Raw genomic sequence first — 49,220 nt, forward strand, 5'->3', positions numbered from 1 at the left:
CCCAGCGATTGTCGGTGACTTCTTTGGCCTGAAAAATCACAGCAAAAACTATGGCGTCATTTATCAGGGATTCGGCATTGGCGCGTTATCTGGCTCATTTATTGCCGCTCAGCTCGGTGGCTTCCAGGCTACATTTATGGCCATCATCATTATGTCAGTCGTGTCGCTGCTGATTACCTTGTGGGTCAAACCACCTAAACACCAACCGGTCAGCACTTCACTACGTGCGGATATGGCACACGCACAAAGTTAATAGCACATCGTGGCGGGCAGACCGTTCTGCTCGCCACAAGATTGTCCTGTCATAGTTCCTCTCTTACTGGCTGAAATATCGCGATACAGTTCACCACTTCCCCAGTCATATCCATGTCACAGGTAAATCCTAGCGTCGTTATCAGCGCCGCGTTTTCCTAAAACACCTTTTCCAGCACGACATTTTCCTAAAAGCAGCGCAGTTTTCCTAAAAACAAAGAGTACCGGAGAAAACATCATGATGATTCGGTTTAGGCTCACGTCTGTTTTTCTGATGCTGTTAAGTATGGTTTTGCTCGTCCCGCAGTCTGCCAGGGCGGCCGTTGAACTGACGTTTTGGCATGGCATGGACAGCAACCTGAATACGGAATTGATACGGTTGGTCAACCGGTTTAACGAATCCCAGACGGCATACCATGTTGAACCCATCTATAAGGGCAGCTATGAACAGACGCTGGCTGCGGGTATTGCCGCGTATCGCACCGGTAACGCACCGGATATTTTGCAGGTTTATGATGTCGGTACGCCGAATATGATACACAGCGGGGCGATTATCCCAGTGTTCGACCTATTCAAACAGGTAGGTATCGATAATGACGAAAAAGCCTTTCTGCCCGCGGTGGCACTGTTTTACAGCGACAGCCAGACCGGGCATCTGATTTCCCAACCGTTTAACAGCTCAACCCCCGTTCTCTATTACAACAAAGATGCGTTTATTAAGGCGGGGCTCGATCCTGATAAGCCTCCGCGAACCTGGAATGAGCTGGCGTACGATGCGGCGCGGCTGCGTCAGAGTGGGATGACGTGCGGCTATACGAACGCAGGACAGCAGGGGTGGATATTGCTGGAAGCGTTTAGTGTGTGGAACGGGCTGCCGATCGCAACGAAAAACAATGGGTTCGACGGTATTGATGCGCATCTGTTGGTAAACGGTCCGTTGCAGGTCGCACACATCACCCAGCTTGCGGAGATGATGAAAAAGAACGAATTCAGCTATTTTGGCCGCAATGATGAAGGCACCGCCCGCTTTTATAACGGCGACTGCGGCATATTAACTAGCTCATCGGGCGGGCTACGCAAGATCCAGAACTATGCCAAATTTCACTACGGTGTAGGCATGCTGCCTTACAGCGAAGACGTTAAAGGCGCGCCGCAGAATACGTTTATCGGAGGGGCAAGCCTCTGGGTCATGAAAGGGAAAGCGGCCTCGCATTATCAAGGCATTGCAGAATTCCTGCATTTCCTGACGCTGCCGGAGAATGCCGCTGAATGGCATCAGATGACGGGCTATCTGCCGGTGACACAACCCGCTTACGAACTCACGCGCGAGCAGGGGTTTTATGCCAGATACCCCGGCAGCGATGTTGCTATGAAACAGCTCACCAATAAACCGCCGCTGCCTTATACGCGCGGGTTCCGCTTGGGCAATATGCCGCAAATTCGCACCATCATGGATGAAGAGCTGGAGAAGGTCTGGGCAGAGCAGGAAACGCCACAGCAGGCGCTGGACAATGTGGTTTCGCGGGGCGATCTCCTGTTGCAGCATTTCGCACAGTCGGTTTCCCGTCATTCGTGATATTTCCCGTTTATTTGGAGTCTTTGACTGATGACAAAGCACAATAAAGGTATGACTCAGGACGTGATCGCAGCGCAAAACGCGACGGTTCTGGCAGTGGCACATCGCGGTGTTTGGACATCGGCACCGGAAAATTCGCTGGCGGCGCTGCGCGAGGCGATTCGTCTGGGCATCGATATCGTGGAGATTGATGCGCAATTGACAGCAGATAGCCACGTTGTTGTGATTCATGATGATACGCTCGATCGCACGAGCGATATGCGCGGTCGCGTTAGCCAAATGACGCTGGCGGATGTTCGCCAGGCACGTTTGCGCGGGAGCGACGGCAGTTCGGCATGGCCATTGAGTGACGAAAAGGTGCCGCTGCTGTATGAAATCCTCGAAGAGGCGCGAGGACGGGTTGTCATCAACGTGGATGTTAAACATGAGCACGAATTTGGTGTGATCGCCCGTGATATTCGCGACAAAGGCCTGAGTGCGGGTGTGATCATGAAAAGTCCGGTTGATCTTGCTTCTGCCCATTTTCCTATTGTATCGCCGTCGCAGGATACCCAGATACCCTATATGCCGATGATCCACCTCAAATGGGGAGAAACTGCCGACATTTTGCGGCAGATTGATGACATTGGCGTCGCTATTGTGGAAGCCAACTTTGATCATATTGAGGCGGTGACCGAAGCGTATGCCGAGTTTCAACGGCTTGGGGTACGGATTTGGGTGAACACGCTGGATTGCTCGCATTCTCTCGACTATAGCGACACGCGCGCCTTAGCGGATCCTGACGCCGTATGGGGTGCATTAATTCGTGCGGGGGTGGGGGCGATTCAGGTCGATCACGCCGACGCGTTTATCGATTTTCGATCAACACGGTCACGTTGATACATCAGGATTAGCATCAGGCAGGACGCCGCTTTCCTTTTGAAAAATGTAAAGTTATGTGGATTTAGTAACTGAAAAGTTAAGAATGCTTGAAAATGCCACGGCAACCCATACGATGTAGGTGTTGCAAACTTTATCTTTCTGCGAGAGGAAATCAGACCTTTATGATGCGTATTGCGCTTTTCCTGATCACCAACCTGGCGGTGATGTTGGTTTTCGGGCTGGTACTCAGCCTGACGGGAATTCAGTCCAGCAGTGTCCAGGGCTTAATGATTATGGCTGGGCTGTTTGGCTTTGGCGGTGCGTTTGTTTCACTGCTGATGTCTAAATGGATGGCGTTACGGTCCGTTGGCGGTGAAGTCATTGAACAACCACGTAACGAAACGGAACGCTGGCTGATGGAAACCGTTCGTACTCAGTCACAGCAAGCGGGGATCGCGATGCCGCAGGTGGCAATCTACCATGCGCCGGACATCAATGCGTTTGCGACGGGAGCCCGTCGTGATGCGTCGCTGGTGGCAGTCAGTACCGGTTTGTTGCAAAACATGAGCCGTGACGAAGCTGAAGCCGTTATCGCGCATGAAATCAGCCACATCGCGAATGGCGACATGGTGACCATGACGTTGGTTCAGGGGATAGTGAATACTTTCGTTATCTTCGTTTCTCGTCTGATCGCTCAGGTTGTTTCCGGTTTCCTGTCCGGCAACCGTGATGAAGGGGAGAGCAGTAACGGTAACCCGCTGGTTTATTTTGCTGTCGCGACCGTGCTGGAACTGGTGTTTGGTATTCTTGCCAGCATTATCACCATGTGGTTCTCGCGCTACCGTGAATTCCATGCGGATGCGGGTTCCGCCAAGCTGGTGGGGCGTGAGAAAATGATCGCTGCACTGCAGCGCCTGAAGACCAGTTATGAACCGCAAGAGGAAAGCAGCATGATGGCTTTCTGCATTAACGGAAAATCGAAATCCTTCAGCGAACTGTTTATGTCTCACCCGCCGTTGGATAAGCGTATTGAAGCGCTGCGCTCCGGCGATTACCTGAAGTAATTCACGCTATTTTCTTCCCAAAGGCCCGCTCGGGCCTTTGTTATTTCTGCGTTTATTGATCCAGCAAACCTGCGTTTTCTCCGTTCGTGTGTTTTCATTAGATCTGAAACTGGTGGTGAAAACATGAAGAATGTTTTATAAAATAAAACCACGATCACGGAAAAATGAAACATTGTTTCTATAATGCCGATATAACAGGCGTCTCGCGTGAGATTGGTGGCCTGATTTTTGAACAACCGGTGTCGGGGTAACCCGTTTGCTGGCGATCGGAATGTCAGGTTATCGAAGAGTATGCGCGTGTGGCGTCAGATTCTTCATGATAAGTTCTAAGGATTTACGGATGGCCAAAGGTAACAAGATCCCCCTAACGTTTCATACCTACCAGGATTCAGCAACCGGCACCGAAGTTGTGCGCTTAACCCCGCCCGATGTTATCTGCCATCGCAACTATTTCTACCAGAAGTGTTTCTTCAATGACGGCAGCAAGCTGCTGTTTGGCGCTGCGTTTGATGGCCCGTGGAACTACTATCTGCTGGATTTAAAAGAGCAGAGCGCCACGCAGTTGACGGAAGGCAAAGGCGACAACACCTTCGGCGGCTTCCTGTCCCCGAATGACGATGCGCTGTATTACGTTAAAAATACCCGTAATCTGATGCGTGTCGATCTGGAGACTCTGGAAGAGAAAACGATTTATCAGGTGCCTGACGACTGGGTTGGCTACGGTACTTGGGTTGCTAACTCCGATTGCACCAAAATGGTCGGTATTGAGATCAAAAAAGAAGACTGGAAACCACTAACCGATTGGAAAAAATTCCAGGAATTCTACTTCACTAATCCTTGCTGCCGCCTGATTCGTGTCGATTTGGTCACGGGCGAAGCACAGACTATCCTTCAGGAAAACCAGTGGCTGGGTCACCCAATCTACCGTCCAGGTGATGACAACACGGTTGCTTTCTGCCATGAAGGCCCGCATGACCTGGTTGATGCCCGTATGTGGTTCATCAACGAAGATGGCACCAACATGCGTAAAGTGAAAGAGCATGCTGAAGGCGAAAGCTGCACCCACGAATTCTGGGTACCCGATGGTTCAGCGATGATTTATGTCTCTTACCTTAAAGATGATAGCAATCGCTATATCCGCAGCATCGATCCGGTTACGCTGGAAGATCGTCAACTGCGCGTCATGCCGCCGTGTTCTCACCTGATGAGTAACTATGATGGCACGCTGTTGGTCGGTGATGGTTCCGATGCGCCAGTCGACGTGCAGGACGATGGTGGCTATAAAATCGAGAACGATCCGTTCCTGTACGTTTTCAACCTGAAAACCGGCAAAGAACACCGTATTGCACAGCACAATACATCCTGGGAAGTGTTAGAAGGGGACCGTCAGGTGACTCACCCGCATCCTTCTTTCACGCCGGATAATAAACAAGTCCTGTTTACTTCTGACGTAGATGGTAAACCTGCGCTGTATCTGGCGAAGGTTCCTGATTCAGTCTGGAACTAATAATACTAATAAATCCGCGTCACATTTTATGGCGCGGATTATTTTAAAATATTTACTTACATATTATTTTATTAAGTCTCTGACGCGGTTATTTCTCAAACTTAACTTGATTATCGTTATTGCTCCATTGCCATAATCAAAGCGTTCCCTTTATACTAAAACCATTGTTCTATTTTTTTTAAAACAAAAAAACCTGAGTAGGGTAACCACAAAAATGGCTATTGCAGATTTAGATAAACAACCCGATTCCGTGTCGTCCGTTTTAAAGGTTTTTGGTATTTTGCAGGCATTAGGTGAAGAGAGAGAAATTGGTATTACCGAGCTTTCTCAGCGAGTCATGATGTCCAAGAGTACCGTTTACCGCTTCTTGCAGACGATGAAATCCCTGGGCTATGTCGCGCAGGAAGGTGAATCAGAGAAATATTCGCTAACGCTCAAGTTGTTTGAACTTGGGGCAAAAGCATTGCAGAACGTCGATTTAATCCGTAGTGCGGATATACAGATGCGTGAGTTGTCTGCTCTAACGCGGGAAACGATCCACCTTGGCGCGTTGGATGAAGACGGCATCGTTTATATCCACAAGATTGATTCGATGTATAACCTGCGTATGTATTCGCGCATTGGTCGCCGCAATCCACTACACAGTACCGCAATCGGTAAAGTGCTGCTGGCATGGCGCGATCGTGGCGAAGTGGAAGAAATTCTGTCGACTGTTGAATTCACCCGCAGTACGCCACACACGCTGTGTACTGCTGAAGATCTTCTCAACCAATTAGACGTTGTCCGCGAACAAGGCTACGGAGAAGATAACGAAGAACAGGAAGAAGGGCTGCGTTGTATCGCTGTGCCAGTATTCGATCGTTTTGGCGTGGTGATTGCTGGCCTCAGTATTTCTTTCCCGACGATTCGTTTTTCAGAAGAAAACAAACACGAATATGTGGCTACGCTGCATACTGCCGCCAGAAATATCTCTGAGCAAATGGGCTACCACGATTACCCGTTCTGATATTCTCTATCGATACCTGAGCCTGTCCTTACCGACAGGCTTTTTTTATGGTGTGTCATCCCTGGCTGTCGCAAGCAACGTTGAAAAACGCTCTCCACGTTTTTTATTTTTGCACCAATACGATAGCGCTGCGTATCGATACGATATGGGGAACGGATAGAGTTGGGTATCGAACTTGGCTACGTCACGGTGTTAAGATAGCCCACAGGTCCTGTCATAAGTGGTTATAAGTGGAGTCGTTGTGAACATATTAGAAGTGGTTTTTGTCTTGCTGGTTGTGCTGCTGGCCGCGCTGATCTGGTTTTTTGTTAATCGGGCGAGCGTCAGAGCGAATGAGCAAGTGAAATTGCTGCAAGAGATCGTAGAGCAGCAACGCCAGCAGTTAGCGTTATTGAAAAAATTGCTGCCCCAGAATGCAGAGAAAAGTGAGCCTGAAGCGCTTACTGCCGATTTCGAGCGTGATGACGTGGAATTAACGTTTAAAAGTGTCATTCCTGAACGTTAATGTCGCCATCACTGTGTCGCGTTTAACCCCCTATCTCTTTGCCTGTTTGCGTCATCCTTCCTACTGATGACGTGAGCAGGCATTGTTATAAAAATGAAGAAGGCTTTACAGGAAGCACAAAAATAACATGGCAAATGCGCAAAACAACATAGCAAACGATCAACAGGAACTGGTTTTAAAACGAGGGTTAAAAAACCGGCATATTCAACTGATAGCGCTGGGCGGCGCGATTGGTACCGGATTGTTTTTAGGGATATCGCAGACTATCCAAATGGCCGGGCCGTCCGTTTTATTGGGCTACGCTATTGCCGGAATGATTGCATTTCTGATCATGCGACAGCTGGGTGAGATGGTGGTGGAAGAGCCCGTAGCAGGTTCATTCAGCCATTTTGCCTATAAATATTGGGGCGACTTTGCGGGCTTTCTGGCCGGTTGGAACTACTGGGCGATGTTTATTCTGGTAGGAATGGCTGAACTGACGGCTGTGGGGATTTATATCCAATACTGGTGGCCCGAGACGCCAACCTGGCTGTCCGCAGCGATATTTTTCGTACTCATCAATCTGATCAATCTGGTGAATGTGCGGATGTTCGGGGAAACGGAATTCTGGTTCGCCATTATCAAAGTGCTGGCCATCGTCGGGATGATTGTTTTCGGTAGCTGGCTGTTGCTGAGTGGCAATGGCGGCGAAACGGCCACGGTGCGTAACTTATGGATTCATGGCGGATTCATGCCGAATGGCGCAAGTGGATTGATCATGGCGATGGCCGTGATTATGTTTTCATTCGGCGGACTGGAATTGGTGGGGATCACCGCTGCCGAAGCTGCCGATCCGAAACGCTCTATCCCTCAGGCGACCAATCAGGTGGTCTATCGCATCCTGATTTTCTATATCGGTGCGCTGTCTATTTTGTTGTCGCTTTATCCGTGGGGAAATGTTGTTGATGGCGGTAGTCCGTTTGTTCTTATCTTCCATGCGCTGAATAGCAATATGGTGGCAAACGTACTTAACATCGTGGTACTCACGGCGGCGTTATCGGTTTACAACAGTGGCGTGTACTGCAATAGCCGGATGCTGTACGGTTTGGCAAAGCAGGGGAATGCGCCGAAGTCTCTCGCGAAGGTCAACGCGCGCGGTGTCCCCGTTCGCTCTATCGCGCTATCAGCACTAGCGACATCGTTCGGCGTCGCGATAAACTACCTGATGCCAGGCAAAGCCTTTGAGCTGTTGATGGCGCTGGTGGTGTCGACGCTGGTGATTAACTGGATCATGATTTGTTTTGCACACCTGCGTTTCCGTCAGGCGATGATTGAGAAGGGGATTGTTCCTGCATTCAAAGCCTTCTGGTATCCGTGGGGCAATTACGTGTGTCTGGCGTTTTTGGCGGGGATTTTAGTGATTATGCTGTTGTCGCCGGGAATTCGCATTTCGGTCATTTTAATTCCGTTCTGGATTGCTGTTATTTGGCTCGGTTTCCGATTCTCCCGCAAAAATAACGCGGCGCTGAAGTCGGAGCAAACGCAGTAAACACTTCCGTGGCCTGTTCATCATGCGGTAACGGTGTGCAGGCTACCCATCCGGCTTTAATACACCACTTATAAGGTGTATTATTGTCCCCGACGTTATCCATGTCACGCTAGTGCACGCCTTTAGTCGTGTGCATCATGTGTATATATTTCACAGAGTACAGAGAAATAGCATGGTTAACACTTTTGATTTTCAATTGATAGACGATTTTTTGCATGTGAGCTTTCGTGTGGCTCACCACTGTAAATAAGGGAATTATAATGCCAGTTATCACCCTTCCTGATGGAAGTCAGCGTCATTACGACCACGCCGTTTCTCCCCTGGATGTTGCACTTGATATCGGTCCCGGTCTGGCAAAAGCCTGTATCGCCGGACGCGTCAATGGCGAGCTGGTTGACGCCAGCGATAAGATTGATACCGATGCGCAGTTAGCCATCATCACCGCCAAAGATGAAGCGGGTCTGGAAATCATTCGCCACTCTTGTGCGCACTTATTGGGCCATGCGATCAAGCAACTGTGGCCAGATACCAAAATGGCGATTGGTCCGGTTATCGATAACGGTTTTTACTATGACGTAGATATCGACCGTACCCTGACTCAGGAAGATATTGAGCTGCTCGAAAAGCGTATGCACGAGCTTGCTGACACCGACTATGACGTCGTTAAGAAGAAAGTCAGCTGGCAGGAAGCGCGCGATGCGTTTGCTGCGCGCGGTGAGACCTACAAAATGGCGATTCTGGATGAGAACATCAGTCGCGATGATCGTCCGGGTCTGTATCACCATGAAGAATACATCGATATGTGCCGCGGTCCGCACGTACCGAATATGCGTTTCTGCCACCATTTCAAATTGCAGAAAACGTCGGGCGCTTACTGGCGTGGCGACAGCAAAAACAAAATGCTGCAACGTATCTACGGCACGGCATGGGCGGACAAAAAGCAGTTGGCTTCTTACCTGCAACGTCTGGAAGAAGCGGCTAAGCGCGACCATCGCAAGATCGGCAAACAGCTGGACCTGTATCACATGCAGGAAGAAGCGCCGGGTATGGTGTTCTGGCACAACGACGGTTGGACAATCTTCCGCGAGCTGGAAGCGTTTGTGCGCATGAAACTGAAGTCGTACCAGTATCAGGAAGTAAAAGGTCCATTTATGATGGATCGCGTGATGTGGGAAAAAACCGGTCACTGGGAAAACTACAAAGAAGCGATGTTCACGACCTCATCAGAAAACCGTGAATACTGCATCAAGCCGATGAACTGCCCTGGTCACGTACAGATTTTCAATCAGGGCTTGAAATCATACCGCGATCTGCCGCTGCGTATGGCTGAGTTCGGTAGCTGTCACCGTAATGAACCATCAGGCTCTCTGCATGGCTTGATGCGTGTGCGTGGCTTTACTCAGGACGATGCGCACATCTTCTGTACGGAAGAACAGGTTCGTGATGAAGTGAACAGCTGCATCAAGATGGTGTATGACATGTACAGCACCTTCGGTTTTGAAAAAATCGTGGTGAAACTGTCTACGCGTCCTGAAAAGCGTATCGGTAGCGATGAAATGTGGGATCGCGCTGAAGCCGATTTGGCCGCAGCGTTGACTGAAAATAACATCGAATTTGACTATCAGCCGGGTGAAGGGGCGTTCTACGGCCCAAAAATTGAATTTACCCTGCATGACTGTTTGGATCGAGCGTGGCAGTGTGGTACGGTGCAACTCGACTTTTCATTACCGGGTCGCCTGAATGCGTCTTACGTTGGCGAAAGCAACGAACGTCAGGTGCCGGTTATGATTCACCGGGCTATTTTGGGATCAATGGAGCGTTTCATCGGTATTCTGACCGAAGAATTCGCCGGTTTCTTCCCAACCTGGTTAGCTCCGGTTCAAGTGGTGATTATGAATATCACCGATACCCAGTCTGATTATGTCAACGAATTGACCCGAAAACTGCAAGAAGCGGGCATTCGCGTAAAAGCAGACTTGAGAAATGAGAAGATAGGCTTTAAAATCCGCGAGCACACTTTACGGCGGGTTCCCTATATGCTGGTTTGTGGCGACAAAGAAGTTGAGGCAGGAAAAGTTGCTGTCCGTACTCGTCGCGGTAAAGACCTGGGGAGCCTGGATGTCAGTGAAGTCATCAGTAAGCTGCAGCAAGAGATTCGCAGCCGTAGTCTTCATCAATTGGAGGAATAAGGTATTAAAGGCGGAAAACGAGTTCAACCGGCGCGTCCTAATCGCATCAACAGAGAAATTCGCGCACATGAGGTACGCCTGACAGGCGTCGAAGGCGAACAGCTTGGCATTGTCAGTCTGAATGAAGCATTAGAAAAAGCCGAGGAAGCAGGTGTTGATTTAGTTGAAATCAGTCCGAACGCCGAGCCGCCGGTTTGCCGAATCATGGATTACGGCAAGTTCCTCTATGAGAAGAGTAAGGCCACAAAGGAACAGAAGAAGAAGCAAAAAGTTATTCAGGTCAAGGAAATCAAATTCCGACCTGGTACCGATGATGGCGACTATCAGGTCAAACTACGCAACCTGATTCGCTTTCTGGAAGATGGTGACAAAGCCAAAATCACACTGCGTTTCCGCGGTCGTGAAATGGCGCACCAACAGATTGGTATCGAAGTGCTTAACCGCGTTCGTGACGATCTGAGTGAACTGGCTGTCGTCGAATCCTTCCCAACGAAGATCGAAGGCCGTCAGATGATCATGGTGCTAGCACCGAAGAAGAAACAGTAAGGCACTCAAGTAACAGAACCGCGCGGCTTTTATCTTGCGTTAAGCAATAAATTTGTGCGGTTTTGTTCGCCTTGTCTGATTCGTTTTATTAACAATGCGAAGTGGAAATAAAAATGCCAAAGATTAAAACAGTACGTGGCGCCGCTAAACGCTTCAAAAAAACCGCCAGTGGTGGTTTCAAGCGTAAGCATGCTAACCTGCGTCATATTCTGACCAAAAAGTCAACTAAGCGTAAACGTCACCTGCGTCCAAAAGGTCTGGTCTCCAAAGGGGATCTGGGTCTGGTTGTCGCATGTCTGCCGTACGCATAAGTAACCTTTTTTTAATTCAGAATAAGACTTTAGGAGAGAGCATATGGCTCGCGTAAAACGTGGTGTAGTTGCCCGTGCACGTCACAAGAAAATATTGAAACAAGCGAAAGGTTACTACGGTGCCCGTTCGCGCGTTTATCGTGTTGCCTTCCAGGCAGTAATCAAAGCTGGTCAGTACGCTTACCGCGACCGTCGTCAACGTAAACGTCAATTCCGTCAGCTGTGGATTGCACGTATCAATGCAGCAGCCCGTCAAAACGGCTTGTCTTACAGCAAATTCATCAACGGCCTGAAAAAAGCCTCTGTTGAAATTGACCGTAAGATTCTGGCTGATATCGCAGTATTCGACAAATTAGCGTTCAGCGCTCTGGTCGAAAAAGCGAAAGCAGCACTGGCGTAAGTCAGTTGAGAGAGGGAGCTTTAGCTCCCTCTTTTCGTCAGGCATCACAGATTTTTTATTGTTCTCGACCCTTTTTTATTCACAAGGCTTCTTGTGATTCTCAAGACAAGGTAACGCAAGTATGAATGCTGCTATTTTCCGTTTCTTTTTTTACTTTAGCGCCTGAACTCAGGGGGCTTTGCGCGTAAGAAAAGAAACGAAAAGTAGCGCTTAAGCCTCCCTAAGGGAGGCTTTTTTGTTTACGACAATCGGTTTTTGCTATTGTTTTTAGTAATATTTATCGCTTTAGTAAAACGACATTCTTCAATCATGACCGTTGGCCACATAGGCAGAAAAAGAGGAACACAATGCCACATCTCGCAGAGCTGGTTGCTAAAGCCAGAACAGCTATAGAAGAGGCCCAGGATGTTGCCGCACTGGAAAATGTGCGTGTCGAATATCTGGGTAAAAAAGGTCACTTAACCCTTCAGATGACCTCGCTGCGCGAGTTGCCGGCTGAAGAGCGCCCTGCTGCGGGTGCCGTTATTAACCAGGCTAAGCAAGACGTTCAGGACGCGTTGAATGCCCGTAAGCAGATGCTGGAGTCCGCTGAGTTAAATGCGCGTCTGGCGCAAGAAACCATCGATGTATCCCTGCCGGGCCGCACTATTGAGAACGGCGGTCTGCATCCGGTGACGCGCACCATCGATCGCATTGAAACCTTTTTCGGTGAGCTGGGTTTTTCAGTCGTAACCGGGCCTGAAATCGAAGACGACTATCACAACTTTGATGCGCTGAATATTCCAGGTCATCACCCTGCGCGTGCGGACCATGACACGTTCTGGTTCGATGCGACACGCCTGCTGCGTACGCAGACGTCTGGCGTTCAGATTCGTACGATGGAAAAGCAGCAACCGCCGATTCGTATCATTGCGCCGGGTCGCGTTTATCGTAACGATTACGATCAGACTCACACGCCAATGTTCCATCAGATGGAAGGGTTGATCGTCGATAAAGACATCAGCTTCACCAACCTGAAAGGTACGCTGCATGATTTCCTGCGTAATTTCTTTGAGGAAGATTTGCAGGTTCGCTTCCGTCCGTCTTATTTCCCGTTTACCGAGCCGTCCGCTGAAGTGGATGTGATGGGTAAAAACGGTAAATGGCTGGAAGTCCTGGGTTGCGGCATGGTGCACCCGAATGTCCTGCGTAATGTCGGTATCGATCCAGAAGTTTATTCCGGTTTCGCGTTCGGTATGGGTATGGAGCGTCTGACGATGCTGCGCTATGGCGTGACCGATCTGCGTGCATTCTTCGAAAACGATCTGCGTTTCCTCAAACAGTTTAAGTAAGGCGGGTATACATCATGAAATTCAGTGAACTCTGGTTACGCGAGTGGGTAAACCCGGCGGTTGATAGTGAAACGCTATCCGAACAAATCACAATGGCAGGGCTGGAAGTGGATGGCGTTGAGCCGGTTGCTGGCGCATTCCACGGTGTGGTTGTTGGTGAAGTGGTTGAATGTGGGCAACACCCGAACGCAGACAAACTGCGTGTAACAAAAGTGAATGTAGGCGGCGATCGCCTGCTGGATATCGTGTGCGGCGCACCGAACTGTCGTCAGGGCCTGAAAGTGGCGGTAGCGACGGTAGGTGCCGTGTTGCCGGGCGATTTCAAAATTAAAGCGGCCAAACTGCGTGGCGAGCCGTCTGAAGGCATGCTGTGCTCATTTTCCGAATTGGGGATTTCCGACGATCACGATGGCATTATCGAACTGCCAGCCGATGCGCCGATTGGCACGGATATTCGTGACTATCTGAAACTGGATGACAATGCGATTGAAATCAGCGTGACGCCAAATCGTGCTGATTGCCTCGGTATCATCGGCGTGGCGCGTGACGTGGCCGTGTTGAACCAGTTGGCGTTGAATGCACCGGCTATTGAGCCTGTTGCTGCAACCATTCAGGATACGTTCCCGATTCAGGTTGATGCGCCGCAGGCATGCCCGCGTTACTTAGGCCGTGTGGTGAAAGGCATCAACGTTAAGGCGGCAACGCCGCTGTGGATGCGTGAAAAACTGCGCCGCTGTGGTATTCGCTCTATCGACCCGGTGGTGGACGTGACGAACTATGTCCTGCTGGAACTCGGACAGCCGATGCATGCATTCGATCTCGACCGCCTCAATGGTGGCATCATCGTGCGTATGGCGAAAGAGGGTGAAGCACTGACGCTGCTGGATGGCAACGAAGCGAAGCTGAATGCGGATACGCTGGTGATCGCTGACCAGCAGCATGCGCTGGCGATGGGCGGTATCTTTGGCGGCGAGCATTCTGGCGTCAATGACGCTACGCAAAACGTTCTGCTGGAATGTGCCTATTTTAATCCGCTGTCGATTACTGGACGCGCACGTCGTCACGGTTTGCACACCGATGCTTCCCACCGCTACGAGCGTGGCGTTGATCCGGCATTGCAGCACAACGCTATTGAGCGCGCGACTCGCCTGCTGATCGATATCTGTGGCGGTGAAGCAGGCCCGGTTGTTGATGTTACCAGCACGGCAGACCTGCCGACGCGTGCAACGATTACGCTGCGCCGTGAGAAGCTGGATCGTCTGATTGGACATGTGATTGCCGATGAGCAGGTTAGCGATATCCTGCAACGTCTGGGCTGTAACGTCGTGAAGACCGATGCAGGCTGGCAGGCGACGGCACCAAGCTGGCGTTTCGACATGGAAATTGAAGAAGATCTGGTCGAAGAAGTCGCGCGTATTTACGGCTACAACAATATTCCGAATATTCCGACTCAAGCGCCGTTGATCATGACCTCGCATCGCGAAGCGTCACTGTCATTGAAGCGTGTGAAGACATTATTAGTCGATCACGGCTATCAGGAAGCAATTACTTACAGTTTTGTTGACCCGAAAATTCAGGGATTAATCCACCCTGATGAAGCGTCGTTGAGCCTGCCGAGCCCGATTTCCGCGGAAATGTCGGTGATGCGTTTGTCGCTGTGGAGCGGCTTGCTGAGCGCGGCGGTGTATAACCAAAACCGTCAACAAAGCCGCCTTCGCCTGTTTGAAAGCGGGCTGCGTTTTGTACCGGACAGCAGTGCTGACCTGGGCATTCGTCAGGATCTGATGCTGGCGGGAGTGATTACCGGTACGCGCTATGAAGAGCATTGGGATCTGGCGCGTCAGGCTGTTGACTTCTATGATTTAAAAGGCGATTTAGAAGCTGTACTGGCATTGACGGGCAAGCTGTCTGAAATCGAATTCAAGGCCGAAAATAATCCGGCATTGCATCCGGGACAAAGTGCTGCTATTTATCTGGGCGAAGAACGTATTGGATTTATTGGCGTTATTCACCCAGAACTGGAGCGCAAGTTGGATCTCAACGGGCGCACCGTGGTGTTTGAACTGTTGTGGGATAAGGTCGCAGACCGCGTATTACCTGAGGCGAACGAGGTTTCCCGCTTCCCGGCGAACCGTCGTGATATTGCCGTTGTGGTCGCTGAAAATGTTCCCGCTGGAGATATTTTGGCCGAGTGTAAGAAAGTTGGCGCAAATCAGTTAGTTGGCGTAAACTTATTCGACGTGTACCGAGGGAAGGGCGTAGCGGAAGGTTATAAGAGTCTGGCTATCAGTCTGACCCTGCAAGATACCACGCGTACACTGGCAGAAGAGGAAATTGCTGCTACCGTTGCAGAATGCGTAGCAGCATTAAAACAGCGATTCCAAGCATCCTTGAGGGATTGAACCTATGGCGCTTACTAAAGCTGAAATGTCAGAATACCTGTTTGAGAAGCTCGGGCTGAGCAAACGGGATGCCAAAGAGCTAGTCGAGCTGTTTTTTGAAGAAGTTCGTCGCGCTTTGGAAAATGGCGAGCAGGTCAAGTTGTCAGGTTTTGGCAATTTTGATTTGCGAGACAAGAACCAACGTCCGGGACGTAACCCAAAAACTGGCGAAGATATTCCGATTACGGCGCGCCGTGTGGTCACGTTCCGTCCGGGGCAAAAGCTAAAAAGCAGGGTAGAGAACGCCTCTCCCAAAGAGTAACAGTGTCACCCAAAAAGGCCGCGCAAGCGGCCTTTTCCTATTTGATTCGTCTTCACCTTATCTATTTCAACACCGGATCGGTATCCGCCGGGGCAGTTTTCTGCGCGGCTAAACGGATTGCCCGCTCGGCTGACGTTTTTGATGTGGCTTCTTTTTTCGGATAATCCGGCACTGGCCGATGATCGTCAATCAAGTGGCGTATTGCCAGAATCGGGTGACGTAACAGCATCCGCGGCCCTGACCAGCGCATAATTGCTTTTATCGCTTCGCGTCTGGCGGGTTGATAGCAGTGGATAGGGCAATGCTTACATGCGGGTTTATCTTCACCGAAATGACAGCGCTCCAGGCGCTTGGTGGCGTAGTTGAATAAGTCTTTATACTGCGCGCTATCGTCGGTTTCAGGGTGGTGTTTTTCATACAATTCGATCATTAACCCGACGGTACGGATCTCCCGCTGTCGGTATTTTCCCAGGGGTTTTCTCGCCATGTGCGTCATGTCCTGATGAAATCATAATAGATGTATTTTAAATACAATTTATTGCAAGGGGAACGACTGAAGTCACATCTATGTGGAAAAATGCTGAGAGAAAAAGGCGAGGGGAATCCTCGCCGAGGGAAGAGGTAATCAGGCCTGACCGAACTGTGCCTGATGTAACCGGGCATAGATGCCGCTTTGTTCCAGCAGTACCTGATGGCTGCCTTGCTCAATGATGCTGCCGTTATCCACTACCACAATGCGTCCGGCATTCTGTATGGTGGCTAGCCTGTGGGCGATGACCAACGTGGTACGCCCTGCGGAAAGTTCGCTGAGCGACTGCTGTATTGCCTGCTCCGTTGCCGTATCCAGCGCGGATGTGGCTTCATCAAGAATCAGGATCGGTGGGTTTTTCAGGAAGATGCGTGCGATCGATAAACGTTGTTTCTGCCCGCCCGACAACTTAACGCCGCGCTCACCAACCACGGTATCCAGCCCATCGGGCAGATTCTCGATCAGTTCATCTAACCGTGCGCGCCGTGCGGCTTCCATGATTTCGTCATCGCTGGCATCAAGTTTGCCGTAGGCGATATTTTCCCGAATGGTACCGCCGAACAGGAAGACATCCTGCTGCACGATGCCGATTTGGCTGCGCAGCGACGCCTGCGTCATCTGACGGATATCCATGCCGTCAATGGTGATGGCTCCGCTGGTTAAATCGTAGAAGCGGGGAAGCAGAGAGCAAAGCGTGGTTTTGCCTGCGCCGGACGGACCGACAAATGCCACGGTTTCTCCGGCGCGAATCGACAGATCGATATGGCGGAGAATCGGGCGCTCGGCGGAATAGCCAAAACTCACCTGATTAAACCGGATATCGCCTTTCAACAGTCCGGCATCATGCGCATCAGGAGCATCGGCAATCTCGGGAACGGTATCGAGCAGTTGGGTAAAGCGCTTGAAGCCCGCAATGCCTTTGGGGTAGCTCTCCAGCACCGAGGTAATCTTGGCTACCGGGCGGAAGAACACTTCAATCAGCAACAGGAAGCCGATGAAACCGCCGTAGCTGAGTTCTCCCTGAATGACATACCAAATACCTGCCAGCATCACGATAAGCTGTATCAGGCGCGTGCTGAGGTAGCTGAGCGTCATGCTGGCGGTCATGATGCGATACGCCTGTAATTTGGTTCGGCGGTAGTTTTCGTTATCGTTGGAGAACAGTTTCTTCTCATGCGCTTCATTAGCAAACGCTTTAACGACGCGGATACCACCAACGCTTTCTTCAATGCGGGCGTTGAAGTTACCAACCTGACCGAAGAGCTGACGCCAGGTCTCCGTCATGCGGGCGCCATAGCGGCTGACAAGATACGTCATGAACGGCACGATAATAATCGTCAGCAGCGCCAGATTCAGGTGAACGGTCGCCATCAGGATGAACGCACCGATAAACGTCATGATCGCGAGAAAGAGGTCTTCCGGGCCGTGGTGAGCGATTTCCCCAACTTCCTCCAGATCTTTGGTGACGTGGGTGATGATATGCCCGGTCTTCATATTGTCGTAGTAGCGGAATGGCAAATTCTGCAGGTGCTCAAAGGCCTGCCGCCGCATATCGGTTTCAATACCGACGCCCAGCGCATGTCCCCAATAGTTGACGATGGCAATTAGCGCGGTATTCAGCAGATAGACTGCCAATAGCGCCACCGACGCTAACAGGATCAGCGACCAGTCCTGAGCCGGTAACAGTTTGTCGATGAACGCTTTAATCGCCATCGGAAACCCTAATTCAAGCAGGCCTGCGATAATGGCACAGCCGAAATCGAGGACGAATAACCCTTTGTATGGGGAATAGTACGAGAAGAAACGCCTTAACATGTGTGACTTTTTTTAGGTAACGAAATGTGAAGGTGACTATAACAGGTTAGCGAAAAGAATGTGACCGCGGGCAAATTAAGGTTTTTATTAGCCGGGAAACGCCAGCAGGAATCGCAGGGGACGACAGCGGATCAGGTCGTGGGCGACCGTGTCGCATACCAGCAGAGCAGTGAACCCGCGGTGACCATGGCGACGCCTTGCCAGAATGAAACGGCGGGTGTGATGTTGAGCCAGAGTGCAGCAAGAAATGTGGAAAGCACCGGCGTAAAGTAGGACGCGGTTGCCAGCAGCGTCAGGTTGCCATGCTGAATACCGATATTCCAGGCGGAATAGGCCAGCGCGGTCGATGCGCCCATAAAGATCAGTTGCAGCGCACTCGGTAAGGTTAATGAAATCGTACCTTCGGCACTGAAGGAATACTGCATCCATAGCACGAGGGATGAGACGAAAAAGAACAGTGATACGCCGCTTTTTCCCTGTGCATAGCGCTTGGTGATATTGCAGTAGAGCGCCCAGGTCAGGGCCGCAGAAAACGCCAGGCTGTAGGCCAGCGGGTTAGCAAGAATATTGTTCCACAGTAACGCTGGCGTCCAGTCGCTGTCTCCTTTCATAATCCACACAATGCCGCCCAGCGAGAGTACGAGGCCGGGCCAGAGCAGAAAACGGCTTTTTTGCTGATTGATAAAAAGTGAAAAGAATATGGTCAAACTGGGCCACAAATAGTTAATCATCCCTATTTCTATCGCCTGCAGGCGGCTATCCGCTAACCCGATGGAGAGTGATAAAAATATCTCGTAGCAGACAAACATTGCACCGCCTGCGAACAAATAAACCCGGGGCAGCGTTTTAATGCGGGGGAGGCCATAAAAAGCCAGTAGGCATAGTGTGCTGGTGGAATAAATCATCGCCGCGCCGCCGATGGGGCCAAGCGCTTCTGTCAGGCTGCGGATCAGCCCGACGGATGTGCTCCATAGAATGATTGCCAGTAAGCCTGTGAGTGTGGCGCGCTGTGGCGTCATATTTATTCCTGTCATTCTTCCAATTGCCTGTGCGCGGCTATTATCCGGCCCTTCAATGAGCCTTGCTTTTGCGGGCCAACGCTTCGCCTTGTTCAAAACGCTGGCGTTCTGTCCTGCGGCTCGAATGATTGTGGAAACCGTGAAGCGTGTGCAGAAAAAATCAAGAGCAAACCGGACGCCATTATCCGCGTCCGGTGGTGCTCACCGTGAGGGTTTACCGCCAGAAGTCATCAAAAACGGTAATCGGCGGACGGCGCTTGTGTTCGGTCTTGCGATACCAGTTTTCGATAATGGCCGCATCCTTAGCCTCAATCTGTTTGCCTTCCAGATAGTCGTCGATCTTTTCATAGGTGACGCCCAGCGCGACCTCATCCGGGAGAGACGGGCGATCTTCTTCCAGATCGGCGGTGGGGGCTTTGGTATAAAGATGAGAAGGGCAGCCCAGTTCGCGCAGCAGCGCTTTGCCTTGACGCTTGTTCAGTCGGAAAATCGGGTTGATATCGGTACCGCCATCACCGTATTTGGTGAAAAAGCCCGTTACCGCTTCTGCGGCATGATCGGTGCCGACGACCAGCCCGGCGTTCATCCCCGCAATGCTGTACTGCGCTTTCATGCGCTCTCTGGCTTTTTCGTTGCCTTTTACAAAATCGGACAGCTCTACGCCAATGGCGCGCAAGGTGGCTTCACTGGCCTCAATGGCGGGCTTGATGTTGACGGTTAATACGCGGTCAGGTTGGATAAAGGCGATGGCGTCCTGACAGTCGGCTTCATCAGCCTGTACGCCGTAAGGCAGCCGAACGGCGATAAACTGATAGCGTGCGTTTCCCGTCTCATTGCGTAATTCCGTGATAGCCGTCTGACACAGTTTGCCGGTCAGCGTAGAATCCTGACCGCCGCTGATGCCCAAAACTAACGACGTAACGAACGGGTGAGCATTCAGATAATTCTTTAAAAAATCAACGCTAACACGGATTTCCTGTGCTGGATCGATACTGCTTTTCACTCCCAGCGCAGTGATAATGTCGCTTTGTAATGACATGCCATCCCCCTCCTGAACTTATTGATACTGCAAAAGAATTATTACGATTGCCTGAGTGTAAAACGAATTGGCGTGAAGAAAAAGAACAAGCTGTCAGGTAGTCATTTTCCCTATAGATAACCCGTTTTTGACTATCGGCCAAGATGTTACATACCTGCGTTATGATTTGAAAAAGTGGTCGCCGCCGACTAGCCTTAGGGTGACCCATTAATAATGAGGTGATGAAATGAAGAATAACAGATTACTGGTATGTATTGCGGCAGCAGGTGCTGTCATGCTGGCGGGATGTTCGGCTTATAACAAGGCAGAAAGCTATGTTAATGAGCCTGTGGTGAAAGATGTGAAGGTGGGAATGACGAAGCAGCAGGTTCATCAACTCGCAGGCAGCGGAATGGAAAGGCGCCTGGTGAATGCCAAGGGTACCTGTAGTGATTATCTGCTGAAAAACCGCGATGGCACTGCACAGAACTATTTCGTGAGCTACAACGACACTGGCCATGTTCTCAATAAAGGCTTCCAGAGCTGCCAGGCTTACGACACTAACCCACAGCGCTAACCTAGCTAGCCCGATGGCACGAGATCGTTATTAGAAAAGCGTCATAAAAAAATGCAGGGAACGTTTTTCAACGTTGCACAGCAACGGCCCATGCAAAAGAAAACGCCGACAGCATCAGCCGTCGGCGTTTTCTTTTGCATGGCAAACGTGGCTTAGCGATGCGTCAGTTCTGCGTCATCCTGCGCGTTGAAAACCGTTTTATCCGTTTGTTTCATCAATTGGCTGGTGACGGTACCGGCCGTCATCGAACCGCTGACGTTAAGCGCCGTACGGCCCATATCGATAAGCGGCTCAATGGAAATCAGCAGCGCAACGAGAGTCACCGGCAGCCCCATCGCGGGCAGGACGATTAACGCAGCAAAGGTTGCGCCGCCGCCCACACCGGCTACGCCGGCAGAACTGATTGTGACGATACCGACCAGCGTCGCGATCCAGACGGGATCCAACGGGTTAATGCCGACCGTCGGCGCGACCATGACGGCCAGCATCGCCGGGTAAAGCCCCGCACAACCGTTCTGACCGATTGTCGTACCGAAAGAGGCCGCAAAGCTGGCGATAGACTGCGGTACGCCAATACGACGCGTTTGTGCCTCAATGCTGAGTGGGATCGTCGCCGCACTGGAGCGGCTGGTAAATGCGAACGTCAGTACCGGCCAGACTTTACGGTAAAAACGTGCCGGATTGATGCCCGTGAAAGACAGGATCAGCGCATGGACACCGAACATAATCGCCAGTCCCAGATAGGACGCGACAACGAAACTGCCCAGCTTGAGGATGTCTTGCAGGTTAGAACTGGCGACCATTTTGGTCATTAACGCCATGACGCCGTATGGGGTCAATTTCATCACCAGACGAACGAGCTTCATCACCCAGGATTGCAGCGTATCAATGGCGGTTAACACACGTTCGCCTTTCACTGCGTCATCTTTCAGCAGTTGCAGAGCTGCAACGCCAAGGAACGCCGCGAAGACGACGATGCTGATGATGGATGTTGGGTTAGCACCGGTCAGCTCAGCAAACGGGTTTTTGGGAATGAATGACAGGATAAGCTGAGGAACGTTAAGGTCAGCAACCTTACCAGCATAGTTGTTTTCAATCGCCGTTAATCGCGCGGTTTCCTGCGCGCCTTGTACCAGCCCGGTCGCCGTCAGGCCAAATAGGTTAGTCACAAAGACGCCGACCAGCGCAGAAATCAACGTGGTGATCAACAGGGTGGAAAGGGTCAATAGACTGATTTTCCCTAATGACGACGCATTATGCAGCTTGGCAACGGAATTCAGAATGGAGATAAAGACCAGCGGCATGACGATCATCTGTAACAGCTGCACATAGCCATTACCGACGATATTAAACCATGAGATGGACTGCTTGATGACCGGGTTGTCGCCGCCATAAATCAGATGCAGCGCCAGGCCAAATAACACCCCAACAACCAATCCCAGCAACACTTTCTTTGCCAGACTCCAGGAGGCGTTACGGCTGGCGTAACCGAGTCCGAGTAGTAATACGACAAATAGCAGAATATTTATGAGTAGCGGAAAATTCATCCGGCTTTGCTCCCTATCAGTGAATCGCACCACATTGCCACGACCCCGTGCCGCAACGCAGAACGGTGGAGGCAGTGTGATTTTTTGCGATAAAAAATAACAAACGCGCACAGGATAACAGGTCTTTTACCATCATGTTACAGAGATATGTCTGACGCCAGGTAACGTGGCTATTTCACGTATTGAAAGAGGTAGGTTTGCGCGGATTGCAAAAAGCGAAATGACTGCTCGTAAGTGCAGCAATTCAAATTCTTCTGCGGCTGATACAGTGAAAAGCCGATACAGGCAATACACAGGAAGCGCTCTAGTTGATTGCCTTTTTGGCTGTTTAAGAGCGGTAAGCGGAAGCGCCAGCGACAGGGCCAGAGCAGGGGAACGCCGGAGGGAGTCAGCATGTCAGCAAGGATGTGGCTTAGATAACCGACGATCATGGCATGGTAGGCATCCGTCGGGATCGGCCAATCTGGCGGCAGGCGAGTCTGGATAAAGAAAATACCAGCGGCGATGGCAAGGAGGCTGTGGGTAAATCCACGATGGCCAAAGAGGCGGGCAATCGGCGCAGAAAGCCACTTCAGGCGCTGCCCGAGGACGGATTTGGGGTGATCGATATCGGGCAGCAGTGCGGTAAGGAGTGCACCGGGAATAATGTGCCACCAGTCTCCGGTAGCCAGCGCTGGCGACAGCTCAACTTTTTTAGCCAGAATCGCGCAGGCAACAGAAAACAGCAGGTGTCCTTCCGCAGTCATGAAACGTCTCAAATAAAACTGTTATTTTATACAGTATAAAAGATTATTCCTGCCTGCGGAAGCGGTGACGGCGTAACGATTTATGTCGACTAGGGTGTGCGTGCCGCCTTTTATGGCGCAGGTTTCGGCTGTTCGTTGCTTACTGGTAAAACACGCAGCCAGTTGTCCAGTAACTGAGGCCAGGCAGCGGCGGGCAGTCCTTTGGTGCCACGCAGGCCGAAACCGTGCTTACCTTTCTCAAAGAGATGCATTTCAACCGGAATCTGTTTTGCCCGCAGCGCGCTGAACATCACCAAACTGTTATCAACCGATACCGAAGGGTCATCAACCGCATGCACCAGAAACGTAGGGGGCGTTTGCGCGGTAACCTGTTTCTCTGGAGAGTAACGAACGACCTGCGCTTCCGTCGGCTGTTCGCCGATTAATTGCTTGCGCGAGCCTGCATGCGCAATATCCGCCTGCATTGAAATCACGGGGTACATCAACACCATGAAATCAGGACGTGCACTTACGTTATCAATGGCATCTGTTGCGGGGTAAACGGACTGGGCGAATCGGGTTCCCAGGCTGGCAGCAACATGACCACCGGCGGAGAATCCCATAATACCGATGCGCTGTGGGTTAATGTGCCACTTCTCGGCGTTGGCTCTCAGGGTTCTGATAGCACGCTGTGCATCGGCCAATGGAGCATCAGCGCCTTCTTTATGGCCTTCACCGGGCATACGGTAGGTCATCACAAAAAGGGTGTATCCCTGCTGATTAAAGAAAGGGGCCAGATCGCTGCCTTCCTTATCCAACACCACGCGCTGGTAAGATCCGCCTGGTGTAATGAGCAATGCCATGCCGTTGGGCTTCTCTGCTGGATAAACGGTAATTTCGGGGCTGCGAATACCGGTTGCTGCCCGATCGGGAAGAGAGGGATCTTTGCTTCGTTCGACCAGTTGCGGCTGTGCCGTTGAAGAAGAGGCTCCTGGCGCTTCGCCGTGTGGCCAGACAGGAAAAACAGGTTGGGCGTAACTGAATCCATTTACAGACATCATAATGGCCCCGACAAGCAGAGAACGAACAATCATGATAGATCACCTGACAAAGGGAAGGAGGGGAGAAATCGTTGGGCGGTGGTAAAAAAATAGGGTAGCCATCACATCGGAGAAAAAATGACCACCCTGAACCGCAAATTTTAATAAAGAAATAACATTCATACACGAAGAGGGTAAATCAGACACAGCAATTCCAACAGCTAAAACGCATGCAGCTAAATCGCATTTAACGACACCACATGTAACAACGAAACGTAACTAACTTGCTAAACCTACTACGGACATAATAAAGAGATGTTAATGATAAAAAATAAAACTGGGTGAATCAATTAACACTAACATCCCTTTTGCCAACTTATAACGCTTATTTAAATAATAAGGCCGTTATTAGAAGCTGTATTGCACACCAACACGGTAACGAGTTTGACGATGATCGCTCGTACCAGATTCTGCAACGTTACCTACCGCCATATAAGGCTTCCAGTTTTTATCCAATTTGTAGGACAATTTTACATCGTGGTCAAAATTATATGTTTCATTGTCGTATTGGTACTGACCTGCTTTATTCGCTTTTTTGTAATCCAGCTCATAATCAACCTGAAAATCTTTCAGGAATTTATAGCTAACAACAGCGGTCAGGTTATAACCATTCTCTTGTGTTGATGAAGAGCTGCCGATTTTATCGCTATTACGCTTGTAGTATGGGCGGTAGCGCAGAGAAGTGGACAGATCGTCGGTGATATTGACTTTACCGCGCAGGTATGGGCGGTAGTTGTTGGAGGTAGAGCTTGAATCTAAAGAGAAACCTGGTTCCAGCGAGAAGGTTTTGTTGATGTTGTAAACATAGCTGGCAACGACTTCTGTACCGTTGCTGACGGTTTCATTAAAGGGTTTGTTAGGTTTATTGTCTTTACCCGATTGTGCCCATTTAGCTTCAACAGACAAACCAAAACCATTAGCGAAACGATGAGACATCGATAAACGATCTTTATGTTCGGCTTTCGGGGTGTCTTTCATTTCATGACGGTAATCGATTGTTACAGCCATTGCATTCACACTAATTAATGACGTAACTGCCAGAGCTAATAATTTAAATTTCATTGTTATATTCCCTATTGGTTAGGATATTGCTTAATAAAAAACGCGCATTATGCTTTTTGGGACAAGTTCTATTTTATTTATTATTAAACTACGTTCTGTGATCGAGATCGTCTTGAGTAACAAAAAGTAAAATGGGGTTTCAAATTGTGAGGGAGATCGAGTTGAATATAACGGTTGTTTTAATTTAAATGAAAAATCCCTGCCGTCAGTACGGCAGGGATGAATTACAGGGTAAATCAGGTGCTACATTATTTCATTGCGCGTTTCAGAATACGCTCAGATTGACGCTGGAAGTATTTCGCTGCGTCTTCCACAGATTTCTGACCGTAATCGATAGACTGGATGGTATCACCAAACAGAGAAACGATTTGTGGATCGTCGAAATAAGGAGAAACGGCAACGTCATGTGGCAGAGACAGCGCCAGTTTCAAGCCGGCAACCGCTGGTGCATCGTCTTTGATGACGCCATCAGCAGTCAACTGAGCAACAGCCGCTTTACTCAACGGAACACCACGTTCCAGACCCAGAGCCTGAGCACCTTCTTTGCTGTTCAGCAGGAAGTTGATCAACTGAGCAGATTCTTTAGGATACTTAGTTGATTTACCGATAGACAGCATCTGTGCAGGTTTGAAGAACAAGCCGGCATCTTTCGCACCTGGCAGCATTGGGTAGCTACCCAATTCCAGTTTTGCTGGTGGTTGCAGGTTGTCAGAGTACTTGGTAATGGTGGAGTTCCACATGTAAGTACCAGACCATTCGCCAGTGATCCATGGCTTCATTTCATACATGTTGCTCTTGCCGAAAGAGGCATAGTACTTCGCATCAGGCATGACATGGCTGTCGATCAGTTTTTTATACATGCCAAAGAATTCAGCCCATTGCGCATCGGTATAGGCGAATTTCTGACCTTTTACATCAATCGCTGGAATGTTGTATTTCTGAACCATATAAGAGTTCAGCAGTGCCAGAGAATCCTGGTGTTCCAACACGATAGGGTAGTATTGGTCGCCCAGTTTTTCTTTGAACACTTTACCGGCGTTCAGCAACTCGTCCCACGTTTTTGGATATTCCAGACCGGCTTTTTTCCAGCTTTCGGTGTTGAAATAGAACACGCGAGCCGTAACGGAAATTGGAATACCGTTCAGTTTGCCGTTGACCGTGGTGTTTTGCAGTTCTTTGGATTCAAACTGGGTCAGATCCAGAGAATCTTTAACCTTGTTCAGATCGTAAAAACCATCGCCGTTTTTAGAGAAAATCGGCAGCCAGTTCCAGTTGGTCTGCATCACATCTGGCTCGGTATTACCGGCAATCTGCGTTGTCAGACGAGACAGGTGACCATCCCAGCCAGTGTATTCTGCTTTAACGGTGATGTTTGGATGCTGCTTATGGAACTCTTCAATGGCTTTGAGCGTCTGCTGGTGACGGCTGTTGCCGCCCCACCATGACATTCTCAATTCCACATTATCAGCGGCCAAAGACGGCATTGCCACTAACGCCAGAGATGAAGCTATTAACGTGTGTAGGATCGCTTTTTTCATCGGTTACTACTCCTGTTAAAGAGAGATATTTTTTTCTGTTTTTGCATCAAAAATATGGCATTTTTCCATGTCGAACTGGAAATATACCGGACGATGCAGTCCCTTCTCGATAATCAGCCGACCTTCGTCATAAGGAATGCGGCTGGTTAATTCAAAGCCATCGACTTTAATGTACATAAAGAATTCGTGACCCATGTTTTCTACGCGAACCAGCTCACCCTGTGAGTGGCTGCCTTCAAATGGCGTATCTGACACGGAAACATAGTCTGGGCGAACACCGAAGAATACGTCTTGTCCGATATAGCTGCGCACTTTATCTTGTTTTTCAGCACTTAACACCAGCGCGTTATTACCCACAACAACGCCAACCTGGCCGTCTTTCTCGACCAGTTTGCACGGCTTAATGTTCATTTCTGGTGAGCCAATGAAGCCCGCAACGAACATGTTGACAGGGAAGTGGTACAGGTTATCCGGCGTATCGACCTGCATGATGTGACCGAGTTTCATCACGCAGATACGGTCACCCATGGTCATTGCTTCAGTCTGATCGTGGGTAACATATACGCTTGTCGCCGCTTTACCGCTTTTCTTCAACTGCTTATGCAGGTCAGAAATACGGATACGCATGGAAGCACGCAGTTTGGCATCCAGGTTTGACAACGGTTCGTCAAACAGGAACACATCTGGTTTTTTTACGATAGCGCGGCCTACGGCCACACGCTGAGCCTGACCACCAGACAGCTGGCGCGGCAAACGATCCATCAGTTCTTCCAGTTCCAGAATTTTGGCCGCTTCTGCTACCTGCGCTTCAATTTGCTCTTTAGGAATTTTGCTCAGTTTCAGACCAAACGCCAGGTTCTCTTTTACCGTCATGTGAGGGTAGAGGGCATAGTTCTGGAACACCATCGCAATCCCACGCTCTTTTGGCGCCAGATTGTTAACAACGCGTTCACCGATGCGAACTTCACCGCCGCTAATGGTTTCCAGGCCTGCCAGCATGCGCAGCGTGGTGGATTTCGCACAGCCAGACGGGCCGACGATAACCATGAATTCGCCGTCTTTAATCGTCAGGTCGATGCCGTGAACGGCTTTGAAACCGTTGGAGTATACTTTTTCCAGTTTATTGAAAATAACTTCAGCCATGATAAATCCTCTATTAACCTTTAATTCCGCTGCTGGTCACGCCTTGTACGAAATAGCGCTGTGCCAGGAAGAAAACAATGATGGATGGCAGAATGGAGATGCTGGACATGGCCAGAATTTCATTCCACGGAGCGCCTTCAGTAACGTCGATAGACATTTTCAGCGCCAGCGCAATCGGATATTTATCCACGCTATAAACATAAATCAGCGGACCGATGAAGTCGTTCATTGACCACATGAACTGGAACAGCGCAACAGAGATGATGGCTGGTTTCAAAATCGGCACGACCACATACCACAGAACCTGGAAAGAGTTACAGCCATCGATCTGTGCCGCTTCTTCCATATCACGTGGTACACCACGCAGGAACTGGATCAGCATGAACACAAAGAACCCTTGTGTTGCAAACGCGACCGGCAAGTACAGTGGCAGATAGCTGTTCAGCATGCCCATTTCGCGGAACATGAGGTACTGAGGAATCAGTAACACGGTGCTTGGTAGCAGCATGGTGGCAATCAGCGTGGCAAACCAGAAATTCTTCCACGGAATGTCAAAGCGAGCGAAACCATAAGCCACAATTACCGAGGAGATGACGGTCAGAACCACTTTCGGAATCACATACTGGAAAGTGTTGATCATGTAATGACCGAAATTGTATTCCGTACCGGTTTTCCAACCGTTAACGAAACCGTCCCAGGTGGCGTGAGCAGGCCACAGACCCAACGTAGTGAAAATCTCGTGGTTCGGTTTGAACGACGCCGAGAACATCCACGCCAATGGATAAAGCATCAGTAAACCAACAAACAGCAGTATCACGTAACGGATAGCGGCACTGAGTTTTTCTTTACGCAGCGTGCGGCGTACTTCTGCAGCAGCAACTTCTTGTGCTGTAGTCAGGTTTGAATGCATGTCAGCCATTTTTTCCTCCTTTATCAGCGGAGTAGAACACCCAGTATTTCGACGACTTAAAGGAGATAGACGCAAATACTGCAACAACCAGGAACAGAACCCATGCCAGCGCAGCACCGTAGCCCATATCGAAATACTTGAACGCCGTATCATAGATATAGAGCGAGAACAGGTAGGTGTAGTGCGTTGGACCGCCGCCAGTGATGACGTAAGGTGCCGTAAACTCCTGGAATGCCTGAGTGGTCTGCATGATAAAGTTAAAGAAGATAACTGGTGTAATCAGCGGTACCGTTACTTTCAGGAACATCTGCCATTTGGATGCGCCGTCGATCATTGCCGCTTCATACTGTGATTGCGGAACGTTCTGCAATGCAGCCAGGAAGATCACCATCGCGGAACCGAACTGCCAGACGCGCAACAGCGTTACCGACATCAGTGCCAGAGACGGTTCGCCCAGCCAGTTGATGGCGTCAAAGCCAAACACGCCGAGGAAGCTGTTTAACAAACCATCGATGGCGAACAGTGCACGCCACAATACGGCGATTGCTACGCTGCTGCCCAGAATAGAAGGCACATAGTAAGCAGTACGGAAGAAACCGATACCACGTAATTTGAAATTAAGTACAAACGCAATTAACAGTGCGAAGATTAATTTCAATGGAATGGTCAGAAATACATAGGCAAAGGTAACGCCCATTGATTTCCAAAAGAGATCATCTTCCAGGAACATACGGTGATAGTTTTCTAGTCCCGTAAATTCAGGCGGATTGATCAAGTCATACTCAGTAAAACTGAGGATAAATGACGAAACAAAGGGGAAAGCGGTAAAAACTATCAGCCCTATAATATAGGGGGAGATATAGGCTAACCCCAGCATTCTGTTTTCATTCATAATGCTTACCTATTGATTAATTGTGAACCATTAAAAAAAACATAAAATTAAGCTGTTAATAACTCTGGATAAATTAATTCCACGTCATAAACAATTCTATTTTCCCCGTTAACGTGAAAATCACCGTGAACATATCCACCCTGTGTCAGGTACGGCGGGATATCGTTTAATTTGTTGCGACAGGCGGCAACGAAAGTCAGTAAAGCCAGCGGATAGGTATCATCCAGACGAACATAACGATGCTGTGCGGAGCGAACAAACAGACCACGATGGAAATGTTGTTCAAACAAAACGTCAGCTAACTGCGCGGCGTAATGTGCCCAGGATTCTGATTGCTTGTGATCGGCCAGTTCGATGACGGTTAACAACAGTAACGGGCTGGCGATGGATTGAATGTCTTCTTTATTCAGTCGCGTCAGCATGGTGTTAACCAGTGCGTACAGGTCCTCATCACCGCTCAGGCGATAAGCCCGAACCAGCGGTAATAAGTAGTCACCTTCTAATGCGAACGGTTTTAACTCCGTCCCTGCTTTGCCGTAGTAGCCATCACGTTTAAAACGGTAGCCGGTCATGTCCTGACCGTTGTTCCACATCGGGCGCAGCGTATTGCTGGTGACATCATAGGCGTACTGGTAGTAATTTTTTAACCCTGAAATAACCCAATCCAGCATTTCGGCATCGGGCTGCGTGCGGAGAATATCCAGCATTGCCAGTGGGTTATCAATCAGCAGGGGGCGCATATCGCGGAATAGCACATTGGCTTCACGTGCGATTGCACCAAACTCTGGGCCAAACTGGCGTTGAGCGCGATCGCCAAACCAGGATTGCGTCTGGTTATCGTCTTCCGGTACCGGCTGGCGCTGCTGTGGTGAGCTGAACTGGTAAACGGGCATACCGGTTTCAGGATTGCGCGCCAACACGTATTGGCGATAAAGGTGCTTACCCCAGGCCGCGGCGTGGCTATCGCCCGTGTATTCTGCATACTTGAATGCGGCATAAATCAGGTCTGTGCCGGCATTAACAAAAGTCAGCCCTTTCGTTAACGGCAGAACAGGCCACTGTGCCGGATCGACGACGTCATGGCGGGCATGCAGGAAAACATTCGGATCGCGTTTCTTGCTGTAATCGCCATGGCGACCCAGATCCAGTGATTCCCAGTCTTCAACGTGCGCGTTCCAGAAACCCTGAAAGAAATTCAGCGTCTTTTCCGCATTCACACGGTGCAATAGCGCGTAATAGGGCAGGTGGTGCTTTAATTCATGCACCTGAGCTTTGGATTCTGGTCCTTCGCCGTCCAATGTATCCAGATTAATAAAACGGTGACCGCCCCAGTAGAACAGACCGCTATTATCATCAACGAAGTGATCCAGGAAATATTCGCTTTGTGCGATAGCGTGCTGTTGGTAAATATCATTACCCGTAACAACGCTCATGGCGCACAGCGTTCTGAGCCAGTTTTGCTGGCTGGCAAAATTAGAAATAGGTGCGCTGTGCCCATCTGGGAATTGCCACACCACAGGGGCATAGTTTTCCACATCAAAGCCGTCGGCCAATAATAATGTCGGCTGAGTTTGGCTGCGGCCTTTATCCTGAACGCAAGCAATGTGGCTATCAAGTGCAGCAACCCATTCGTCGAGCTGCGATTTCCTGCTGGTGTATAAGTTTTCAAAAATACTCATGGAGTACCTTCTTATGGAACCGTGGAACAGTTCCTTATAAATAGAAACACTGTTTTGATTGATTATATTGCGCTATTAACCTTGTCGTCATGCACGCAATATCGAAAGTGTGATCAAAGTCGGAACGTTGTTTTGATTTTTTTTAAGAAAGGATTTTGGCAGGAGGAAGAATCGTGAAAAAAGAAATAACGACTTGAAAAATAAATAAAAAGCACAACCGAAATTGTGCTTTTTATCGCAAGTTGGCGAAATGCCGCTAAGAAAAACTGCGCTTAGCGAGCCAGCCAGCCACCATCAACAGCAATCGTGTAACCGTTGATGTAGTCAGATGCGCTGGAAGCCAGGAACACTGATGGGCCCATCAGGTCCTGCGGTAAGCCCCAACGGCCTGCCGGGATACGATCCAGAATTTCTTTGCTGCGTTCTTCATCGGCGCGCAACTGCTGGGTATTGTTGGTAGCCATATATCCCGGCGCAATTGCGTTGACGTTGATACCGTGTTTTGCCCACTCGTTCGCCATCAAACGCGTTACACCCATAACGGCGCTTTTTGACGCGGTATAAGAAGGTACGCGGATACCACCCTGGAAGGACAGCATAGACGCGATGTTGATGATCTTGCCGCCTTTACCTTGTTTGATGAACTGGCGCGCAACGGTCTGAGACATAAAGAACACGCTCTTAATGTTCAGGTTCATTACGTCGTCCCAGTTTTTCTCGCTGAAATCGATCGCATCTTCACGACGGATGATACCGGCGTTGTTAACCAGAATGTCAACGTGACCAAATTCAGCAACGGCTTTTTCTACCAGTTCAGCATGACCAGCGACGTTGCTCATGTCAGCGGTCAGGCTCAGGAAACGGCGCCCCAGTGCAGTGACTTTTTCGATGGTGTCTTTCGGTTCAACGATGTTGACGCCGACGATATCACAACCGGCTTGTGCCAGACCGATAGCCATACCCTGACCCAAACCCGTATCACAACCAGTGATAAGAGCAACTTTACCTTGCAAATCAAAAGAATTTAAAATCATATCTCTAATCTCTCTATAAGCGACAATAATTAGTCGTTAGCTGTTACTGTAGGGAACACCGGTACTTCCGGTTGAAAGCGATTAACGTAACTCGCTAACCTTGACGTGATCCATGTCACCGAAAACCTGATTCTCGCCAACCATGCCCCAGATGAAGGTGTAGCGTCTGGTGCCAACACCGGAATGAATCGACCAGCTCGGTGAAATCACCGCCTGCTCGTTTTTTATAACTATGTGACGGGTTTCTTGCGGTTGCCCCATCATGTGGAAAACGGCCGTTTCATCGTCCATGTCAAAATAGAAATAGACTTCCATTCGGCGCTCATGCGTATGACAAGGCATGGTGTTCCATAGGCTGCCTTCGGCCAGCTTGGTTAATCCCATCGTGAGCTGGCAGGTCGGCAATACATCGGGAACGATGTATTTATTAATCGTACGGCGATTACAACTGGCATCTTCACCCACCGTTTGTGGTGAGGCGTCAGCCTGAGTAATCTTGCGGGTAGGGTATGTCGTATGTGCTGGCGCGCTGTTGTAGTAAAACTTGGCGGGATTAGCCGCATCGGCGCTGGTAAATTGCACGTCTTTCACGCCCATACCAACATAGATTGCTTCTTCATTACCCACGTCATAGCGTTCGCCATCGACAGTCACGATGCCTGCGCCGCCAATGTTGATGGCGCCGAATTCGCGACGTTCCAGAAAATAGCTGACGCCGAGTTGTTTGCCCACTTCACCGCCAATCGTCACGGCGCTGTGTAGGGGCATAATGCCACCGACGATGATTCGGTCGATGTGGCTATAGGTCATAGTGTAGGCATCGGCAGAAAAAATCTGCTCGATCAGGAATTCACGACGTAGACCGGCGGTATCCAGTTGCTTCGCGTGATCGCTGTGAATGCTTTGACGAACTTGCATTGCTTAGCCTCTCTTTCAGAGAAAAACAAAAATCAGGCGCGGTTCCTGACGCAGGAATCATTCCTGGTGAAAGCGCCGGGCGAAACAGATGATGTTGCGTGGCAGTGACAACGTCACCTGTTCCTCAACGTGCCCGGTTCTTTCTTGTTATGCGGGATGATAGTTTGGATGGGATGTGAATTCAATAAAAATGAAATAATGTTTTATTTATTTCTTGAGGGCCGTCATGGTTTTGCTTATTTTATGTTTCTTCTGGTACTGATGTGGCTAAAATGTCGCAATCCATAGTCATACACTCGTTGTCGTGCACGGTTTGTTGACGCAATAGAAGGTATGGGCAATACAAGCGTTAGAGGAGAGATGATAATGAGAAGATACTTTATTGATGATGAAACGCCGTGGGAAGAGCTGGGCGGTGGCATTAAACGTAAGATCATGACCTGGAGCGATGAGCTGATGATGGTCTACGTGCACTTTGATAAAGGGGCCATTGGTACGCCGCATTTTCATGAAATTCACGATCAGATTGCTTATGTTGCCGCTGGCAGCTTTGAAGTTGTGATCGAAGGTGAAAAACGTATCCTGAAAACTGGCGACGCCTATCTGGCGGTGAAAAACGAGATGCACGGCGTGGTCTCGCTGGAAGATGGCAGCGTTCTGATCGATGCTTTCTCGCCTAAGCGCGCTGATTTCCTGTAATACCTAAAGCGTGGTCAGTCCATTGGCTGACCACGCTTTCCCCATCTCCCGCAGCGCCTGCTTTTCTACCTTTCCGCTTCTTTATTTCCACACCAATGCGCCTACATTACGTGTTCAGCGGCCAGTTGACCCAGAGAATCCAGCTTATAGTCGGCTAGCGTCCAGCGTGCGTCAGCGCGGAACTCGGCCTGCGGAATAACGATGGAACGCATGCGTGCCGCTTTGGTGGCGATCATGCCATTCACCGAATCTTCCAGCGTCACGCATTGCGTGGGAGAAACGCCGAGCGCATTTGCTGCATTCAAGTACACTTCAGGGTGCGGTTTGCTATACGGCAGCGCTTCGGCTGACATTAAGACATCAAAGTAGTGATCCAGGTTAAACATGCGCAGCACCTGCTGCTGCATGTGGAGCGGCGAAGCGGAAGCCAGTCCAATTTTGAGATTCTGTTCACGGCACAGCTGCAGCGCATGCTCGACACCGGGCAGGAGCGGGCGCTGTTCGGCAACGAGTTCGGTAGCGCGAGCGATAATACGGCGAACAACCTCGTCCCGGCTTGGTGTCGTCCAGGGCGAGTGCTGATACCAAAGTTCAACAACCATATCGATGCGCAGGCCCAGCGTGTCTTTCATTGTGTGTCGCAATGAAATATCAACGCCCAGCGAGGCGATCACTTCTAGCTCTGCTTTATCCCACAATGGTTCTGAATCAATCAGCAGCCCATCCATATCGAAAATCGTCGCTCGTATAGAAGAATCAAAGGACATACCACTGGCTCCGTCAGCAAAGAAAAAGGAAATTTAATGGTAAACTATACCCTAAAGAAGTCGAGTTGCAGGATGAAATGCCAGCGCTTTGAATAAGGCGAAGCGCTGCCCCGTCTGGGTGAGGCCCATGGGGCCGAATAACAACCAAAACATTCATGCAGAGTGAAGGATGACGAGGTTGCACCGCCATTGTGGCTGATCTGGCTGTGCGGGAGATAAAGTGTTGACTGCGCGTAAACTTACAGTAGGCTACCCGTCGTACTAAAACGATATATTACCGATGTTGCGTCGCTAAGAAGGGGTTCTCATGACGTATCAACAGGCTGGCCGTATTGCCGTCGTTAAACGCATTGCCGGATGGATCCTTTTTATTCCCGCGCTGCTTTCAACTTTCGTCTCGCTGGCTAACTATCTCTACGCGTATACCCAGAAAAAACAGGGCATTGACGCTGTTCTCCTGGATTTCCTGCATTTGATGGTCGACATGGTGCGCTTTAATACACCTTTCCTGAACATTTTTTGGTTCAATTCGCCGGTGCCGGATTTTACGCGCTTTTTTAGTGCCGCGACGCTGATGTTTTGGCTGATCTACATCCTGATTTTTATTGGCCTGGCTTTGCAGGTTTCGGGTGCCCGGATGTCTCGTCAGGCGAAGGCAATAAAGGAAGGCATTGAAGATCAACTGATTCTGGAGAAGATGAAAGGGGATGGCGGGAACACGCGTGAGACGTTGGAATCACGTGTCATTGTCCCGGGACATACGATTTTCGTGCAATTCTTTCCGCTTTATATTCTGCCAGTGATTATCGCTGGTGTCGGTTATCTGGTGCTGCGCTTGTTAGGACTACCCGTCTGAGTGACGGTCTGGCGCAATCGCTGCGCCAGACTCCGTATCCTTCCTGTCCAACCTCTCATCTTAGAACAACAGTCTTTCACTAAATTAAAAGCTGCCGCTCAATGAGCTGCTGCGCCTCAACGATGTGTTTACCGCCGAAAAGATTGGCGCGGTTCAGCAGATAATAAATCTGGTAAATAGGCTGGCGATCGATAAAGCCTTTATCCAGCGGCCACACGCTCTGGTAGCCATCATAAATCTGTGCGGGCAGGGCTGGATAACGCGGCAGCATCGCTAAGTCGCATTCTCTGTCCCCCCAATAGCAGGCCGGATCGAACAGATAAGCGCCATCCTGACTATTCGCACAGTTATCTGGCCATAGGTCACCGTGCAAGAGCGAAGGCTGAGGCTGATGCCCCGTCAGACGTTCCTCAACGCGAGCGATTAGCGTTTCAATGTGACCAAAGTGCATCCCTTTTTCCGCAGCCAACTGTAACTGCCACCCAATACGCTGTTCGGCAAAAAAGGTCGCCCAGCGCCGCTGCCAGCTGTTTGGCTGAGGCGTGGTTGAGAGGTCGTTGTCGAAATCCAGCCCAAACTGCGGCTGATCGCTCCACTGGTGCAGGCGAGCTAACTGTTCGCCCAGACACCAGGCACTGTGGGCATCCAACGGTTTAACGGGCAGGAATTGCAGAAGCAGGAAGCTGTGATCGCGTGAACTACCGACACCATAAACAGCTGGCACACGCACGGTATTGCTGCGACTCAGCAGGTGCAGTTGATCGGCTTCAGCGGTGAATTTAGCCAACATTTCACGACTATCGCATTTTACGAAGACGTCATGATCGCCGTAACGGACATACCAGACTGGATGTATTTCACCACCGGGCAGTTCGCGGTGTTCCTGAATATCCGCAGTACCGTGATGCTCTTCCAAAAGTCGGCTGATAGCTTGCCACATAAGGTCATCCTCCCGTTGATGTTGCCGATACCCTGCTATTCACTGGGGTGATTCGTTTACGGTAACCCATTGAGCGCAATAAAAATGGAATCTATAGCACACTGATAACAATAGGCGCAGATAGCGAGAAACAAGTATAGTCGGAATTAAAAATAGCGGGGTTAGGATGATGCTCAATCCGCGGGATGAAGATGTGAGATAGGCATAAGTGACGTAACCGGCAGCGGTCTTCCGGTTACGTCAGGCTAAGAGGCTTGCAGCGAGTAAGCGCTATAACGCGTCGGTGACAACCTGAGATGCCGACTGACGACGCAGTTTTAGCTGGTGGTACGTCAGCGCCAGCGTGAAGAACAGGGCCTGAACGATGACGATACAAGGGCCTGTCGCGCCATCGATATAGAAACTGATCAAGGTGCCAGCAATACAGGAAATGACAGAAACCAGCGTGGCGACAAGCACCATACGCTCGAAGCGCTTGCAGACCATGAAGGCAATAATGCCCGGCGCAATCAGCATCGCAATCACCAGAATAACGCCGACGGCCTGTAGTGATGCGACAATCGTCATTGCCAGCAGGCTCAGCAACCCATAGTGCAGCAGCTTAACGGGCAGGCCGATGACGCGGGCATGATTGGGGTCGAAGCAGTACAGCATGAAATCTCGCCGTTTTAACAACACAATGCCCAGCGTCACGCCGGCAATCAGTAAGATTTGCGTCAGTTCTTGCTGAGTGATGCCCAGCACGTTACCAAACAGAATGTGGTTCAGGTGCTGATCGGTATCGATGCGCGCAAACATGACGAGCCCCAGCGCAAACATACCGGAAAAGATGATCCCCATTACCGTATCTTCTTTGACCCGGCTGTGCTCTTTCACGTATCCCGTCGCTACCGCACAAAAAATACCGGAAACGAAAGCGCCGATGACCAGCGGGATCCCCAGTAAAAACGCGACAACGATACCGGGCAGCACGGCATGGGAAATGGCATCACCCATTAGCGACCAGCCTTTTAGCACCAGATAGCATGACAAGACCGCGCAGACCGTACCCGTGACGACGGCGGCGAGTAACGCACGTTGCATGAATGGATAAGACAGGGGATCGAGTAACCAGCTCATTAGCGTCATAACGCATCTCCTGATTGATCGCGTAGCCGCAGGCGGCGCGATGCCAGCAACCCATGTTTGGGGGCAAAGACAAACGCCAACAGGAAGACGACGGTTTGCAAGGTGACAATCACGCCGCCGGTTGCACCATCAAGGAAAAAGCTCAGATACGCGCCCACGGCGCTGGTAATGGCGCCCAGTGCAATAGAAATCACAACCAGACGACCAAACCGATCGGTGAGCAGGTAAGCAGTGGCACCCGGTGTAATTACCATTGCGATTACCAAAATCGCCCCGACGGTTTGCAACGCTGCAACCGTACAGGCGCTCAACAGCGTAAAGAACAGAATTTTCAGCTTCAGCGGAGAAAGGCCAATCGAACGGGCGTGATTTTCATCGAAGAACACGGCTAGCAGATCTTTCCACAGCAGGCAGAGAATCAGGAACGTCACGCCGATGATGATTTCAACTTGCAGAATATCTTCGTCGGCAATGCCCAAAATATTGCCGAAAATGATGGACTGCACGTTAACCGATGTCGGATTAAGCGAAATGATCAGCAGACCGACAGCGAAAAACGTTGAGAAAATAAAGCCGATAATCGCATCTTCGCGCAATCGGGTAATGTGACGGATGAGCGTCATCGCCAGCGCGGCGAGCATACCGGTAAAAAATGCACCGGCAGCGTAGGGCAGGCCCAATGCATAGGCACCCGCGACACCGGGGACGACGGAGTGGGAGAGGGCATCGCCCATCAGCGACCAGCCTTTCAGCATCAGGTACGCCGAAAGAAAAGCGCACACGCCGCCGACAATCGCGCTGACCCAGATCGCTTTGACCATGTAGTTATAGCTGAATGGCTGCAACAGGATATCGATCATCAGGGCTTTTTCTCCTCCGGTATGGCGCGTGACGCAGGAGGATCGCTCTTGGTTGAACCATAAAACACGGCCGGACGTTCATCGTCTGTCAGCACCGTCACCGAGCGAACATCGTCATCATCGTGAAGATGAGATCCTCCGAGATTGATGTGTCGCAGAACGCCACCGAACGTTTTCTCCAAATTGCTCTGGGTAAAGGTGCTGTGCGTGGGGCCTGCGGCTAAAACGGTACGATTGACTAAAATAACGTTGTCGCAAAACTCAGGAACGCTGCCGAGGTTATGGGTCGCCACCAAAATCAAATGGCCTTCATCGCGCAAGGTGCGCAGCAGATCGATAATGGCGTTCTCCGTTTTAACGTCGACGCCGGTGAAAGGCTCATCCAGCAGCAATACGCTGCCTTGTTGAGCCAACGCCCGCGCCAGAAACACGCGTTTTTTCTGTCCGCCGGAGAGTTCACCGATTTGGCGATGTTGCAGCGTCGATAGCCCTACGCGCTCCAGCGATTCCGCCACAATGGTGCGATCTTGCTTACTCGGGATGCGCAGGAAATTCATCCGCCCGTAGCGCCCCATCATGACGACGTCGGAAACCAGAACGGGAAAATTCCAGTCCACATCCTCTGTTTGTGGAACATAAGCAACCAGATTCTGTTTCAGCGCCTGATAAATGGGTTGCTGGTTGAGCAGTACCTGCCCTGAGGTTGGTTTGACCAATCCCATGATGCTTTTGAACAACGTTGATTTTCCACTGCCGTTTACGCCAACCAAGGCGCAAATTGTACCGCCGGTCAGGGAAAAAGAAGCATGGCGAATAGCCTGATGCCCGTTGCTGTAAGTAACCGAAACATCATTGACTTCTAATGACTGTACTGCTCGATCGCTACTCATTGATTAAATCCTTTCGCGATGGTTTCCACCGTCACTTTTAACAGGTCGATATAGGTTGGCACTGGGCCTTTTTCTGTAGACAGCGAATCAACATACAGCACGCCGCCGTATTTCGCCCCCGTTTCTTTACTCACCTGTTTTGCCGGTTTATCGGAAACGGTGCTTTCGCTGAAGACCACAGGGATAGCCTTCTCACGCACGGTATCGATAACTCGACGAACCTGTTGTGGCGACCCTTGCTCGTCGGCATTGATTGGCCAGAGATAGACTTCATTGAACTGATAATCTTTCGCCAGATAGCTGAATGCACCTTCACTGGTGACTAACCAGCGCTGCTGTTCTGGGATGCGGGAGAGACGCTCACGCAGCGGTGCGTCGAGAGCCTTAATTTTTTCCGCATAGGCTTTGGCGTTACGATTATACGTCTCTGCATTGGCAGGATCGGCTTGCACCAGGCCTTTGCGGATATTTTCAATATAGATTAATGCATTGGAGGGGGACATCCAGGCATGTGGGTTTGGATTGCCATTATAGGCACCTTCGCGGATAGGAAGTGGTGTGATGCCTTCCGTTACCACAACGGCGGGTACATTTTTTACGTTTTCGAAAAAGCGCGTAAACCAGCGCTCAAGATTCATCCCATTCCACAGTACCAACTGCGCAGACTGTGTTTTAACAATATCGCGCGGTGTCGGTTGATAATCATGAATTTCTGCGCCGGGCTTGGTAATGGACTCGACCGTTGCGGCATCGCCAGCAATATTCTGTGCGATATCCTGAATGATGGTAAAGGTGGTGATGACTTTAAGCTTTTCAGCCGCCTGAGCGGATGCATTGGCTAAAAGCAGTAAGGCGCACGGCAGCGCGATGCGACGGAACAGGGCAGGAAAACGGGCGTGAAAACCAATCATGCGAATATCCTTACAAACCGTGAAAGTGTTACTTGAGAATAATTATCAATATCATTTAAGTCAAGGGGCAGAGAAGGGCGGGGAGTCAATATTGGAGGGTGTCTCATGACACAAAAAATCACTGTTCGCAGGCTCGTAGCACGTGCTTGCGCGGGTAAGGAACGCATCATGCTCCTTTAGTAACAGAAATGTTGCTTTAATTTAATGAATCGTACTTAAGGTTACAACGAAAGTCTAACGGTAACGGTAGTGAACTGTCGCGTGACTATACATAGTTATACACATGGCGAAATTTGCGTCAAAAAGAGAGAGAAATCTGATGCAGCCTTAAGAAAATAACAATGGCTGCCGATAAATCATAAAGATTGTGAGAGATGTCTCTAGTTTATACTAAAGGGTTGTAAGCGATATGAGCACAAAATCAGAACGACGTTGGAAGCTGGCAAGTTTGGTCTTATTGACTTTTTTGATAGCATTATTAGTGTTATTGGTTCAAACAAGTTAATTCCTGACGCAACGAAAGGTTAGGGCATAAATAATTTCTATTATGTAATGTATTAATGCAAAAGATATAGATAGCATAAAAATGACAATCGATTTTAAACATTGATATAAGCGTGGCTGCTGTCGGCACGCTTGTTGTTAATGTTCAATATCCCTTCGTGGTTGCACGCCAATTATAGCTTTTTGTTATGATTGCTGGTGCGCCTGTGCCAGAAATGGGACGGCTGTCGCGTATTTTTTTGCATAATAGAATCTGTCGTGCGCTTATTGCGCGGTGTCAGAAGCAGCCTGTGAATATAGGCGTCAGCGAACATTATCGTGTATTAATGAATCAGGGATGACGTGAATTTGTGCGGCATGTCCACGACTGATAAAAAAGGCCTTGCCATCGATTACATAGTGTGTAATAACGCTTCTGGGTAAAACGAGGTACAGTTCTGTATATGAATGGCATTTTCAGTAAAGAAGACTTAAGTACAACCTTTAGCGTTGCATGCTGCTTCTCTGCCGATCCTTATCTTAGTGCCTCAAGCAGTAACGACTTTGGTTTGTCTGTATAACGCCTTTTTGGCGGTTTAAACAATTAAAGGAAATATTTGAAATGGCAAAGATTAAAGGTCAGGTTAAGTGGTTCAACGAGTCTAAAGGCTTTGGTTTCATCACTCCTGCTGACGGCAGCAAAGATGTATTCGTACACTTCTCTGCAATTCAAGGCAACGGCTTCAAAACTCTGGCTGAAGGCCAGAACGTAGAATTCGAAATTCAGGATGGCCAGAAAGGTCCTTCCGCAGTAAACGTCACTGCGCTGTAATTTTACAGCTCTGTTGCAAAACCCGCCATGGTGCGGGTTTTTTGTTGTCTGCATTTTATCTTTACCCGTAACGCAATAAAGACGTTTTTAATGAGGAAAATGTGCCGATGAGTTATCAGTGTCCGCTATGCCAGTTACCTCTGGAGCGACACCCGCGGCAATGGACGTGTGGTAAACATAGCTTTGACTGTGCGAAAGAAGGGTACGTCAACCTCTTGCCGGTACAGTTTAAGCGTTCAAAACAGCCAGGCGATAGTGCTGAAATGATGCAGGCACGGCGCAGCTTTCTGGAAGCCGGTCACTATCAACCGTTACGCGACGCCGTGGCGCAACACGTTGACGCTATTGTGGCGGATGACGCCGCTGCGCTGTTGGATATCGGCTGTGGCGAGGGGTATTACACCGCGGAACTGGCGCAGCGTCTTACCTCGCACAGAACGATGACGATTTACGGACTGGATGTGTCCAAAGCGGCGATTCAGCGTGCGGCAAAACGGTATGAAAACGTTGAGTTTTGCGTTGCATCCAGCCAGAGACTGCCTTTTCGCGACGCCTCCCTTGATGCTGTGGTAAAAATTTACGCGCCGTGTAACGACGCGGAGCTACAGCGCACCATTAAGGTTGGCGGTTGGGTGGTGACGGTGTCTCCAGGGCCTCGACATCTTTATCAACTGAAAGCGGAAGTCTACGATGAGGTGTTATTGCACCCGAGCAAAGACGAAGCGCTCGTCGGCTTTCAGCTTATGGATCAGCAAGTGCTCGCGTACCCGATGCAGCTATCCGGGAACGAGGCTGCGGCGCTATTGCAGATGACGCCTTTTGCCTGGCGGGCAACGCCGGACGTTAGCGAGCGATTGCGTGCCGCTGCCGCATTTAGCTGTGAAACGGATTTTATTATCCGCTTGCATCAGCGTGTTGATAGCGACGTCGTCGCTTAATCGAGAAGAATAAAAACGGGCAGCGCGATAGTCGGGCTGCCCGTTGATGTAAAATGTGTTTTATACCCTAAATACTTCACGTTTTGTCATGCAACGTGAAGTATGACGGCGATATCAGGCGGCGTAGCCGAGGTGCTCGTACAGGATGTTACAGCCGATACCAATCAGAACCAACCCGCCAATCACTTCCGCTTTTTTACCGAGAATCGGGCCGATGTAGCGACCAATCATCATACCGAGTGTCACCATAATCATGGTGGCGCAGCCAATCACCATTGCGGTATGGAAAATATTTACCTGAAGGAAAGCCAGACCGACGCCGATTGCCATGGCATCTAAGCTGGTGGCGACCGCGGTGCAGATTAGCAACGCCAGACTATGATTTTTGACTTTTTCGCAGCGACAGTCTGAAGAACCTTTGAGCCCCTCAACGACCATACGGCCGCCAAGAATCAATAGCAGCGTAAACGCAACCCAGTGATCCCATTCGAGAATATATTGGCTGGCAAAGAAACCCAGTGCCCAACCGATCAGCGGGGTGATTGCCTCGATAACGCCAAAAATGAGCCCGGTACGGATGGCATCGCGGAAACGAGGATTGTGCAGGACGGCACCTTTACCGATTGACGCGGCGAAGGCATCCATTGACATACCAAATGCTAGGATAAGTGTTGCTGACATATTCATTGTAAATAGCCTCGGCTGGACGATTAACCATATACACGCAGATCATCCCCAACCCGAATGACGATCTTACGTGTCTATGGTCTCGCCTGCCAATCACGCTTGGCCGCCCGCACCACGTCTATGCTCCGATAACAGAAGATAAACGAGTATGTTGATACGAGCATTTCTGATGAATTATTGTGAGTATTAATTAATCAGAAATCGGCTACTCCCCAATGACGGCGCAACCTTAACATATTATTTATGCGATAAACAACACTAAAAGTTTTACGTGTTAATGATGCAATTGATAATTATTTTCATTTGGTTATTGAAATTGACTAATCGTATAAAATAACGTCAAGGTTATTGGGGTTAAAATACCACCATAAAACGAGGTGTCTATTTGTGGTTATTTAAAATAATTCGCCTGATAAGTTTACCTTATTGATTCTCAATCATAAATTTATATATTTTTTCTAAATCATCGAGCTGGGTAACCTGTATCAATAAACGCCGTTTCTCAAGATCGATGACTAATATGCCATCCTCAGATAAATTCATATTTTTAATTCTGGTATAAGGAATGAATATATTCGCATAAAAGAAGCCGGTTGATTTAAAAACCAGTTTAGGGCGACGAATATAGGCTAGATAACACGCCATGAAGGCCAGAGAAATCAAAAGATAGGTGGTAAGAATAGCGCCATTACTCATCACATTCTGATAAATAAGAATCCCTACTAAGCCGATAAAAATTAGTGTATCGAGCCGATTCGTCCGTTTCAGAGGGACGAGGAGCTGGGTTTTCCCCTTGAGTTTATCCATGATGAACTCATCATAGATGGCATAAACCAGTGCTAACGCAATCAACACGACCAGCGTAATATCCGTCATTGTCATCCGTATTATCCTTGCTCGTTAAGCATCCATATTTGTCATAAAGAATGGCCGGGCGTATTAGCACCCGGCCATTGACTATTACACGCCGAGCAGGCCGATCCAGTATCCGAAGATACCAATGGCGAAGAAGCCCATAATCAGCCACAGTGCGTTTACCTTGCGTCGTAACAGCCACATACAGCCGAACGTCAGCAGTAGGGGAACGAGCCCCGGCATAAGCTGGTCAAGGATAGACTGAACGGTGGTCACCGTGGTTTCCCCGTTCTGGTTCGTCACCGTCGACACCACCATCGGAATGTTGACGTGAGTCCATTTATTGACCAATGCCCCCATGACGAACAGGCCGAGAATAGAGGCTGACTCGGTCATTTTTTGCAGGAAACCGCCGCCCATATCGCTGACGATATCGATCCCTTTACGGTAGCCATAGGCGACGCCGTAGTAACGAACCAGCAGGCGAACCAGGTTAAACAGAACGAAGAAGAGGACTGGCCCTAACAGGCTGCCGCTCATGGCAATCCCCGCACCCAGTGCGGCGAATACCGGACGGGCGGTGCCCCAGAATATTGGGTCGCCGACGCCAGCCAGTGGCCCCATCAGCCCGACTTTCAGGCCGTTTATTGCCGCGTCATCAATGGGAGCGCCATTCGCGCGTTGCTCTTCCATCGCCATCGTTACGCCGAGTACCGGAGCCGCAACAAACGGCTGTGTATTGAAGAACTCCAGATGGCGCTTGATCGCCTGTTTACGCTCTTCCGAGTTTTCAGGATAAAGACGGCGAATTACCGGCACCATGGAAAAACAGAAGCCGAGTGCCTGCATACGTTCAAAGTTCCAGGAGCCTTGAAACAGGTTGGAACGGATAAACACCGCGCGGATGTCGCTGTCAGTGAGTTTTTTGACATTCGTGTTTTCGACCATTTTGCTCACTCCTGTTAATCCAGTTCGTTATCAAGGTCGTTATTGCCTGATGAAACCGGCTGACCTTGAACCTTGTTATATTTCGGGCTGAGCTGGATATACAGCACCGCCATCACAATACCGATTACGCCCAGCGCCACCAGGTTAAACTGGGTGAACGCGGCGGTCACAAAGCCAAGATAGAAGAACGGCATCAGGTAGCCCGCGCGCATCATGTTGATGACCATCGCGTAACCGACGACGACAATCATGCCCCCGGCGATATTCAGACCGTTGGTCACCACTTCCGGGATGGAGTTCAGCAGCGCGTGAACGGCATCGGTACCAACGGAAACGGCAACGATTACTGCAGGAATCGCGATACGCATGGCCTGTAGCAGCAGGGCAGAGACGTGAATCCAACTGATTGCCGTCAGGTTACCTCGCTCTGCTGCGCTGTCTGCCGCATGCTGGAACGCAACGGTGATGGTACGAACAATGATGGTTAATACTTGCCCAGCGGCAGCAAGCGGAATGGCCAGAGCAATCCCTGCGCCGATCCCCTGACCACCGGCGATAACCAGAATGGTTGAAATAATGGAGGCCAGAGCCGCATCTGGTGCGACAGCTGCACCGATGTTCATCCAGCCTAACGCGATCATTTCCAGCGTACCGCCAATAATGATCCCGGTTTTTAAATCACCTAATACTGCGCCAATCAGCGTACAGGCGACGAGTGGACGGTGGAATTGGAATTCATCAAGAATTGAACCCATCCCCGAAACACACGCGACGAGAAATATCAGCACAATTTGAAGTGTGGTAATCTCCATCGTACTTCTCCTATAAAATGTGTCTGAGTAAAAATAAATCGCCATCCCCGTTGTTTTTCAATGTCAACGTAAAGTTGTCTATGTCGGCATAAAGCTTTTCAATATCGACATAAATACCTATCTTGAAAATCGTCAGGTCTATAAAGCTATTATCGATGGTGACGTTCGCGTTAATCACATTCGCATTGCGATGGGGATCAGCGCGGCATTTTGTTAATTAAATCCATCATTTTGAGCCGGGTATCGGTTGAAACTTTCCGAACCTCCAATTCAATTCCGCGTTTATCTAATTCTCGGAATGCAGTGATATCCTTCTCATCGATAGAAACGGCATTATTGACCTGCGTTTTCCCCTGTTTGAATGCCATCCCGCCAATATTAACCGAGGTGATTTTTACGCCATTCTCGATCAGCGTTAATACATCCGTCGGATTGGTGAACAACAGCATCACCCGGTCGGCGGCATATTTGGGGTTGTCGTAGACACGGACGGCTTTGGCGACATCCACCACGTGAGCGGTAACGCCCGGTGGCGCAACCTGAGTCAGCAACGTTTTACGCACGTTATCGGCGGCGACTTCATCGCTGACGACAATAATGCGCGAAACATTGGTTTCTTTCGTCCAGCGGGTGGCGACCTGACCATGAATCAGACGGTCATCGATACGCGCCAATCCGATCTTCATGTGTTCACCGGAGCCTGCTGGTGTGGGGGCTGCCTTGGCTTTTGGCGGTGGTGGAGGAGAAGGGGGCGCGGCTTTGGGCGTATCCTGATGCTTCAGCGCTTTTACGCCATCCCTGCCGGCTTCCAGAGCGATAGAAACCAAATCGGAAAAGGACGGATTATCATCCCGAGCCATAAAGGTTTCCGCCAGCATGGGAATATTGACGCCGGCGATAACGTCATGGTTTTCCTTACTGGTGACGAGACGGCTGGCCGCGTTGAATGGGCTACCGCCCCAGGTATCAACGAGAAACAGCACGCCTTGCGATGTGTCTAACTGTGTGAGTTTTTCCTGATATTTTTCTATCAATGTTTCGGCGTTTTCTCCAGGGACGAAATCGATCCAGGCGATATTGCTTTGCTCGCCAAGGATCATTTCTGCTGTCTTTAACAGCGGTCCCGCAGTGGCGCCGTGAGTGCATAACATGATTGCAATACTCACTTGCTACCTCCTCACGTTCACGATCAAAAAGAGTCAATGTGTCAGGAAACAGGGTTAACGTTCAGCCACTGAACGTTAACCGTCGCGGTATTAGTATGGCTGCAAGAAAAAAATTTACCGTGGATTCATGACATTCACTGTGTTCCTCCAGGTTGTCAGGCGAGAAATCGTGACTGACAGATTTATTTTAGTTATCGAAAAAATAAATAGTGTGATGATGCTCTAATGCTGACCAGTTAAGCGGGAGGCTAAAAGAGTGCAGAAGCGGAAAATTTGAGCGTGTTATCAATGCGAAGCCGGACGACGAAATTCTTTGTGAAAATTGGTAACAACCTGTTAGAGTAAACGTCCCTTAAATTGCTTAGGAGCACCGGGCATCAGCCCTTCCCATGGACTGTCACCGACAAAACGTTCTCTGTTTCCCCGCTAATGCTGGCGGTTTTCTGTACTCAGCTGGTCACTCAGACCACATTCAGAATCTCTCTGATTCATATCAACTCTTTTTATTACCATTCAATGCGGCTCATGCATTGATGTCATCTGCTCGTTCATTTTCTGGAGTCTGACATGGAATTTTTGCTAGATCCTTCAATCTGGGCAGGCTTATTGACGCTGGTGGTACTTGAAATTGTTCTGGGTATCGACAATTTGGTGTTTATCGCCATTTTGGCGGATAAATTACCCCCCAAACAGCGAGATAAAGCCCGCATTATCGGTTTAAGCCTGGCGCTGTTAATGCGTCTGGGCCTGTTGTCTTTGATTTCCTGGATGGTCACACTGACGCGTCCACTGTTTAGCCTTGGTGATTTCAGCTTCTCGGGTCGTGACCTGATTTTGCTGTTCGGCGGTGTGTTCCTCTTGTTCAAAGCTACGATGGAGCTACATGAACGGCTAGAGAATAAAACGCACGACGGCAATGGGAATCGCGCCCATGCGAGTTTCTGGGCCGTGGTGGCGCAGATTGTCGTGCTGGATGCCGTGTTCTCGCTGGATGCCGTGATTACCGCGGTGGGCATGGTCGATCATCTGGGCGTGATGATGACGGCAGTGATCATCGCGATGGGTGTCATGCTGATTGCTTCTAAGCCACTGACCCGATTCGTCAACGAGCATCCAACGGTGGTTGTCCTGTGTCTCAGCTTCTTGCTGATGATTGGTTTGAGCCTGATGGCGGAAGGTCTTGGCTTCCACATTCCGAAAGGCTACCTGTACGCTGCGATTGGTTTCTCTATTCTGATCGAACTGTTTAACCAGATTGCCCGTCATAACTTTATGAAACACCAGTCGCATCGTCCTTTGCGTGAGCGTACCGCAGAGGCCATTCTGCGCCTGATGGGTTCACGGAAAAACACGGACGATCTGGATGCGGATGAACCTCAGAAGAAGCTCACGACAGAAGAGTTTGCTGAGGAAGAGCGCAATATGATCAGCGGCGTGCTGACATTAGCGTCGCGTTCACTGCGCAGCGTGATGACGCCACGTACGGAAATTTCCTGGGTGGATAGTGAAAGTTCTGTCGAGCAGATCCGTATGCAATTGCTGGATACACCTCACAGCCTGTTCCCAATATGCCGCGGTTCTCTGGATGAACTGATCGGCGTCGTCCGTGCCAAGGATTTGCTGGTGGTGCTGGAAACACAGACGGATGTAGAAAGCTTCGCTGCGGCGAATCCGCCCATCGTCGTACCCGAAACGCTGGATGTGATTAACCTGTTGCCCGTTCTGCGTCGTGCGAAAGGCAGCCTGGTTATCATCACCAACGAGTTTGGCGTGGTGCAAGGGTTGGTTACGCCGCTGGATGTGCTGGAAGCGATTGCAGGTGAGTTCCCGGATGAAGACGAAACGCTGGATATCATTCCAGACGGCGAAGGCTGGCTGGTGAAGGGCGGAACAGACCTGCATGCCTTACAGCAGGTCGTGGATAGCAGCGATCTGGTTGACCCGAAGGAAGATTACGCTTCACTGGCTGGCCTGTTGCTGGCGCACAGTGATGAGTTCCCGAAAGTCGGCGAGATCATCGAATTGCACCACCTGCGCTTCCATATCGTTGAGGTTTCCGAATACCGTATCGATCTGGTGCGTGTGGAACGCATTGTGGATGAGGACGACGCTGAAGAAGCGTAATGCGATCCGCTAAGTCATTGCAAAATAAAGCCCCGCCAA

General features: G+C 49.9%; 48 protein-coding genes, 1 pseudogene and 1 other annotated feature (1 of these 50 only partly in view). Of the genes and pseudogenes, 23 read left to right on the plus strand and 26 right to left on the minus strand.

What is annotated here, in order from left to right; all coding sequences use genetic code 11:
- The 16 genes from WCT94_RS16700 to ihfA form a co-directional block, all read left to right on the plus strand.
- Nucleotides 1-253, plus strand: the final stretch of a protein-coding gene (locus WCT94_RS16700; protein WP_336870478.1) for an L-lactate MFS transporter. Its footprint begins 971 nt before the window's first position; only the last 253 of its 1,224 coding nucleotides appear in the window; the start codon falls outside the window, past its left edge; it ends in the stop codon at nt 251-253.
- A 237-nt stretch (nt 254-490) separates the two neighbouring features.
- Nucleotides 491-1,828, plus strand: a complete 1,338-nt coding sequence (ugpB, locus tag WCT94_RS16705; RefSeq protein WP_442955498.1) for a sn-glycerol-3-phosphate ABC transporter substrate-binding protein UgpB — start codon at nt 491-493, stop codon at nt 1,826-1,828.
- Nucleotides 1,829-1,858: 30 nt separating this feature from the next.
- A complete protein-coding gene (locus WCT94_RS16710) occupies nt 1,859-2,707 on the plus strand; it encodes a glycerophosphodiester phosphodiesterase family protein (RefSeq protein WP_336870479.1) in 849 nt (282 codons plus the stop codon).
- A 164-nt stretch (nt 2,708-2,871) separates the two neighbouring features.
- Nucleotides 2,872-3,753, plus strand: a complete 882-nt coding sequence (gene htpX / locus WCT94_RS16715) for a protease HtpX (RefSeq protein WP_225087955.1) — start codon at nt 2,872-2,874, stop codon at nt 3,751-3,753.
- Between the two features lie 340 nt (nt 3,754-4,093).
- Nucleotides 4,094-5,260 carry an oligogalacturonate lyase gene (gene ogl / locus WCT94_RS16720; protein ID WP_225087956.1) on the plus strand — a complete coding sequence of 389 codons (1,167 nt, stop codon included), beginning with the start codon at nt 4,094-4,096 and terminating at the stop codon, nt 5,258-5,260.
- A 214-nt stretch (nt 5,261-5,474) separates the two neighbouring features.
- Complete coding sequence (gene kdgR / locus WCT94_RS16725; RefSeq protein ID WP_319847579.1) at nt 5,475-6,266, plus strand: DNA-binding transcriptional regulator KdgR; 792 nt, start codon at nt 5,475-5,477, stop codon at nt 6,264-6,266.
- Between the two features lie 241 nt (nt 6,267-6,507).
- Complete coding sequence (locus WCT94_RS16730) at nt 6,508-6,771, plus strand: YebO family protein (RefSeq protein ID WP_336870481.1); 264 nt, start codon at nt 6,508-6,510, stop codon at nt 6,769-6,771.
- 127 nt (nt 6,772-6,898) lie between these two features.
- Nucleotides 6,899-8,299: an amino acid permease gene (locus tag WCT94_RS16735; protein WP_336870483.1), complete on the plus strand. Its 1,401-nt coding sequence runs from the start codon at nt 6,899-6,901 to the stop codon at nt 8,297-8,299.
- A 260-nt stretch (nt 8,300-8,559) separates the two neighbouring features.
- A complete protein-coding gene (thrS, locus tag WCT94_RS16740; protein ID WP_319847582.1) occupies nt 8,560-10,488 on the plus strand; it encodes a threonine--tRNA ligase in 1,929 nt (642 codons plus the stop codon).
- A 3-nt stretch (nt 10,489-10,491) separates the two neighbouring features.
- Entirely contained in the window at nt 10,492-11,034 is a 543-nt protein-coding gene (gene infC / locus WCT94_RS16745) for a translation initiation factor IF-3 (RefSeq protein ID WP_015840132.1), read from the plus strand.
- Nucleotides 11,035-11,147: 113 nt separating this feature from the next.
- Nucleotides 11,148-11,345: a 50S ribosomal protein L35 gene (gene rpmI / locus WCT94_RS16750; RefSeq protein ID WP_081137701.1), complete on the plus strand. Its 198-nt coding sequence runs from the start codon at nt 11,148-11,150 to the stop codon at nt 11,343-11,345.
- Nucleotides 11,346-11,388: 43 nt separating this feature from the next.
- Nucleotides 11,389-11,745 (plus strand): 50S ribosomal protein L20, encoded by a 357-nt coding sequence (rplT, locus tag WCT94_RS16755; protein ID WP_005968887.1) that lies wholly within the window; start codon nt 11,389-11,391, stop codon nt 11,743-11,745.
- Between the two features lie 116 nt (nt 11,746-11,861).
- Nucleotides 11,862-11,985: a sequence feature (Phe leader region), on the plus strand.
- Nucleotides 11,867-11,911 carry a pheST operon leader peptide PheM gene (gene pheM / locus WCT94_RS16760; RefSeq protein WP_106120997.1) on the plus strand — a complete coding sequence of 15 codons (45 nt, stop codon included), beginning with the start codon at nt 11,867-11,869 and terminating at the stop codon, nt 11,909-11,911. It overlaps the preceding feature by 45 nt.
- Before the next feature lie 107 nt (nt 11,986-12,092).
- The gene (gene pheS, locus WCT94_RS16765; RefSeq protein ID WP_039489639.1) at nt 12,093-13,076 is read left to right on the plus strand and encodes a phenylalanine--tRNA ligase subunit alpha; all 984 of its coding nucleotides are present in this window, start codon (nt 12,093-12,095) and stop codon (nt 13,074-13,076) included.
- 14 nt (nt 13,077-13,090) lie between these two features.
- A complete protein-coding gene (gene pheT, locus WCT94_RS16770; RefSeq protein ID WP_336870486.1) occupies nt 13,091-15,478 on the plus strand; it encodes a phenylalanine--tRNA ligase subunit beta in 2,388 nt (795 codons plus the stop codon).
- Nucleotides 15,479-15,482: 4 nt separating this feature from the next.
- Nucleotides 15,483-15,779, plus strand: a complete 297-nt coding sequence (gene ihfA, locus WCT94_RS16775) for an integration host factor subunit alpha (protein WP_009112984.1) — start codon at nt 15,483-15,485, stop codon at nt 15,777-15,779.
- 61 nt (nt 15,780-15,840) lie between these two features.
- Here the strand turns inward: ihfA and WCT94_RS16780 are convergent, their stop codons facing one another.
- From WCT94_RS16780 to nadE, 4 genes are all read right to left on the minus strand, one after another.
- The gene (locus tag WCT94_RS16780) at nt 15,841-16,266 is read right to left on the minus strand and encodes a nitrous oxide-stimulated promoter family protein (protein ID WP_336870488.1); all 426 of its coding nucleotides are present in this window, start codon (nt 16,264-16,266) and stop codon (nt 15,841-15,843) included.
- Between the two features lie 138 nt (nt 16,267-16,404).
- Nucleotides 16,405-18,123: an ABC transporter ATP-binding protein gene (locus tag WCT94_RS16785; protein ID WP_336870489.1), complete on the minus strand. Its 1,719-nt coding sequence runs from the start codon at nt 18,121-18,123 to the stop codon at nt 16,405-16,407.
- Between the two features lie 131 nt (nt 18,124-18,254).
- Nucleotides 18,255-19,142 (minus strand): aromatic amino acid DMT transporter YddG, encoded by an 888-nt coding sequence (gene yddG, locus WCT94_RS16790; protein WP_336870528.1) that lies wholly within the window; start codon nt 19,140-19,142, stop codon nt 18,255-18,257.
- 214 nt (nt 19,143-19,356) lie between these two features.
- The gene (gene nadE, locus WCT94_RS16795) at nt 19,357-20,181 is read right to left on the minus strand and encodes an ammonia-dependent NAD(+) synthetase (RefSeq protein WP_336870490.1); all 825 of its coding nucleotides are present in this window, start codon (nt 20,179-20,181) and stop codon (nt 19,357-19,359) included.
- Between the two features lie 226 nt (nt 20,182-20,407).
- Here nadE and osmE point away from each other — a divergent pair, with 226 nt between their 5' ends.
- Nucleotides 20,408-20,737, plus strand: a complete 330-nt coding sequence (osmE, locus tag WCT94_RS16800) for an osmotically-inducible lipoprotein OsmE (RefSeq protein WP_180741123.1) — start codon at nt 20,408-20,410, stop codon at nt 20,735-20,737.
- A gap of 152 nt (nt 20,738-20,889) precedes the next feature.
- Here osmE and WCT94_RS16805 read toward each other — a convergent pair whose 3' ends face one another.
- From WCT94_RS16805 to kduI, 11 genes and pseudogenes are all read right to left on the minus strand, one after another.
- Nucleotides 20,890-22,284: an L-cystine transporter gene (locus tag WCT94_RS16805; RefSeq protein ID WP_181844179.1), complete on the minus strand. Its 1,395-nt coding sequence runs from the start codon at nt 22,282-22,284 to the stop codon at nt 20,890-20,892.
- A gap of 239 nt (nt 22,285-22,523) precedes the next feature.
- Nucleotides 22,524-23,030: pseudogene (locus tag WCT94_RS16810) on the minus strand (metal-dependent hydrolase); the annotation flags it as partial.
- A gap of 110 nt (nt 23,031-23,140) precedes the next feature.
- The gene (gene paeX / locus WCT94_RS16815; protein WP_336870493.1) at nt 23,141-24,103 is read right to left on the minus strand and encodes a pectin acetylesterase PaeX; all 963 of its coding nucleotides are present in this window, start codon (nt 24,101-24,103) and stop codon (nt 23,141-23,143) included.
- 354 nt (nt 24,104-24,457) lie between these two features.
- Entirely contained in the window at nt 24,458-25,171 is a 714-nt protein-coding gene (locus WCT94_RS16820; protein WP_336870495.1) for an oligogalacturonate-specific porin KdgM family protein, read from the minus strand.
- Nucleotides 25,172-25,419: 248 nt separating this feature from the next.
- Nucleotides 25,420-26,709 (minus strand): ABC transporter substrate-binding protein, encoded by a 1,290-nt coding sequence (locus WCT94_RS16825; RefSeq protein ID WP_181844176.1) that lies wholly within the window; start codon nt 26,707-26,709, stop codon nt 25,420-25,422.
- A gap of 15 nt (nt 26,710-26,724) precedes the next feature.
- Nucleotides 26,725-27,852: an ABC transporter ATP-binding protein gene (locus WCT94_RS16830; protein ID WP_336870496.1), complete on the minus strand. Its 1,128-nt coding sequence runs from the start codon at nt 27,850-27,852 to the stop codon at nt 26,725-26,727.
- Nucleotides 27,853-27,865: 13 nt separating this feature from the next.
- Nucleotides 27,866-28,771 carry a carbohydrate ABC transporter permease gene (locus WCT94_RS16835; protein ID WP_010299968.1) on the minus strand — a complete coding sequence of 302 codons (906 nt, stop codon included), beginning with the start codon at nt 28,769-28,771 and terminating at the stop codon, nt 27,866-27,868.
- Nucleotides 28,764-29,654, minus strand: coding sequence for a carbohydrate ABC transporter permease (locus WCT94_RS16840; RefSeq protein WP_005968854.1), 891 nt, complete (start codon nt 29,652-29,654; stop codon nt 28,764-28,766). The genes WCT94_RS16835 and WCT94_RS16840 overlap by 8 nt, the downstream gene beginning before the upstream one ends.
- Before the next feature lie 47 nt (nt 29,655-29,701).
- Complete coding sequence (pelW, locus tag WCT94_RS16845) at nt 29,702-31,333, minus strand: pectate disaccharide-lyase PelW (protein WP_336870498.1); 1,632 nt, start codon at nt 31,331-31,333, stop codon at nt 29,702-29,704.
- 272 nt (nt 31,334-31,605) lie between these two features.
- Nucleotides 31,606-32,367: a 2-dehydro-3-deoxy-D-gluconate 5-dehydrogenase KduD gene (gene kduD, locus WCT94_RS16850; RefSeq protein ID WP_039480559.1), complete on the minus strand. Its 762-nt coding sequence runs from the start codon at nt 32,365-32,367 to the stop codon at nt 31,606-31,608.
- 81 nt (nt 32,368-32,448) lie between these two features.
- Nucleotides 32,449-33,285 carry a 5-dehydro-4-deoxy-D-glucuronate isomerase gene (gene kduI / locus WCT94_RS16855; RefSeq protein ID WP_336870499.1) on the minus strand — a complete coding sequence of 279 codons (837 nt, stop codon included), beginning with the start codon at nt 33,283-33,285 and terminating at the stop codon, nt 32,449-32,451.
- A gap of 366 nt (nt 33,286-33,651) precedes the next feature.
- Here kduI and WCT94_RS16860 point away from each other — a divergent pair, with 366 nt between their 5' ends.
- Complete coding sequence (locus WCT94_RS16860) at nt 33,652-33,984, plus strand: cupin domain-containing protein (protein ID WP_010275594.1); 333 nt, start codon at nt 33,652-33,654, stop codon at nt 33,982-33,984.
- Nucleotides 33,985-34,085: 101 nt separating this feature from the next.
- Here the strand turns inward: WCT94_RS16860 and hxpB are convergent, their stop codons facing one another.
- Entirely contained in the window at nt 34,086-34,751 is a 666-nt protein-coding gene (gene hxpB, locus WCT94_RS16865; protein WP_336870501.1) for a hexitol phosphatase HxpB, read from the minus strand.
- 307 nt (nt 34,752-35,058) lie between these two features.
- Here hxpB and WCT94_RS16870 point away from each other — a divergent pair, with 307 nt between their 5' ends.
- Complete coding sequence (locus WCT94_RS16870) at nt 35,059-35,607, plus strand: YniB family protein (RefSeq protein WP_319847595.1); 549 nt, start codon at nt 35,059-35,061, stop codon at nt 35,605-35,607.
- A 79-nt stretch (nt 35,608-35,686) separates the two neighbouring features.
- On the opposite strand, the gene WCT94_RS16875 is transcribed toward WCT94_RS16870, so the two are convergent.
- From WCT94_RS16875 to WCT94_RS16895, 5 genes are all read right to left on the minus strand, one after another.
- Nucleotides 35,687-36,547 (minus strand): fructosamine kinase family protein, encoded by an 861-nt coding sequence (locus WCT94_RS16875; RefSeq protein ID WP_336870505.1) that lies wholly within the window; start codon nt 36,545-36,547, stop codon nt 35,687-35,689.
- A 270-nt stretch (nt 36,548-36,817) separates the two neighbouring features.
- A complete protein-coding gene (locus tag WCT94_RS16880) occupies nt 36,818-37,675 on the minus strand; it encodes a metal ABC transporter permease (protein ID WP_336870507.1) in 858 nt (285 codons plus the stop codon).
- Complete coding sequence (locus WCT94_RS16885) at nt 37,672-38,535, minus strand: metal ABC transporter permease (protein WP_180776874.1); 864 nt, start codon at nt 38,533-38,535, stop codon at nt 37,672-37,674. Before WCT94_RS16885 ends, WCT94_RS16880 begins: the two co-directional genes overlap by 4 nt.
- Nucleotides 38,535-39,425, minus strand: a complete 891-nt coding sequence (locus WCT94_RS16890; protein ID WP_039556847.1) for a manganese/iron ABC transporter ATP-binding protein — start codon at nt 39,423-39,425, stop codon at nt 38,535-38,537. The genes WCT94_RS16885 and WCT94_RS16890 overlap by 1 nt, the downstream gene beginning before the upstream one ends.
- Complete coding sequence (locus tag WCT94_RS16895; RefSeq protein WP_336870509.1) at nt 39,422-40,336, minus strand: metal ABC transporter substrate-binding protein; 915 nt, start codon at nt 40,334-40,336, stop codon at nt 39,422-39,424. The genes WCT94_RS16890 and WCT94_RS16895 overlap by 4 nt, the downstream gene beginning before the upstream one ends.
- Before the next feature lie 947 nt (nt 40,337-41,283).
- Here WCT94_RS16895 and WCT94_RS16900 point away from each other — a divergent pair.
- The 3 genes from WCT94_RS16900 (at nt 41,284) to rlmA (ending at nt 42,589) form a co-directional block, all read left to right on the plus strand.
- Nucleotides 41,284-41,400 (plus strand): DUF2627 domain-containing protein, encoded by a 117-nt coding sequence (locus WCT94_RS16900; protein WP_085996916.1) that lies wholly within the window; start codon nt 41,284-41,286, stop codon nt 41,398-41,400.
- 41 nt (nt 41,401-41,441) lie between these two features.
- Complete coding sequence (cspE, locus tag WCT94_RS16905; protein WP_005968829.1) at nt 41,442-41,651, plus strand: transcription antiterminator/RNA stability regulator CspE; 210 nt, start codon at nt 41,442-41,444, stop codon at nt 41,649-41,651.
- Between the two features lie 107 nt (nt 41,652-41,758).
- Nucleotides 41,759-42,589 (plus strand): 23S rRNA (guanine(745)-N(1))-methyltransferase, encoded by an 831-nt coding sequence (gene rlmA / locus WCT94_RS16910; protein ID WP_336870510.1) that lies wholly within the window; start codon nt 41,759-41,761, stop codon nt 42,587-42,589.
- Between the two features lie 114 nt (nt 42,590-42,703).
- On the opposite strand, the gene mntP is transcribed toward rlmA, so the two are convergent.
- The 5 genes from mntP to manX all read right to left on the minus strand — a co-directional run bounded on the left by mntP (nt 42,704) and on the right by manX (nt 47,057).
- Nucleotides 42,704-43,276: a manganese efflux pump MntP gene (gene mntP / locus WCT94_RS16915; protein WP_110162947.1), complete on the minus strand. Its 573-nt coding sequence runs from the start codon at nt 43,274-43,276 to the stop codon at nt 42,704-42,706.
- A 423-nt stretch (nt 43,277-43,699) separates the two neighbouring features.
- On the minus strand, nt 43,700-44,158 hold the full coding sequence (locus WCT94_RS16920) for a DUF986 family protein (RefSeq protein WP_336870511.1): 459 nt from the start codon (nt 44,156-44,158) through the stop codon (nt 43,700-43,702).
- Between the two features lie 78 nt (nt 44,159-44,236).
- A complete protein-coding gene (locus WCT94_RS16925) occupies nt 44,237-45,079 on the minus strand; it encodes a PTS mannose transporter subunit IID (protein WP_336870513.1) in 843 nt (280 codons plus the stop codon).
- A 14-nt stretch (nt 45,080-45,093) separates the two neighbouring features.
- Nucleotides 45,094-45,891: a PTS mannose/fructose/sorbose transporter subunit IIC gene (locus tag WCT94_RS16930; RefSeq protein WP_336870514.1), complete on the minus strand. Its 798-nt coding sequence runs from the start codon at nt 45,889-45,891 to the stop codon at nt 45,094-45,096.
- A 197-nt stretch (nt 45,892-46,088) separates the two neighbouring features.
- Nucleotides 46,089-47,057 (minus strand): PTS mannose transporter subunit IIAB, encoded by a 969-nt coding sequence (gene manX, locus WCT94_RS16935; protein WP_336870516.1) that lies wholly within the window; start codon nt 47,055-47,057, stop codon nt 46,089-46,091.
- A gap of 567 nt (nt 47,058-47,624) precedes the next feature.
- On the opposite strand from manX, the gene WCT94_RS16940 reads away from it, so the two are divergent.
- Nucleotides 47,625-49,181, plus strand: a complete 1,557-nt coding sequence (locus tag WCT94_RS16940; protein WP_336870519.1) for a TerC family protein — start codon at nt 47,625-47,627, stop codon at nt 49,179-49,181.
- Nucleotides 49,182-49,220: the final 39 nt, after the last annotated feature.

Source organism: Pectobacterium sp. 1950-15 (assembly GCF_037136835.1).
In the GTDB taxonomy this organism is placed as follows: domain Bacteria; phylum Pseudomonadota; class Gammaproteobacteria; order Enterobacterales; family Enterobacteriaceae; genus Pectobacterium.

Excerpts from the sequence above, each read along its gene's own strand:
- ugpB (WP_442955498.1), top strand. The coding sequence starts at position 491 with ATGATGATTCGGTTTAGGCTCACGTCTGTTTTTCTGATGCTGTTAAGT.
- WCT94_RS16710 (WP_336870479.1), top strand. The coding sequence starts at position 1,859 with ATGACAAAGCACAATAAAGGTATGACTCAGGACGTGATCGCAGCGCAA.
- htpX (WP_225087955.1), top strand. The coding sequence starts at position 2,872 with ATGATGCGTATTGCGCTTTTCCTGATCACCAACCTGGCGGTGATGTTG.
- ogl (WP_225087956.1), top strand. The coding sequence starts at position 4,094 with ATGGCCAAAGGTAACAAGATCCCCCTAACGTTTCATACCTACCAGGAT.
- kdgR (WP_319847579.1), top strand. The coding sequence starts at position 5,475 with ATGGCTATTGCAGATTTAGATAAACAACCCGATTCCGTGTCGTCCGTT.
- WCT94_RS16735 (WP_336870483.1), top strand. The coding sequence starts at position 6,899 with ATGGCAAATGCGCAAAACAACATAGCAAACGATCAACAGGAACTGGTT.
- thrS (WP_319847582.1), top strand. The coding sequence starts at position 8,560 with ATGCCAGTTATCACCCTTCCTGATGGAAGTCAGCGTCATTACGACCAC.
- rpmI (WP_081137701.1), top strand. The coding sequence starts at position 11,148 with ATGCCAAAGATTAAAACAGTACGTGGCGCCGCTAAACGCTTCAAAAAA.
- rplT (WP_005968887.1), top strand. The coding sequence starts at position 11,389 with ATGGCTCGCGTAAAACGTGGTGTAGTTGCCCGTGCACGTCACAAGAAA.
- pheS (WP_039489639.1), top strand. The coding sequence starts at position 12,093 with ATGCCACATCTCGCAGAGCTGGTTGCTAAAGCCAGAACAGCTATAGAA.
- pheT (WP_336870486.1), top strand. The coding sequence starts at position 13,091 with ATGAAATTCAGTGAACTCTGGTTACGCGAGTGGGTAAACCCGGCGGTT.
- ihfA (WP_009112984.1), top strand. The coding sequence starts at position 15,483 with ATGGCGCTTACTAAAGCTGAAATGTCAGAATACCTGTTTGAGAAGCTC.
- WCT94_RS16780 (WP_336870488.1), bottom strand. The coding sequence starts at position 16,266 with ATGGCGAGAAAACCCCTGGGAAAATACCGACAGCGGGAGATCCGTACC.
- WCT94_RS16785 (WP_336870489.1), bottom strand. The coding sequence starts at position 18,123 with ATGTTAAGGCGTTTCTTCTCGTACTATTCCCCATACAAAGGGTTATTC.
- yddG (WP_336870528.1), bottom strand. The coding sequence starts at position 19,142 with ATGACGCCACAGCGCGCCACACTCACAGGCTTACTGGCAATCATTCTA.
- nadE (WP_336870490.1), bottom strand. The coding sequence starts at position 20,181 with ATGTCATTACAAAGCGACATTATCACTGCGCTGGGAGTGAAAAGCAGT.
- osmE (WP_180741123.1), top strand. The coding sequence starts at position 20,408 with ATGAAGAATAACAGATTACTGGTATGTATTGCGGCAGCAGGTGCTGTC.
- WCT94_RS16805 (WP_181844179.1), bottom strand. The coding sequence starts at position 22,284 with ATGAATTTTCCGCTACTCATAAATATTCTGCTATTTGTCGTATTACTA.
- paeX (WP_336870493.1), bottom strand. The coding sequence starts at position 24,103 with ATGATTGTTCGTTCTCTGCTTGTCGGGGCCATTATGATGTCTGTAAAT.
- WCT94_RS16820 (WP_336870495.1), bottom strand. The coding sequence starts at position 25,171 with ATGAAATTTAAATTATTAGCTCTGGCAGTTACGTCATTAATTAGTGTG.
- WCT94_RS16825 (WP_181844176.1), bottom strand. The coding sequence starts at position 26,709 with ATGAAAAAAGCGATCCTACACACGTTAATAGCTTCATCTCTGGCGTTA.
- WCT94_RS16830 (WP_336870496.1), bottom strand. The coding sequence starts at position 27,852 with ATGGCTGAAGTTATTTTCAATAAACTGGAAAAAGTATACTCCAACGGT.
- WCT94_RS16835 (WP_010299968.1), bottom strand. The coding sequence starts at position 28,771 with ATGGCTGACATGCATTCAAACCTGACTACAGCACAAGAAGTTGCTGCT.
- WCT94_RS16840 (WP_005968854.1), bottom strand. The coding sequence starts at position 29,654 with ATGAATGAAAACAGAATGCTGGGGTTAGCCTATATCTCCCCCTATATT.
- pelW (WP_336870498.1), bottom strand. The coding sequence starts at position 31,333 with ATGAGTATTTTTGAAAACTTATACACCAGCAGGAAATCGCAGCTCGAC.
- kduD (WP_039480559.1), bottom strand. The coding sequence starts at position 32,367 with ATGATTTTAAATTCTTTTGATTTGCAAGGTAAAGTTGCTCTTATCACT.
- kduI (WP_336870499.1), bottom strand. The coding sequence starts at position 33,285 with ATGCAAGTTCGTCAAAGCATTCACAGCGATCACGCGAAGCAACTGGAT.
- WCT94_RS16860 (WP_010275594.1), top strand. The coding sequence starts at position 33,652 with ATGAGAAGATACTTTATTGATGATGAAACGCCGTGGGAAGAGCTGGGC.
- hxpB (WP_336870501.1), bottom strand. The coding sequence starts at position 34,751 with ATGTCCTTTGATTCTTCTATACGAGCGACGATTTTCGATATGGATGGG.
- WCT94_RS16870 (WP_319847595.1), top strand. The coding sequence starts at position 35,059 with ATGACGTATCAACAGGCTGGCCGTATTGCCGTCGTTAAACGCATTGCC.
- WCT94_RS16875 (WP_336870505.1), bottom strand. The coding sequence starts at position 36,547 with ATGTGGCAAGCTATCAGCCGACTTTTGGAAGAGCATCACGGTACTGCG.
- WCT94_RS16880 (WP_336870507.1), bottom strand. The coding sequence starts at position 37,675 with ATGACGCTAATGAGCTGGTTACTCGATCCCCTGTCTTATCCATTCATG.
- WCT94_RS16885 (WP_180776874.1), bottom strand. The coding sequence starts at position 38,535 with ATGATCGATATCCTGTTGCAGCCATTCAGCTATAACTACATGGTCAAA.
- WCT94_RS16890 (WP_039556847.1), bottom strand. The coding sequence starts at position 39,425 with ATGAGTAGCGATCGAGCAGTACAGTCATTAGAAGTCAATGATGTTTCG.
- WCT94_RS16895 (WP_336870509.1), bottom strand. The coding sequence starts at position 40,336 with ATGATTGGTTTTCACGCCCGTTTTCCTGCCCTGTTCCGTCGCATCGCG.
- WCT94_RS16900 (WP_085996916.1), top strand. The coding sequence starts at position 41,284 with ATGAATGGCATTTTCAGTAAAGAAGACTTAAGTACAACCTTTAGCGTT.
- cspE (WP_005968829.1), top strand. The coding sequence starts at position 41,442 with ATGGCAAAGATTAAAGGTCAGGTTAAGTGGTTCAACGAGTCTAAAGGC.
- rlmA (WP_336870510.1), top strand. The coding sequence starts at position 41,759 with ATGAGTTATCAGTGTCCGCTATGCCAGTTACCTCTGGAGCGACACCCG.
- mntP (WP_110162947.1), bottom strand. The coding sequence starts at position 43,276 with ATGAATATGTCAGCAACACTTATCCTAGCATTTGGTATGTCAATGGAT.
- WCT94_RS16920 (WP_336870511.1), bottom strand. The coding sequence starts at position 44,158 with ATGACAATGACGGATATTACGCTGGTCGTGTTGATTGCGTTAGCACTG.
- WCT94_RS16925 (WP_336870513.1), bottom strand. The coding sequence starts at position 45,079 with ATGGTCGAAAACACGAATGTCAAAAAACTCACTGACAGCGACATCCGC.
- WCT94_RS16930 (WP_336870514.1), bottom strand. The coding sequence starts at position 45,891 with ATGGAGATTACCACACTTCAAATTGTGCTGATATTTCTCGTCGCGTGT.
- WCT94_RS16940 (WP_336870519.1), top strand. The coding sequence starts at position 47,625 with ATGGAATTTTTGCTAGATCCTTCAATCTGGGCAGGCTTATTGACGCTG.